This is a genomic window from Actinobacillus seminis, from assembly GCF_002263215.1.
GTDB lineage: Bacteria > Pseudomonadota > Gammaproteobacteria > Enterobacterales > Pasteurellaceae > Actinobacillus_B > Actinobacillus_B seminis.
In genome coordinates this window covers 57672-115342 of sequence record NZ_NLFK01000002.1, presented here as the reverse complement: position 1 = coordinate 115342, position 57671 = coordinate 57672, and the positions used below count along the sequence as shown (strand labels likewise).

The window sequence follows — 57671 nt, the reverse complement described above, 5'->3', positions numbered from 1 at the left end:
CCAGAATAAGCATAGACACTGAGCCTGCTACAGCCTAAATCAAAATGGTAATCATTATTATAGATATTAGGTATTTTATCAAGGTGTTTTCTGCTATTGTTTGGATATCAATACGGCTTTCTATCGGTTCACGGATTAAATATGACCCAAATCACCAAAGATCGTAGCGAGCCGGTACATCTGTGGCACTGATTTACGGCACGGTTAGATAAAGCCGGCTTCAATTGTTTGATTCACGATCTTGATCCTTGATTAAAAACAGCAATTTCCGCTTCACTTAATGGGCGAAACTCGCCATCCGATAAATTGTCATCCAGCATGATGGCACCAATTTTCCAACGGTGCAAATCGACCACTTTGTTGCCCAGCGCGGCAAACATTCGTTTGACTTGATGATAACGTCCTTCGCTGATGGTTAAATTCACATTGTAGTCGTCTAAGATTTCAAGCGTTGCCGGTTTAGTTGGCGTCTTTTCGCCGCGCAATAAAATGCCTTTTTCGATTTCCGCTTGATAGAAGTCTTCTACCGGATCGGCAAGGGTGACGAGATAGGTTTTGTCGCAGCGGTGTTTTGGCGAAGTTACGCGGTGTGACCATTGTCCGTCGTCGGTAAGTAAAACCAATCCGGTCGTATCTACATCCAATCTGCCGGCGCAATGTAGTTTGGCAGCGATAGGATAATCGAAAAATTGATAGATGGTTGGGTAATCTCCATCATCATGACTACAGACATAGCCCTCCGGTTTATACAACATAAAATATTGTCCGCGCTCAAGCCAAGTTAATTTTTCGCCGGCAAAATAAATTTCATCTTCCGAGCTAACTTTGGTGGCGCCGCTTTTTTCAATTTTTCCATTAATTGTGACCGCACTTTGGCGTAAGGCTTTGGTTGCTTGGGAGCGGGTTAATTGTGTATGTTCGGATAAAAATTTGTCTAATCTCATGGGGTTACCTTGCTAAAAAAGAAAATTGCTTGATGTTATGTAAACGAGCGGGCTATTGAGCATTTTACTATAAACCGTCTAAAAAAACGAAATCTATTGCATACTAAAGTGCGGTCAAAATTTATAGAAAAATGTCAATAAATGTGTTCAATGTCACAGAATTATTTGTTATTTGATTTATAATAAAACGTTGCAAGGATTTTAACATTTAACAACAATGATATTTTTACTCGTTAATTTACCAAATAAGGAGATATTAAATTTATGGATGTACAGTTACGACAAGCCGCATTAGATTTTCACGAATTTCCACAACCGGGGAAAATTGAAGTGACCCCGACCAAATCATTGGCAACCCAACGGGATTTAGCCTTGGCATATTCTCCGGGGGTGGCAGAACCGTGTTTGGAAATTCAAGCGGATCCGGCGAATGCCTATCGTTATACTTCCCGCGGTAATTTAGTTGCAGTGATTTCAAACGGGTCGGCAGTATTAGGGTTAGGGAATATCGGTGCATTGGCAGGTAAGCCCGTGATGGAAGGAAAGGGTGTATTATTTAAAAAATTTGCCGGGGTAAACGTATTTGATATTGAAATTGATGAACGCGATCCGGATAAATTAGTGGACATTATTGCTTCGTTGGAGCCGACATTCGGTGGGATTAACCTAGAAGATATTAAAGCGCCGGAATGTTTCTACATTGAGAAAAAATTACGCGAAAGAATGAAAATTCCGGTCTTCCATGATGATCAACATGGTACTGCGATTATTTCTGCAGCAGCAGTGATTAACGGTTTACGCATTGTAAATAAAAGAATTGAAGAGGTGCGTTTGGTGGCGTCCGGTGCCGGGGCGGCGTCGATTGCGTGCTTGAATTTATTGGTGTCATTGGGTATGAAACGGGAAAATATCACGGTGTGTGACTCCAAAGGCGTGATTTATCAAGGGCGTGATGATCGTATGGATGAAACCAAAAAATTATATGCGATCTCGGATAACGGTCAACGTACTTTAGCTGATGCTATTCCGGATGCGGATATCTTCTTGGGTTGTTCTGCAGCGGGCGCCTTGACGCAAGAGATGGTAAAAACCATGGGACCAAGCCCGTTAATTTTAGCCTTGGCAAACCCTGAGCCGGAAATTCTTCCGCCATTGGCAAAAGCGGTTCGTCCGGATGCGATTGTGTGTACCGGTCGTTCCGACTATCCGAACCAAGTAAACAATGTGCTTTGTTTCCCTTTTATTTTCCGCGGCGCGTTGGATGTAAGTGCAACCACCATTAATGAAGAAATGAAATTGGCGGCGGTTTATGCTATCGCAGATTTGGCGCTTGCCGAGCAAAGTGATGTGGTGACATCTGCTTATGGCGACGGGGAGGTGAGTTTCGGTCCGGATTATATTATTCCAAAACCGTTTGATCCGCGTTTGATCGTGAAAATTGCGCCGGCGGTAGCAAAAGCTGCAATGGATAGCGGCGTGGCAACTCGTCCAATTGAAGATTTTGAGGCTTATATCGAAAAATTGACTCAGTTTGTGTATAAAACTAATTTGTTTATGAAACCGGTATTTTCACAAGCCAAACAGGATAAAAAACGAGTATTATTGACGGACGGAGAAGAAAGTAAAGTGCTTCATGCCGTGCAGGAAATTGCAACCTTAGGGATTGCGCATCCGGTATTACTTGGACGGACAGAAGAAATCAAGCGTTTGATTAAAAAATTGGGCTTGCATATTGAACAGGGGCAAGATTTCGATATTGTTGATATTGAAAATAATCCATATTTTGAAGAATGCTGGAAAGCGTATTATGACAAATTGAAACGCCAAGGGATGACTCCCGCAGGTGCGAAGCGAAAAATGATGCATAATCCAACCGCACTTGGTTCGGTGTTATTGGATTTGGATAAAGTAGACGCAATGTTATGCGGTTTGGTTGGACCTTATAATTCCCATTTACATAATGTGAAACAAGTGATTGGTGTGAAAGATGGAGGGATTGCCGCTACCATTAACGGATTGGTGTTGCCGACCGGTAATTTGTTTATTGCCGATACTTTTGTTAATCAAAATCCGAGCGCGGAAGAATTGGCGCAAATTACTTTGATGTCTGCAAAAGTGGTGAAACGTTTCGGTATCGAGCCAAAAGTGGCGTTAGTTTCCCATTCTAATTATGGTACTTTGGATGATCCAAGTGCGGTCAAAATGCGCAACGTTTTGCAATTGGTAAAAGAACAATCACCGGAGTTGATCATTGATGGCGAAATGCATTGTGACGTAGCGCTGTCGCAAAGTTTGCGTGACGAAGTAATGCCAGATAGCCCGCTTAAAGGCTCAGCCAATATTTTGATTATGCCAAATATGGAAGTTGCTCGAATTAGTTTGAATTTATTACAAGGAACGACAACACCAATCACTATTGGACCGATTTTAATGGGGATGAACAAAACTGCGTATATTATGACTTCGGCGTCTTCTGTCCGTCGGATCATCAATTTGGTTGCCGTAGCCGCAGTAAAAGCACAACAAAGTTAATTGGTTCTATTTGATATAATCACTATGAAAGCTCAACGAGAACGTCGTTGGGCTTTTTGTTGCAAGTTAAGTTGAGATTGAAGAATAAAAAATGCGTTTTTTATTATCGTATTCAAATTTACGGTTAAGTACATAGTAAGCAACACATAATTTTCTTAAGCGCAATAAATTAAAGGGGAAAATAGTATATTTCCCAACCAAAAAAGAAAGATTTAATGATCTTAATCAAATTTTTTGCTAAAATGACTGTGCTTTTTACTCATAAAAATAAATGAAGGAAACTAATCATGGCTTATACTTTACCACAACTCAGTTATACCTATGATGCATTAGAGCCTTATTTTGATGCTCAAACGATGGAAATTCACCACAGTAAACATCACCAAACTTACGCAAATAATGCAAGTGCGGTAGTTGAAACCTTGCCACAGTTTGCTAACTTATGTCCGGGTGAATTACTGACTAAATTGGCAGAAGTTCCGGCAGATAAGCGTACAGCAGTACGCAATAATGTTGGTGGACACGTAAACCACAGTTTGTTCTGGAAATGTTTAAAAACCGATACCACATTACAAGGTGCATTAAAAGATGCTATTGTCCGTGATTTCGGTTCTGTTGAAGCATTTCAAGCCGAATTTGAAAAAGCAGCAGCGACCCGCTTTGGATCAGGTTGGGCGTGGTTAGTATTGACCGCTGAAGGTAAATTAGCCATAGTATCAACCGCAAATCAAGATAGTCCGTTAATGGGGAAAGACATTGCCGGTTGCGAAGGATTCCCTCTTTTATGTTTAGATGTTTGGGAACATTCTTACTATTTAAAATATCAGAACCGTCGCCCGGATTATATCAAAGCATTTTGGAATGTGGTCAACTGGGATTATGTGGCTGAACGCTTTGAGAAAAAATCTACCAACGGTAATTGTGCTAAATAATATGTTTGAGACTAACATAAATTAGCAATTATGTTAATTTCTAACGGATCTTCTATCCATAAAAAGAGTTTTAACAACTCTTTTTATGGTTTTAAAATTAGCTTGAAAACGACCTTGTTTTTGCAGTACTTTATCATGCTGTCAAGATTATCTTTTGTAGGAATTTTATCAACTCCGTACCATCCCCGTCCTTCAGAGCGGAGATATAAAAATCAATTTGAACTCGTCTAAAATCGCTTTCGTAAAAACATCACAGCGGTATTTTGTTACAAAGACTAAGTGAACGTACATATTAAAAGCACAATGTCTGCCTCAGTTTCTTTTTTCATAGACCAAGGGTAAAATGTGGGAAAATCACATTCTAAACCTTGTCAATGTCGCTGCGCAAAGACTTAAGTTCTAAATAATGCCAAACGGCGAGCAAATCCGCCGCATTAAACAGTTCTGTGATTGTTCTCGTTTTGTGTTCAATGACTGGTCTTATTGTTGAGGCAGGTTGAGAAGAATCTTTGGCACAAAGTAGCGTAGCTATTGTACTTCCAACCCATATAATTAAGCATTTTTTAATAAAAATGTTGCATTATTTACTTTCTTTTTTGTAATAAACATAAAACGTAAAAAATATTTTAATGATCATAATTCTTATTAGGCATTGTAATGCAAAAAAGTAAAGAGAGCTTATCAGTCAGATAGTTATCAGACTTTTTTGTGCAGACAAGGAATTTATTTTGAAAAAATTTATTTAATTGTTAACTTATTGGATTTTATTCAATTAATTGACTTGATTTTAAAATATTTCTCCTGTTATATTGCATAAATGTAATTTATATTTAAACTCATGATTATGTGATAACTCTCAATATCCTTAAAATCCTTAAATTTATAACACAACATTAAAATTATTATAGGAAGTGATTACTATGGAAAAACTTTATGATCGTTCTTTTGAACGAGAAAACTGTGGATTTGGTTTGATTGCCAACCTTGATGGTGTACAAAGCCATAAAGTGGTTCGTAATGGGATCTTAGGGCTTTCCCGTATGCAGCATCGCGGGGCGATTTTAGCAGATGGGAAAACCGGTGACGGTTGCGGATTATCCTTACAAATGCCGGAGGGCTTTTTTCGTGCAATTGCGGCGGAAAGCGGATTTTCATTAGCAAAAATCTTTGGTGTAGGGCAGATTTTTTTACCGCGTGATGAAAAATTAGCGCAAGAATATATCGAAATTATCAACGAAGAATTAACCTATGAAACCTTAGGCGTTCCGGCTTGGCGTGATGTGCCGACCAATCCGACGGTGTTAGGTTCGATCGCGTTGGCAGATATGCCGACGATTAAACAAGTGTTTATTAATGCACCGAGCGGCTGGCGAGTGCAGGATTTGCAACGCCGTTTATTTGTCGCGCGTCGTCGTATTGAAAAACGCATTGAGCATCCGGATTTTTATATTTGTAGTTTTTCAAATCAGACGATTGTGTACAAAGGGCTTTGTATGCCGAAAGATTTGCCGAAATTTTATTTGGATTTGGCAGATTTACGGATGCAAACCGCAATTTGTTTATTCCATCAACGTTTCTCAACGAATACGCAACCGCGCTGGAAATTAGCGCAACCGTTCCGTTATTTGGCGCATAATGGCGAAATTAATACCATTTCCGGTAACCGCGCTTGGGCAAAGGCACGTGGCTATAAATATCGTACGCCGTTAATTCCGGATTTACAAAGTGCGGCGCCTTTTGTGAATGAAACCGGTTCAGATTCCAGTTCATTGGATAATATGTTGGAGCTTTTTGTTAGCGGTGGGATGGATTTATTCCGCGCTATGCGTTTATTGGTTCCACCGGCATGGCAACAAAACCCGGACATGGACGACGATTTACGCGCCTTCTATGATTTTAACTCTATGCATATGGAGCCTTGGGACGGTCCTGCAGGGATCGTGTTAACGGATGGGCGTTATGCGGCTTGTAATCTTGACCGTAACGGATTACGCCCGGCGCGTTATGTGATCACTGAAGATCGCCTCATTACCATTGCTTCTGAAGTAGGTATTTGGAATTATGCGCCGGATGAAGTGGTTGAAAAAGGACGCGTCGGACCGGGACAATTATTGGTTATTGATACTAAAAAAGGCAAATTGTTACATTCCGACGAAATCGATAATGAAGTCAAAGCACGTCATCCATATCGCGAATGGTTAAATAAACACGTTCAACGCTTAATTCCGTTTGAGCAATTGCCGGAAAACGAAGTAGGCGAAACGACTATGGATGAAAGCGCGTTGAAAGTGTATCAAAAACAATTTTTATATGATAACGAAGAATTAGAAAGCATCATTCGGGTCTTGGGCGAAAACGGTCAGGAGCCGGTTGGCTCCATGGGAGACGATACACCTTTTGCGGTACTTAGCGAACGTCCGCGCTTATTATTCGATTATTTCCGTCAATATTTTGCGCAGGTTACCAACCCGCCAATTGACCCGTTACGTGAAGCACACGTAATGACCTTGGCAACCAGTATCGGACGCGAAATGAGCGTTTTCTTTGAAGCGGAAGGGATGTCCAGCCGAGTGAACTTTAAATCACCGATTTTGGTTTATTCCGATATGCAACAAATTTTACGCCTCCCGGAAGAACACTACAAAAATACTATACTTGACGCGACTTATAATCCAAATGAGCAAGATTTAAAACAGGCGATCGAGCAGTTATGTGAGCAGGCAAAGCAGGCGGTATGGGAAAATGCAGTATTGTTGATCATTTCCGATCGCAATATTAACAAAGAACGTCAACCGATTCCGAGTGCGTTAGCGGTCGGAGCATTACAAAATTGCTTAGTTGATGCTAATTTACGTTGTGATACCAATATTATCGTGCAAACTGCGGAAGCGCGTAATCCACACCATTTCGCGGTTCTTTTAGGCTTAGGGGCAACAGCAATTTATCCTTATTTGGCATATGAAACCTTGGCGCACATGGTGCAATCCGGTGCCATCAATAAACCGTTACGCGTAGTGATTGGCAACTTTCGCAATGGGATTAACAAAGGGCTGTACAAAATTATGTCCAAAATGGGGATTTCTTGTATTTCCTCCTATCGCTGCGCCCGCCTATTTGAAGTGGTCGGTTTAAGCTCAGAAATCACCGCACTTTGCTTCCCAGGGATTATCAACCGAATTGAAGGGGCAAGTTTTGCTGATTTACATCAACAACTCAATAGCGCTCGTAAACGGGCATGGCGTCCAAGTCAAGATTTAGAGATGGGTGGTTATCTCAAATATAAACCGCAAGGCGAATACCATGCATATAATCCGGAAGTGGTGAACCGTTTACAAGCAGCAGTAAACAGTGGCGATTATGCCGGCTATCGCGCGTTTCGTGATGCGGTTAATCAACGTCCGATTACAACGATTCGCGATATGTTGCGCCTAAAAGTGGAAGATGGAAAAGCTATCAATATTGAACGAGTGGAACCGGCGGAACATCTGTATAAACGTTTTGACAGTGCAGCAATGTCCATAGGAGCATTAAGTCCGGAAGCCCATGAGGCCTTAGCGGTTGCCATGAACCGTTTAGGAGGTTATTCCAACTCCGGCGAGGGTGGCGAAGATCCGAAACGTTACGGAACAGAAAAAGTCTCAAAAATTAAACAAGTGGCCTCCGGTCGTTTTGGTGTGACACCGGCGTATTTAATGAGTGCGGAAGTGATCCAAATTAAAGTTGCACAAGGAGCGAAACCGGGTGAAGGCGGTCAGCTACCGGGTGACAAAGTCACTCCGTATATTGCGCAATTACGCTATGCTGTGCCGGGATCGACCTTAATTTCGCCACCGCCGCATCATGATATTTATTCTATCGAAGATTTAGCACAATTGATTTTCGACTTAAAACAAGTTAATCCGAAAGCCTTAATCTCGGTAAAATTAGTATCCTTACCCGGTGTTGGTACTATCGCCACCGGTGTTGCCAAAGCCTATGCCGATTTAATTACTATTGCCGGTTATGATGGCGGTACGGGTGCCAGCCCGTTGAGCAGCGTGAAATATTGTGGCTCACCATGGGAATTAGGGCTTGCTGAAGCACAACAAGCGCTGGTGGAAAATAACTTGCGTCATAAAGTGCGCTTGCAAGTGGATGGCGGTTTAAAAACCGGCTTGGATATTGTTAAAGCGGCAATTTTAGGGGCGGAAAGTTTTGGTTTCGGTACCGCGCCAATGGTGGCATTAGGTTGTCGTTATTTGCGGATTTGTCATCTAAACAATTGTGCGACCGGTATCGCCACCCAAGACGATACCTTGCGCAATAAGCATTATCACGGATTGCCGGAAAAAGCGATGAATTACTTCAAATTTATTGCCCAAGATGTGCGCGAAATTCTTGCGCAACTCGGCGTGGAAAAATTGACGGACTTAATCGGGCGTACGGAATTATTGGAAATTATTGAAGGAGAAACCGGCAGACAACGTGGCTTGGATTTAAGTAAATTGCTTTATTCGCCAAAAGTGCCGGATGGAAGCAGTCGTTATTGCACTCAATCCAACCCAACGTTTGATCAAGGTTTATTAAACAAAAATATTGTCGCCCAAGCGCAAAATGCCTTTGAAAGCGGACTGTGCAGCAGCATGGATTTAGAGATTACAAACGTGGATCGTTCGGTGGGGGCAACTTTATCCGGTTTAGTGGCGGCACGTTATGGTAATCGCGGCAATTCGTTGCAAGAATTTAATATTAACTTAACCGGTACCGCCGGACAAAGTTTAGGCGTATGGTTAGCCGGCGGGGTGAATTTAACCTTAACCGGGGATGCTAACGACTATGTGGGTAAAGGCATGGCAGGTGGTCGCATTGTGATCAAACCGCATAATGGCGTCGCCTTCAAAGCAGAAGATGCCGCTATTGCAGGGAATACCTGTTTATATGGTGCGACCGGTGGAGAATTGTTTGCCTCCGGACGCGCAGGTGAACGTTTTGCGGTACGTAACTCAGGCGCGATTGCAGTGGTTGAAGGTATCGGCGATAACGGTTGTGAATACATGACCGGCGGGGTTGTGACGGTGTTAGGCAAAACCGGGATCAACTTCGGTGCCGGTATGACCGGTGGGTTTGCTTACGTTTTAGACGTGGACGGTAAATTTGCCGGACGTTTAAATCCGGAGTTGGTAGAGGGTTTATCAATCAATGAGTTACCGACGCATCAGGAGCATTTACGGGGCTTAATTTCTCGTCACGTTGAATTAACCCATAGTGCAATCGGAGAACGTATTTTGGCAAATTGGGATAGCTATGTGGCACGTTTTGTGCTGGTGAAACCAAAAGCTAATGATGTGAATGCGTTATTAGGGCATAAACGTCGTACAGTTACCGAATTGGGTGAAGTGATTCAATAAGACATCAATCGAGAGCGAAAAGTGCGGTGTTTTTTTTCGAAATTTTGGCAAAATTGACCGCACTTTCATAGCGCAAAAACTGGAGAAGGAATAATAAAATGAGCCGTGATAATGTTTACCAATTTATTGATTTACCTCGTGTTGCCCCCTCAAAAATTCCATTGAGCAGTCGTAAAACCGAGTTTATTGAAATTTATCAAATATTTAGTGATGCCCAAGCGGAATCACAATCAGATCGTTGTTTGGAATGTGGTAATCCATATTGTCAGCATAAATGCCCATTGCACAACAATATTCCAAACTGGCTACGTTTGGCAACAGAAGATCGTATTATTGATGCGGTAGAATTGGCGCACCGTACCAACAGTTTGCCGGAAGTATGTGGTCGGGTTTGTCCGCAAGATCGTTTGTGTGAAGGATCTTGTACGCTGAATTCGGAATTTGGCGCGGTGACGATTGGCAGCGTTGAACGCTATATTACCGAAAAAGCCTTTGAACTGGGCTGGAAACCGGATTTATCCGGTGTGGTGAAGACCGGCAAAAAGGTCGCTGTTGTCGGTGCGGGACCGGCGGGATTAGGTTGTGCTGATGTGTTAATTCGCAACGGTGTAGACGTGGTCGTGTATGAGCGCCAACAAGAAATTGGCGGCTTGCTCACCTTTGGTATTCCATCCTTTAAATTGGAAAAAGAGGTGATGATCCGTCGTCGCCAAGTGTTCAATGAAATGGGCATTGAGTTCAAATTGGGCGTGGAAATCGGCAAGGATATTTCTCTTGGCGATTTGGTGGCGCAATATGATGCGGTGTTCCTCGGCGTGGGAACTTATCAGGGTATGAAAGCCGGTATCCCGAATGAAGAAGCGCAAGGCGTCTATTCGGCATTACCGTTTCTAATCGGCAATACGCAGTATTTGCTCGGTTTGGAGGCGCCGGATTATGTGTCTATGGCGGGCAAACGCGTTGTCGTGTTGGGCGGCGGTGATACCGCAATGGATTGCGTGCGGACATCCATTCGTCAAGGTGCGGCGGAGGTGACCTGTGTATACCGTCGTGATGCCGCTAATATGCCTGGCAGCCGCAAAGAATATAACAACGCGAGAGAAGAAGGCGTGGACTTTTTCTTTAATGCGCAACCCGTGCAAATTGAAGCGGATCCGGTGGCAATACAAACCGATGGCGCGGGCAATGTGACGGGGATTAAAATTGTTCGCACGGAATTAGGCGAGGCGGATGCGCAAGGTCGTCGTCAAGCGCAAATTATTGCGGGCAGTGAAGAAGTGATCTCGTGTGACGCGGTAATTGTGGCATTCGGCTTTGCACCGCATGCTCTGCCTTGGTTGGAGGATATTGGCGTGACCACCGATAATCGTGGACGCATTATGGCAGGCGGCGAGTTAAAACAACAAACTGCCAATCCAAAAGTGTTCGCCGGTGGCGATATTACCCGCGGTTCCGATTTGGTGGTCACTGCGATTGCGGAAGGACGTGATGCGGCACAAGGCATTATGGAATATTTAGAAGTTTAAACTTAAACGATAACGAAAAGTGCGGCTATTTTTTTGCGAAAATCAGTAAAAATTGACCGCACTTTTTTAGGATTAATGAGATTGATCCGGCAATAAATCCACGCTGATGTCGCCCTTTCATTGTCAGTTACAAGCAAGGACGTAGCACTCAGCGATTTCTTGTTCAGTTAAACCAACTTGACCGGTGGTTTCATAGTCGCCACTGATTACTTTGGTTTTGCAAGAACCGCAACTTCCGCTGCGATAAGCGGCAATAATGGACTGTTTGTTTTCTTCATGAGGAATAAAAGAGCGGTCGATTTTTCACTCATTTTTGTTAACGTACATTTAAGTAAAAACAGTTACCGAAATTTTCGGTAACTGTTGAGATGAGAGATTATTTGCCGCTATCACCATAGTTGCCGAGGACGCGGGCGCTTGGGTCGTTGACGTTGCAACCTTGCCATTCTTTATTTGGCATCCAGAAATCTTTGATCCAGTGTGCTTGACCCGGGTAGAATTTTTCAAAGATGTCACGGTAAAGCAAGGATTCTTTGGTAAATGGTGTGCCATATGGATATTTATTTTTGGCATCCGCTAAATCGCTATCCGAATATTGTGCTTCAGCAAATGCTTTCAGATAATCCACCATTGAATGTCCTACCGCATCACTAAACGCCGCTTTTTCACGATATAAAATACTATCCGGTAAATAGTTTAATCCTTCAAAGGCTTTACGTAGCAAATATTTCCCTTTGTTATACACATTCATTTTGCGTTCCGGGTTGATGCTCATGGCGTAATCCACGAAATCGATATCGCTGAATGGAACGCGTGCTTCTAAAGAATGTGCGGCAAGGCAACGATCAGCGCGTAATACGTCGTACATATAAAGTTCACGAATACGTTTCTGTGCTTCTTTTTGGAATTCGGCGGCGTTCGGTGCGAAGTCGGTATATTTGTAACCGAAAATCTCGTCACTTACTTCCCCTGTGAGTAAGACTTTTAAATCCGTATGTTGACGAATATATTTGCACACTAAATACATCCCGATACTGGCGCGCACGGTAGTTATATCCCAAGTTTCCAAATGCCAAATGACTTTTTCCACGGCGTCAAGTATATCGTCTTTGGTCATGATCACTTCAGTATGTTCCGTGCCTAAAAAATCAGCCACTTCTTTGGCGTATTTGAGATCAATTGGATCAGTATCCATACCGATTGCAAAGGTTTTAATTGGTTTATCCAACTGTTTTTGTGCAATGGCACAAACTAAAGAGGAATCCAAACCGCCGCTTAATAAGAAGCCGAGCGGCGCATCAGCACTTAAGCGTTTAATGACGCCGTCTTCTAATTTGCGGCGTAAATGCCGAGCGATAGTATCAACATCTTGTTCGACTACTATTTTTGGATCCGCCAAATCGTTGTAGCAAATAAATTTGCCATCAGCATAATAATGTCCCGGCGGGAATGGCATAATGTCGCGACAAAATGGCACTAAGGCTTTGGCTTCAGAAGCAAATGCAATACCGCCGGTTTGTTTATCATAACCATAAAACATGGGGCGAATACCCATTGGATCCCGTCCGGCATAAATTTGTCCGGTTTTGCTATCCATTAAAACTAACGCAAATTCCGCGTCCAGCATCTTCATCATGATCTCAATGCCCATGCGTTCATAAAGGGGAATAAGAACTTCACAATCGCTACCGGAATGGAATGTGTAACCATTTTCCAGCAAGGTTCTCAGTTGTTGATAGTTATAAATTTCGCCATTACATACCAGTTGTACGCCACAATGTTGGAATGGCTGGTTGCCTTTGTCGCTCAAGTCCATAATTGATAGGCGATGAAATCCCCAAGTACAACCATACTCGGTGGTAAGACTTTGATGATCAGGACCACGATGAGTTAGACTATTAAATCCTCGATTGAAGTCATCTGATGGTAAAGATGATGAAAAAACAAATCCGCACATAATATTTTCCTAAAAGCACATAAAATTATTAATTTTTTTTTTTTTTTGCTTGTAATAAAATGATTGTAGCACCGGGTGCCGAATCTAAATGATAACTTAAAATTACACCGAAAATGCTACAGAACACCGATACGCAAATGGCAATTACCAGCATTTTATCAAAGCTTTTGGTTAATATATAAGCAATAATTCCCGGTGAAATAAGCATTGCAACAACCAAGATTACGCCAACTACTTGCATTGCAGTGATAATTGTTAATGCCAGTAATGTTAACAGTCCATAATGCAATAATTTAGGCGATAAGCCTGCGACTCTGGTATGGCTGGGATCGAAACAATATAGTAAAAAATCCCGTCGTTTTAATAAAATAATTGCAAAAATAATGGCTGAAACAATTGCAGTTTGAATGAGTTCTAATGCACTTATACCGAGTAAGTTACCAAACAGAATGTGGGAAAGATGTTGATCCGTTTTTACTTTGGTAAACAAAACCAGCCCCAAAGCAAACATACCGGAGAATACAATTCCCATTGCGGTATCTTCTTTAATTCGACTATTTTCTTTTAAATACCCGATACTTAATGTACAGGTCACACCGGCGCAAAATGCACCAAATAACAATGGCAGTCCGAGTAAATAAGCAAGAATAATTCCCGGTAAAACCGCATGAGATACCGCATCCCCCATCAATGCCCAACCTTTCAATACTAAATAACAGGATAATACTGCACAAATTAATGCAACAATCAGGGCAGTCAATAACGCATTTTGCATAAACGGATACGCTATCGGTTCTAAAAACCAAGCAACAAAGCTATCCATTAGTCTCCTCCCTGTGTATTTTGCGTCTTGTCAACAAACCATATTTAGGTGAAAAACAGAATGACATTAGGAATAACAGTGTTTGTAAACAAACAATAACTCCTCCGGTTGCTCCGTCAAGGAAATAGCTTAGATAGACTCCGATACCGCTAGTGAGTGTCCCCAGACACACAGCGATTTTTACCAATACGCTGAAACGATCCGTTAACAAATAGGCTGTAGCCCCGGGTGTAACCACCATTGCAATTACCAAAATTGCTCCGACTGTTTGAAGTGCCGCGACAACACAAGCACTGAGTAAAGTGAAAAAAAGAACTTTATAGCGGTTAATGGACAATCCCACAGAAGTGGCATGGATTTCATCAAAGAAAACTAATACCAAATCTTTCCAAAAGATCAGTAATAAGCCCAGACAAACACAAATAATACAGGCTACTTGCATAATATCTTCATCCGCAATACCTAATATGTTGCCTAAAATAATTTCTTGTACATTGACTGCCGTCGGGTTAATCGAAATAATAAATAATCCGAGCGCAAAAAATGTCGTAAAAATAAAACCGATGATGGCATCTTCACGTAATTTTGTGATAGATTTTATCCAAATAATAGAAAGTGCGGCTAAAATTCCGGAAAAAAATGCGCCGAAAGAATATGGCAAAGCCAGAGAATAGGCAATTGCCACTCCGGGTACGACGGAATGGGATAAGGCATCACCGATTAGTGACCAACCTTTCAACATCAAATATGCAGATAAAAAAGCACAAATTCCGCCTACTGCCGCACTGACTATTATTGCTTTTACCATGTACTCATAGCTAAAAGGCTCTAACAACATTGCTACCATAATAATTTCCTAAACAGCGCCTTTTTACTTTTTACTCAATGTTGGTTTACTCATTGGTGCCGGAGGATCATCTTTAGTTTGACCATAAAACACAGCAGGTAATTCATCGTCAGCTAATACAGTCACAGAACGCTCATCCGCATCATTATGTAAATCACTACCTAACAACTTAATATGGCGCAATACACCGCCAAAGACTAACTCTAAATTTTTTTGCGTAAATGTCGTTGGTGTCGTGCCTGATGCCAATACTGTTCGATTAATCATGACAACTTGATCACAGTAATCCGGTATAGAACCTAAATTATGGGTCGAAACTAAAATTAAATAGCCTTCACTACGTAATTTTGTCAATAGACTCATGATTGCATTTTCTGTTTGTACGTCTACTCCGGTAAAAGGTTCATCTAAGAGAATAATTCTGCTTTGTTGTGCTAATGTACGAGCTAGGAATACTCTTTTTTTCTGTCCTCCGGAAAGTTCACCTATTTGACGGTCAGCTAAATGCTCAATACCAACACGCTGCATTGCCTGTAATACTTGTTCCTTATCTGACGTCTTAGGTCTACGCAAAAAATTCATATATCCATAACGCCCCATCATGACAACATCATAAACAGAAACAGGAAACTGCCAATCGACTTCTTCTGTTTGAGGAACGTAGGAAACTAAATTTTGTTTTAAGGCTTGCCGGATAGGTAAACCACAGAGGTGGATGTTTCCCTGCTGTGGTTTAAGTAATCCCATTAGGCTCTTAAATAATGTTGATTTTCCGCTCCCGTTTACTCCGACCAATGCACAAGTAGTTCCTCCTTGTAAACTAAAAGAAACATCATAAATCGCTTTATGCCCGTTATTGTATCTAACGGTAACATTTTGTACATCAATTGATACGGGAATCGGAGAGTGCATTATTTTTCAAATCCTTTAACAATAGTAGTAACAGTTGTTTTTAATAAATCAATATAAGTTGGAACCGGGCCATCAGCAGCTGATAATGAATCAACATAGAGCACACCACCATATTTTGCTCCGCTTTCTTTTGCTACTTGTTGAGCCGGTTTAGGTGAAATAGTGCTTTCACTAAAGACCACCGGAACATTATTCTTCCGTACTAAATCAATCAATTTGCGAACTTGCTGCGGTGTACCTTGTTGCTCCGCATTAATTGGCCATAAATAAATTTCTTTAAATCCATAGTCATGAGCCAAATAGCTGAATGCACCTTCACTTGTTGCTAACCAACGTTGATTTTCAGGCACTTGCATAAGTTTTTCACGCAAAGGTTTATCCAGTTCTTTAATTTTTTCCGCATAAGCACTGGCATTTTTTTGGTAAATATCTGCATTTTTCGGATCATATTTGATAAATGCTTGCTTAATGTTCTCAATATAGATTAAGGCATTAGACGCCGACATCCATGCATGAGGATTAGGCATACCTTGATACGGACCTTCAGAAATAGAAATAGGTTTTATCCCCTCTGTTACTACAACCGAAGGAACATTCTTATTTATATTCTGGAAAAAACGCTCAAACCAACGTTCCAAATTTAATCCATTCCACAAAATTAAATCAGCCGACTGCGCTTTAGCAATGTCTTTAGGAGTTGGCTCATAATCATGAATTTCCGCTCCCGGTTTAGTAATCGACTCAACGACGGCTGCATCACCTGCAACATTTTGTGCAATGTCTTGAATGACAGTAAAAGTGGTAATCACCTTAAATTTAGCATAGCCGGGTAGACTGAATAGTGTTCCAAGCATCAAACTAATTGCAATAAGTAAACGCATAAATTCTCCTCGTGTTATTGACTATAAATGCAGACATATCTTATATTAACTGATAATGATTATCAATAATTATTTTTTGCTAATTTAATCATCAGATCTGCAAAAATCGAAGAAATATTGAAGCAAGTAAATTAAATTATTAGCCGATTAATTTGCCAACATTACTGATTTAGTATAAAACAATAGGCGACCTATGTAGCCGCCTATATTAAGTTTATAACTATATTATTCCTATTCAATCAACTATGCATAATACATTTCAAATTCAACCGGATGTGGTGTCATGTTTAGACGTTCTACCTCTTTACGTTTCATTTCAATAAAGACGTCAATAAAGTCTTTTGTGAATACGCCGCCTTGGGTTAGGAATTCATAATCTTTTTCAAGATTATCTAAGGCTTCACCTAAAGAGCTTGATACTGCCGGAATTTCTTTTAATTCTTCCGGCGGCAAATCGTATAAGTTTTTATCCATTGCATCACCCGGGTGAATTTTGTTGAGCACACCATCTAAACCTGCCATCAACAACGCGGAGAATGCTAAATATGGGTTCGCCAGCGGATCCGGGAAGCGTGCTTCAATACGGATAGCTTTCGGGCTGGTAACTGCCGGAATACGAATTGACGCAGAACGGTTACTTGCAGAATAAGCCAATAATACCGGCGCTTCAAATCCCGGTACTAAACGTTTGTATGAGTTGGTGGACGGGTTGGTAAACGCATTTAAGGCTTTTGCGTGTTTAATAATACCGCCGATATAATAAAGCGCGGTTTCAGAAAGACCAGCATATTTATCTCCTTGGAAAATATTTTTTCCGTCTTTGCTTAACGACATATTACAGTGCATACCGGAACCGTTATCGCCGGTGATCGGTTTTGGCATAAAGCACGCTGTTTTACCATGTTCCGCGGCTACATTTTGCACCACGTATTTATAAATTTGAGTTTCATCCGCCTTTAAGGTTAAAGAATTAAAGCGAGTTGCAATCTCATTTTGTCCGGCAGTCGCTACTTCATGGTGGTGTGCTTCAATGACCAAGCCCATTTCTTCTAAAATTAAGCACATTTCAGAACGAATGTCGTGAGCGCTATCGTTTGGTGCCACCGCGCAATAACCGCCTTTTTTCAACGGACGATAAGCATTGTTACCGCCTTCGTATTGTTTATTGGTATTCCACGCCGCTTCAATATCGTCAATAACATAAGAGTTACCATTCATAGAAATATCGAAACGTACATCGTCAAACAAGAAGAATTCCGGTTCCGGTCCAAAGAACACATTGTCTGCCACGCCGGTTGAACGCATATAGCTCTCTGCGCGCATCGCAATTGAGCGAGGATCGCGATCATAACTTTGCATGGTACTCGGCTCATAAACACTACAGCGAATGGAAAGCGTTGGAATTTGCGCAAACGGATCGACCACAGCGGTTTCCGCGATTGGCATTAACAACATATCTGCTTTATTAATCGCTTTCCAACCTTCTACGGAAGAACCGTCGAACATTTTACCATCTTCAAATAGATCTTCATCAATTTGACTCACCGGAATGGAAACGCCATGTTCTTTACCTTTAATATTTGTAAAACGAAGAAGTACGAATTTAATATTGTTTTCTTCAATTAACTTAAATACGTTTGCAACAGCCGTATTTGGCATAATAAACCTCTCAGAGTTAAAAACAGTTACGTGTAAGATTTTGATGTTGTGCATTATTATAAATCACAGAACTCAAAATAACATATCATTTACAAAAAACAAGTATTTTTTCTAAAATATTTAATAAAAACTTTTAATTTTGCATTTATTAACTAATAAATGAGATAAAAATTATATTTCATTTAGATTTAATCTGTTTTGGACAATTAAAATTGAAAATTATCTGATTTCCGCTAGATTTCCTTACGATTATTTAATAGCTCATTTTTGTAAAAAGTTGTATAATCCACGACCTTTCGTATTTTCGGTGCAAAGTGCGGTTATAATTTTTTACTTTTTATAGCTTAAGAATTTCTCAAATGACAAACAAAATTGATATTAACAAATTGCGCAATATCGCAATTATTGCTCACGTTGACCACGGTAAAACCACCCTTGTTGACAAATTATTGCAACAATCCGGCACATTGGGTGAAACACGCGGAGACGTTGACGAACGTATAATGGATTCTAACGACTTGGAAAAAGAACGTGGTATCACAATTTTAGCCAAAAATACTGCGATTAACTGGAACGATTATCGTATTAACATTGTAGATACTCCGGGACACGCGGATTTTGGTGGCGAAGTGGAACGCGTGTTATCCATGGTGGATTCCGTATTATTGATCGTTGATGCTTTCGACGGTCCAATGCCGCAAACCCGTTTCGTGACACAAAAAGCTTTCTCTCACGGTTTAAAACCGATTGTAGTAATCAATAAAGTGGATAGACCGGGCGCGAGACCGGATTGGGTTGTAGATCAAGTATTTGATTTATTTGTAAATTTAGGTGCAACTGACGAACAATTAGATTTCCCGATTATCTATGCTTCCGCGTTAAATGGGGTTGCAGGTTCAGATCACGAAGATTTAGCACCGGATATGACGCCATTATTTGAAGCGATCGTTAAACACGTTGCGCCGCCGGAAGTTCACTTAGATGAACCGTTCCAAATGCAAATTTCTCAATTGGATTACAACAACTATGTCGGTGTTATCGGCATTGGGCGTATTAAACGCGGTTCCGTGAAACCGAATCAAGCGGTTACCTTAATCGGGTCGGATGGAAAAACTCGTAACGGACGTATTGGTCAAGTGTTGGGACATCTTGGCTTACAACGTTATGAAGCACAAGAAGCTTTTGCCGGCGACATTATTGCGATTACCGGTTTGGGTGATTTAAATATTTCCGATACGATTTGCGACATTAACAATGTAGAAGCCTTACCGGCATTAAGTGTTGATGAGCCGACGGTGACCATGTTCTTCTGCGTCAATACCTCGCCATTCTGTGGTAAAGAAGGAAAATATGTCACCTCACGCCAAATCTTGGAACGTTTGAAAAAAGAATTGATTCACAACGTGGCATTGCGCGTGGAAGAAACCGAAGATCCGGATGCGTTTCGTGTTTCCGGTCGTGGCGAATTGCATTTATCTGTATTAATTGAAAATATGCGTCGTGAAGGTTACGAATTAGCGGTTTCTCGTCCAAAAGTCATTTTTAAACAAATCGATGGCCGTAAACAAGAGCCATTCGAGCAAGTGACCATTGATATTGAAGAACAACATCAAGGCGCGGTAATGGAAGCGTTGGGCATTCGTAAAGGCGAAGTGAAAGACATGATTCCGGACGGAAAGGGGCGTACACGTTTAGAATACGTGATCCCAAGCCGCGGTTTGATTGGTTTCCGTAATGAATTTATGACCATGACCTCCGGTACCGGTTTATTATATTCCAGCTTTAGCCATTATGATGATATCAAACCGGGCGAAATTGGTCAGCGTAAAAACGGGGTTTTAATATCCAATGCGACCGGTAAAGCATTAGCATATGCGTTATGGGGCTTGCAAGAACGCGGTAAATTGATGATTGAGCATGGGCTGGAAGTGTACGAGGGGCAAATTATCGGTATTCACAGCCGCTCAAATGATTTAACGGTTAACTGTTTACAAGGTAAAAAATTAACCAATATGCGCGCTTCCGGCAAAGATGATGCCATTCAGTTGACTACACCGGTGAAATTCTCGCTGGAGCAAGCGATTGAATTTATTGATGATGACGAATTAGTTGAAGTTACCCCAACATCAATTCGCATCCGCAAAAAATTGCTGACAGAAAATGATCGTAAACGTGCCAACCGCACCACGACAAGCACCAGCACACATTAGTTTATCGTAAAATGATAAATTGTCAGGTAAAAACACTCTACAGAAAGTTGCAAAAGAAAAATCTAAGGACTTTGCTCTATAAATAGGAAATCCCAAAAAACGTAATTAATTTTAACGTTTTTTGGATTCAGCAACGACCGTAGGGAAGCGGTAGTTATTTGACTAAAACAGATAACCCATTTTTCCATGATGATTATATTGGTTATATCCGTTGTTTTAGCGTCGTTTTTATAAGCTGAAAATTCCAACAGCCCGGCGAATTTTTACCATTTTTAAGATAAAAATCAATCAATTGTTGTTTGAAAAGCTTGGTTGTATTTAGTCATAAAAAAAACCACATCTTAATTAGTCGGTTGTTTAGTTTCCCCTTTTTTAAAGGGAGGGTAAATCGCCCTTGATGTGCTTTTTTCTTCAAAATTAATAACCAATACGACTGCGCGGACAATCAATCACACGCCAATCCAAACCGTAACAAATAAATAATTCATTGCGATTAGCGCCTAAAAAGGCATGTTCTAACTGCGGATTATTATTACGAATCCAACGAAATAATTCATTACGCGTATCTAATTCATAATCCGGCAAAATCAACGATTTAAATAACTCACGCCCTTTTTCAAAATAACTTCTAGCATCCGGAAACGCGCAAGCTCCATGTTTTTCCCATTCACCTTGTAACAAATAGGCGCTAGGGCTATCCGGTAAAAATTCCTCAATCAACTCTTGATCCACGCGCGGCAAATCGCCTTGACAAAAACGCGGGTGATCAGAAACGCGACGTGCTTGCTGATTTTGTGGCCATAAACCATGAATGACCCAACCAAAATTTTGCGTATTACCGCATTGCAATTCCAACGAATCCGGTAATTTATCGCCATAACGCCGACGTTGTACATCACAAAATGCCGGCGACCAAGATAACACCAAGGTATAATAATGAAACTTTGCTGAGGCATTCTGTCCAATCGGATCGTTTTTCATAATATAATCATAGTTACGATCCACTGTCACCCAAACCGCTTCTTTCCGTTTCGCAAAAAAATACCAGCCTGCCAATAAAAACATAAAAAAGACAATCACAAAAAGCGATAATTGAATGATTTGTTTTTGCTTCATAAAATTCCTATTTAATTTTTATCTTGAATTCTTTATAATCTCGCACTTTCCATTTATTTCATAAGGATCGTCATGGCACTTTTAATCACGGACAAATGCACCAATTGCGATATGTGCTTAGCCGAATGCCCCAACGAAGCTATCTCCATAGGCGAGGAAATTTATGTCATCGATCCGAATTTATGCACTGAATGTGTCGGTCACTACGACAAACCGACCTGCCAAAAAGTCTGCCCGATCACTCACTGTATCAAAACCGATCCCGATCATATCGAAACCGAGGATCAACTCTGGGAACGCTTTGTGTTGCTTCATCACGCCGATCAACTTTAACCATTCCCGGTGGCATAAAACGCACATTTTTGACCGCACTTTTATGATGGCATCGTCCATTTTGCCAATACAACACCACAGGCAACCGCGACATTCAAACCGTGTTTCAGCGGGTTGGCATAAGAAAGATTAGCAACAACGTCGTTATCTTGCACAAGATTATCATCCGGCACATCACTTAACACAAAAACCACCTTGTTTTCCAACCGCACTTTAGCAAAGTCTGTCGCTTGCTTATTATTGGTCAAATGTACAATTTGATAACCGGCTTGACGCAATTGTTGCAACGCGGTTGGAATGGTATTGATTTGCAATGGACGAATATATTCCATGCCGCCTTCCGCCACGCGCATTGCCACCGCTGAATTTAAACGCTCGCCATCCTCAACAATCACGCCTTTCACACCATAATAAGCACAGGTACGTACAATACCGCCGATATTGTAGGTATTATGAATTTTGTTAAGTAAGACCAAACAATCTGCATTACGCGGAATATCCAAATAGCCGGAAAGCGTAAACGGACGAGATTTTTTCACTAACATACAAATCCCGCCATGATGTTCAGAACCGCTAACTAAGGCTAATTCTTGCGTATCCACCACATGATAAACTTTTTTATTCGCCGCCAAATAACGGAACAAATCGCCCACGCAATGCGCCATTTCTACCGTCGTCCAAACCCGCACAATGCTTTCCGGACGTTGCGCAAACAACGCCAAACAGGCATTTTCGCCATATACTTTCATTTCTTCTAGACGGTTTTTCTTGATTTTTTCCGGCGCTCGCGGTGATAACGGTCCGGTTTTCTTTGCGCGTACCGCATCATTTTCCGAACGTTTCACCACCACTTTCACTTGCCCTCGACCGCCGGCGTTTTCCATTGTACATTCTGTCACCGTGCGCACGGAAGGCGTTAGCGCTTTTTTCTCAAACGGACGTCCTGCGCGTTTATCTTGCTTAAAATGGGCTTTTTCATCTCGTTTATAGCGCTCAAAGTGCGGTCGATTTTGCGACATTTTTTCACCGACCACACGCTCACTAAAACGGGAAGATTGATTTGCGTGTTGGAAAGTTGTTTTTTTTGTATTCATATTTATTTGCCAATAAGTCGTAAAAGGGATAAAGTGAGCGAAAAATGACCGCACTTTATGGAGTTTTTTAAGCATTATAACGAAAAAATACCTTTTTTCTACCAAGTTCACAACTAAATATTGTAAACTAACGGATTAGTTCTCGAAGAAGAAAAATAGAGCAGATTTATGTTGATTAATAAAACAAAACGTGCACGACAAAATCTTGACCGTTTGGCTTGTTTGCCTTTAAGCGCGGATCAAGTGGAATTTATTTATTGCTCTGCGGACTTTAAACAACGCATTATTCAATTGATCCGCCAAGCGCAAAAAAGGATTTATATTACCGCACTTTACTGGCAAAATGACGAAGCCGGGCAAGAAATTTTAGCGGAAGTTTATCGCGCCAAACAAGCCAACCCAGAGCTGGAAGTAAAGATTTTCGTGGATTGGCATCGCGCACAACGCAATTTATTAGGCGCTGAAAAATCCGCCACCAACGCCGATTGGTATTGTGAGCAACAAGCAAAACTTGCCGGCGAGCAAGCAACATCCATGTTTTTTGGTATCCCGATTAATACGCGCGAAGTGTTTGGCGTGCTGCATATTAAAGGCTTTGTTTTTGATGACACATTGCTCTACAGCGGTGCCAGCATTAACAATGTTTATCTGCACCAAAAAGAAAAATACCGTTACGATCGTTATCACAAAATTACCAACGCTGCACTGGCAGATATTATGGTGAATTTTGTGTGTAATTATTTATCCGATCCGAGCGCGGTGTTACCCTTGGATCGATATCAACGTCCGCAGACAAAAAGCTTTCGTCCTTCTATTCGACAATTTCGTAAAAATTTAATGGCGCAGGCGCAATATCATATACCTAATGTGATTACGTTAAACGACAGTTTAACTATTTCTCCACTCTTTGGATTGGGAAATAACAATATTCTCAATCGAACCATTGAAGATTTGTTTCAATTAGTGGAAAACAATTTAGTAATTTGTACACCATATTTCAATTTACCGCGCTCCTTAAAACAAAAAATTCGCCATTTACTTGCCAATGGGAAACAAGTTGAAATTATTGTGGGCGATAAAATTGCCAACGATTTTTATATTCCCCCTTCCGAGCCATTCAAAATGGTGGGCGCCTTACCTTATTTGTATGAAAGCAATTTACGTCGCTTCAGTCAAAAATTTGAAACACAAATTAAGCAAGGGCAATTGGTAATCCGTACTTGGAAAGATCAAGATAACACCTACCATTTAAAAGGTGTATGGGTGGACGATCGTTACATTTTGCTCACCGGCAATAATTTAAATCCTCGCGCTTGGCGCTTAGATGCGGAAAATGGATTGTTTATTCATGATCCAAAACAGGAATTACGCCGGCAAGTTTTACAAGAATTGGCGCATATCCGCCGCAATACGCAAAGATTAAGCCATTACAGTGAGCTGGAAGACATGGATCAATATCCTGCACCAGTCCAAAAGTTGCTGAAAAAATTTGCCCGTGTCAAAGCAGATAAATTGGTAAAAATGATTTTGTAGTGATTTTGCTCAAAAAAATCAAACGAACACATCAATAATAGCAAGTAAATTAGTGTATTTTTATGATATCAAAGGAGAAACATAGTGAAGAAAAAAATTATTTTAGATTGTGATCCTGGTCATGATGATGCGATAGCAATGATGTTAGCTTGGGGCAATCCTGATATTGACTTACTCGCCATTACAACCGTCGTTGGCAATCAAACATTAGAGAAAGTGTCGTATAACGCTCTTGCCGTTGCCGAAATAGCCAACATTCGCGGAATTCCTTTTGCGAAAGGGGCATGCAGCCCTTTAATCAGAGCAATTGAAAATGCACCGGATATTCATGGGGATAGTGGGTTAGATGGTCCAAATTTACCCGTTCCCACCCAAACATTCTGTGACAAGCATGCGGCATTATTAATTATTGATTTAATTATGTCACATCCGGAAAAAACCATTACTCTCGTGCCAACAGGAGGATTAACCAATATCGCTTTAGCAGCTCGTTTAGAACCTCGTATTATTGATCGTGTAAAAGAGGTTGTACTCATGGGCGGTGGATATCATGTTGGAAATTGGAGTGCGGTTGCAGAATTTAATATTAAAATTGATCCGGAAGCGGCACATATCGTTTTCAGCGCCGGATGGAAAGTTACCATGGTGGGGCTTGATCTAACACATCAAGCTCTGGCAACACCTGAAGTGGTTAGTCAAATTGAGGCAATAGGAACTGTGTCGGCAAAATTTGTAGTCGAATTACTTGAGTTTTTTGGAAAAATGTATAAAAAATCTCAAGGATTTGACAATCCTCCGGTACATGATGCTTGTGCCGTCGCTTATGTTATCAACCCGGATTTAATTGAGACAGTCAAAGTACCTGTGAGTATTGAATTAACCGGTACTCATACTTTAGGTATGACAGTAGCTGATTTTCGTTATCCTCCTAAACCTTGTAATACGCAAGTTGCAACTAAATTAAAGCACAAAGAATTTTGGGACTTGGTTATCCAAGCCATTAAAAATTTAACAGTGTAATTACAATGACATTGAGACTAATTAAACCGGATTTGTGATCTTGTGCACAAATCCAGTTATTGTTCCTTGTGTTCTTAAATAATTAGCTTAGAATCTTAAACATAAGTTTAAATTAAAAACTTATGTTTAAGTCAAAAGGAGGACATACTATGACGGATAACGAGCGATTAATCCTTGACCTCATTCGTCAAAATCCTTTTATCTCTCAACAAGAACTTGCAGACAAAGTTGCATTATCTCGCCCGCTGTAGCAAATATTATTTCCGCGCTTGTGAAGAAAAACTTTCTGCTGGGTAAAGCCTATATCCTTAATGAGCGAAATAGCATTATTTGTATCGGTGCCGCCAATCTGGACAGAAAAATTAAAACAGAAGCGGAGCTACAAGGTTACACCTCAAATCCTATTACGTCCACCGTATCTATTGGCGGAGTTGCACGCAATGTTGCTGAAAACTTAGGAAGACTGGAACAGGATGTTATTTTTATCTCTGCCGTAGGAAATGATCCCGAATGGGCAAGGATAAAAGCCTTTTCCTCCCCATTTATGAATACGGAGGGCGTCATTGTTATGGAAAATCAATCTACAGGCTGCTATACAGCTTTACTTGATAAAGAAGGTGAAATGTATCTTGGTCTTGCCGATATGTCAATTTACGATCATTTTACTGCAGAATGTTTAATAAAAAAACAAGCCTTCTTACATAAAGCGAAATGTATTGTGGTAGATCTTAATTGCCCGAAAGAAACCCTTGAATTCTTGTGTGCCTATGCACAAAAACAACAAATTAAGCTTGCGGTTATTGCGGTTTCCGAGCCTAAAATGACACATTTACCAAAACAACTAGCCGGCGTTGATTGTTTGTTCATTAATAAAGGTGAATTAGCCACATTTACCGAGAAAATTTTGGATACCGAAGAAGCATTACGCGCTGCCATAAACGAAGTATTACAAATGGGAGTTAATAAAATTATTCTTACATCCGGGGCAAAAGGCATCTTATTAGCCTCCGGAAAATACTATAAATGGTATCCTGTTAAGGCAGTAGCATCAGATAAAATTATTGATGTTACCGGCGCGGGAGATTCTTTCAGTGCGGCATTTATTGATGCTTGGCTGGAAAACAAAACGGAAGACGAATGCGTATTGGCAGGTATGACAAATGCGTACCATACGATTCAATCTGAATTTACCGTTCGTCCTAATTTAACAAAAAACCAACTGGAAATCGAAATGGAGACTTATTAATTATGAATAATTATCTAGTATTATCTCAAGAAGTCCAAGACGGTATGGCAAAAGGATTACCGATTATTGCACTTGAATCTACTATTATTTCCCATGGCATGCCTTATCCGCAAAATGTTTCAATGGCGCGGGAAGTAGAGCAAATTATCCGTGATAATGGCGCAGTACCGGCGACAATTGCTATCGTGGATGGAAAAATTAAAATCGGCTTGTCTGATGAGGAATTAGAAATGTTTGGTAGCAGCAAAGGGATTGCTAAAGTTTCTCGTCGTGACTTGGCTGATATTGTTGCGTCTAAAAAATTAGGAGCGACAACCGTCGCCTCAACTATGATTGCAGCAGAATTAGCAGGAATAAAATTCTTTGTTACCGGAGGCTTAGGCGGCGTTCATCGTGGTTGGGAACATAACTTAGATATTTCCGCCGACTTAGAAGAGCTGGCACAAACCAGTGTGACCGTTATTTGCGCAGGAGCAAAATCTATTTTAGATTTGCCGGCAACGCTGGAATATCTAGAAACAAAAGGGGTACCTGTTATTGGTTATAAAACAGAAAATTTACCGGCGTTTTTCTGTCGTGATAGCGGTTTAGCACTGCCTCTTTCTTCAGATGATTTACAGCGTATTGCAGATATGATCAAAACCAAATGGGAGCTGGGATTACAGGGCGGAGTTGTCGTAGCTAACCCAATTGAAGAAGAGCACGCCTTATCTCCTGAATACATTAACAGTATCATTGAAGCAGCAGTTAAAGAAGCGGAAGAAAAAGGCATTACAGGAAAAAATATTACCCCATTTTTACTTGGAAAAATTGTGGAATTAACCGAAGGAAAAAGCCTACAAGCCAATATTCATCTTGTTAAACATAATGCCAAAGTCGGTGCACAACTGGCAGTTAATTATTTCAATTTATAACATCCCTGAAAAAGACCGTTAGGTTTGCAACCGGACGGTCTTTTAATATAAGGAGATTTTCATGAGTGTACTAAATAGTTTATTCGGTATATTTGTCTTACTCTATTAGTAAAGCCTTTTATCTAACAAATGACCAAATCAGAATTATTTGCGGTGATGGTTGGTGGACTTGCTTCTATTGCCGGTGCGTCATTAGCCGGCTATGTTGGGTTTGGTATTCCGCTTCCTTATTTAATTGCCGCTTCCTTTATGGCAGTACCCTGAGAGTTATTGTTTGCTAAATTATTATATCCACAAACAGAAATACCTGTTGATGATATAAAACTGTCCAACGAAAACGAAAGACCAAGTAATGTGATAGAAGCGGCTGCAACCGGTGCCGCCTCCGGTGCATAATTAGCTATCAATATTGGCGCAATGTTAATTGCTTTCATTGCCTTAATCGCAATGTTGAACTGGATTATCTCCGCTATCGCCGGATTTATCGGACAAGATGGCGTTACTTTACAATCGTTACTAGGCTATCTTTTCCGCCCGATAGCTTGGTCAATCGGTGTCCCTTGGGATGAAGCTCAAATCTCCGGCGCATTAATTGGAGAAAAATTAATCCTAAACGAATTTATCGCCTACGTAGATTTCACCAACTACCTAAGCTCAAATGCAGAAACACAACTTAGCCCTAAAACTATTGCTATCGGCACTTTCGCCTTATGTGGATTTGCTAATTTAGGTTCTATCGCTATTTTAGTCGGCGGACTGGGCAGTATGGCTCCTAATCGACGCAGTGATGTCGCCCGCATGGGGTTACGCACAGTAATTGCCGGCTCACTATCTAATCTCATGAGCGGAGCTATTGCCGGATTATTTATCGGCATCGCTGGAGCAGTACTTTAATTAAAATCACATGAAAAAACACCGCACTTTTACACCAAGTTGAAAAGTGCGGTGTTTTTTATCCGATTTTAAGGCAATTAACCGAAAAATTTTTTACCGAAGAAAAAGAGTGTCAACCCCAAGCCAATCACTAAAACGCCAATAATTTGCCAGAGGTTAACGGAGCGTTGCGCCATGCCGATCAAGCCAAAATGATCGATCACCATAGCAGTGATCAATTGCCCAACAATAATAAAAAACAACATATTGGTTACGCCCATTTTCGGCGCAAGGAAAATCGTGGTAAACACAACCATAGCACCGAGCGGACCGCCGATAATTTTCCACCAAGGCTGCCTAGGAATTTCCTGTAAGGCGACAAACAAATCGGTTTTCCATAAGCAAATTAAAAACAGCAACAAGGCGCCGACGGTGAAAGAAACGAATGCCGCAATCACAGATTGACCGGCGAACGCCGCTGCCAATTGCGTATTAATTGCCGCTTGAATTGCCAGCGCGATACCGGCACAAAATGCAATAATAACAAAATACAGTAACATTCCTCTTTCCTTAATAGTAAACAAAACAAACGAATTTTGATTTTACGCCTTTTGTAGATAGAAAAAAGTGCGGTATTTTTTAACCGCACTTTTTAGCTTAATGCAGCTTCATAGAGGGACGTAGCAAGCGATTAATACGTCCTACAAGGATAATCAAACCGGTCTTAAAACAACCGTGCAACGCCGCTTGGTGCATACGATATAACGACAAATACGCTAAACGCGCAATCCGACCTTCAATAAACATGGAGCCTTTAGTTAAATTACCCATCAAACTTCCCACGGTACCAAAACGTGAGAAAGATACCAGCGAACCGCGATCATTATACACAAAAGACTTCAATGACTGATGATTCAATTGTGCTACAATATTTTTGCCACACACGGTCGCCATTTGATGTGCCGATTGTGCGCGTGGCGGTACCGGTTTACCGTTTTCTTGCAACAATGCCGCACAATCACCAATCACGTACACATTTTCATCCACAGTGGTTTGCAATGTATTTTTGACTTCAATTTGATTTAATCGATTGGTTTCAAAGCCAAAATTTTTGGTCATGTCAGAAGCTTTGACGCCCGCAGCCCACACCATTAAATCCGCAAAAATAGTTTCTCCATCTTTGGTCACTAATCCATTAGCAATAGCTTTGGTTACTGCGGTATTCGTGCGCACATCTACGCCTAACCGCCGCAATTCCGCTTCCGCCGAAACTGAAATACGGTCAGACAATGCCGGCAATAAGCGCGAACCGGCTTCCAACAAAGTGACTTTTAGGCTGGCGCTATTTAATTTGCCAAATCCGTAATGGTTTAAATGCGTTGCGGCATTATAAAGCTCGGCGGACAGTTCAATCCCCGTAGCACCGCCGCCAACAATCGCAATATGTACATCTTTTTCGTCGTTATTGGCAAATTTTAAAAACAGCTCCATCATTTGTTGATGGAATAATTTTGCCTGATCCGTGCTATCTAAAAAAATACAATGCTCCGATACGCCAGGCGTGCCGAAATCATTGGATTTACTGCCAATTGCCAAGACTAATTTATCATAGGGAATGGTTCGTTCCGGCACCAATAATTCATTTTCCGCATTATAAATCGGCGCTAAAATCACGTTTTTTTGTTCACGATTGACTGCGGTTAAGGAACCTTGATGAAACTCAAAGCCATGATTTTTAGCATGTGCACGATAGCTCACTGCATCCATATCATCATCCAAGGATCCGGTTGCTACTTCGTGTAATAAGGGTTTCCATAAATGTGCGCTATTTCGATCAATCAATATTACCCGCGCCTTATTTTTACGCCCCAATTTATTGCCTAAATAAGTTACCAACTCCAAACCGCCGGCTCCACCTCCGACCACAATAATATTTTCCATTTTGCTTTCCTAAAACATAAAAAATACATAAACTGCTTCCGATTGTAAGCAATTATGCTCAAAAGTCTAGCAATTTTAAGCGGAATAAAATTAACAACCATGCAGCACCATCAAGTTAAAATAGATATAGATTTACGATTAAGCCTTTCCTTCGGATGAAACGAAATAAGCTTTAACCCGTTACTATTGAGCAAGAATGGTAAGAAATATTGCCTTTAGCAGAGAAAATACCATAAAAAAATACCGCACTTTTACTGAATAAAAGTGCGGTAGAAATATTGTCAGTTTTATAAAACTTAGAGGAATAATTGAGCAAAGAGCAAGCCGAAAGCTAAACTAAATACCATACTTAATAAACCCGGTAACATAAAACTGTGGTTGAAAATATATTTACCGATACGGGTTGTGCCGGTGGTGTCAAAGTCGATAGACGCAATGATCGGACCATAGTTCGGCACGAAAAAATAACCGTTTACCGCAACAAATACCCCGATTAAGATTTCCGGCGGAATACCCAAACCAATCCCCAGTGGAAATAAGGTTGCAACGGTTGCTCCTTGGCTATTCACCAATACAGAAAGTAAGAACAAGGCAAAAGCGAACGTCCAAGGTGCAGTTTCAACCAACACTTTGACGCTTTCCTTAATTTCCCCCATATGTGCTTGCATTAAGCTGTCACCCAACCAGGCAATACCGAAAATGGCGATAACCGCGCGCATACCGGCATGAAACACGGAACCTTGTGTGATCGCATTTCCATTTGGTTTACAGACCAAAATAATTAATGCACCAACACCTAACATCACGATTTCAATGGTGTGTGCCATCCCCATCGATTTACCGTCGAATGCCGGACGTAAAGCCGGAAATGCCCCCATGACAACCACTAATAATGCACCGAATAAGAATAATCCTACAGACATTTTTGCATTTTTACTAATTTCAACATTGTTGTCAGTCGTTACAACAGAATTTGCTTTCACGTATTCCGGATCTTGTAATAAACGTTGATAATGCGGATCATCTTTTAATTCTTTGCCCATTTTATTCACGAAAACACAAGCTAATGCAATCCCCAAGATGGTAGATGGCATGGTAACGATAAGCACATCACCTAAATGAATACCTTGCGGTTCAAGAAAGTTAACCACTGCTACAACCGCCGCTGCAATTGGGCTGGCAACAATCGCAAATTGTGATGCAATGACTGCCATAGAAAGCGGACGTTCCGGGCGAATACCGTTATGACGACTCACTTCGGCAATGACCGGTAAAACGGAATAGGCTACGTGCCCCGTACCGGCAAGTACGGTAAATAACCAAGTTACTGCCGGTGCGATAAAGGTGATATACTTTGGATTTTTACGCAAAATATTGGTCGCAATTTTGATCATGTAATCTAAACCGCCTGCGGCTTGCATCGCGGCGGCGGCAGAAACTACCGCCATGATCATGAACATCACATCAATTGGCAACCCTGCCGGTTGAATACCAAAACCAAAGGCTAAGATCGCAAGTCCTAAGCCCCCCATAACGCCCAAGCCAATACCACCGATTCGTGCACCCACGAGGATACAAACTAAAACGATAGCAAATTGAACAAAAAACATTGTTTAACCCCTTTGATAATTTATAACAATAAATCCCCTAAAAATATAGAGAGATCTCCGATTAACAGACGGTTTTTCTCTCCCCCCTGTAAATTCGGTGCAAATATAACAATAAATGAATGGCTTATCCATAATATAGATCAATAATTTGTGATAGTTTATTTTGAAAGATACGTAAAGTGCGGTTATACTTAACGCTTTAATTTTATGTTTAACCTAAATGTTTTTTATTGAGAAATCATATGCAAGAATTTATTCCCATGGCAACAGCGTTTGCCAAAAATCATACGCTGATGGTGGTAGCTTGGTTTGCGGTCTTTTTTACGGTGCTTTACACTTTTATCAAATCGGCAACCAGCAAAGTGACTACTGTGGAAAATGCAGAAGCGACCCGTTTAATGAATAACGAAGATGCCGTTGTGCTTGATTTGCGTACACTAGATGAATTTGAACGCGGACATATTATTAACAGTGTTAACGTATTACCTTCTGAAATTAAAAGCCAGAATTTGGGTAAAATCGAACATCATAAAACCACCCCGGTGATTGTAGCCTGTGCCAGCGGTTTATCTGCCGGTGCGTCTGCAGAATTATTGGCGAAACAAGGGTTTAGCCGAGTATATATGTTAAAAGAAGGAATTGCCGGCTGGCGTTCTGCAAATTTACCTTTAGTCAAAAAACACAAATAAGGATTGAAAAATGTCTGAAAAAAATCAAGATATTGCCAAAAGTGAAGCACAAGAAAACCAAGCGGTTTTACAAATTCAACGTATTTATGTAAAAGATGTTTCATTCGAAGCACCTAATTTACCACACATTTTCCAACAAGAGTGGAAACCGAAATTAAGTTTTGATTTAAGCACCGAAGCGAAACAAATTGGCGAAGATTTGTATGAAGTGTGCTTAAACATCTCCACAGAGACCACCATGGAAGACAGCGCCGATGTCGCGTTTATTTGTGAAGTCAAACAAGCGGGCATCTTTGCTATCAGTGGACTGGAAGAAATGCAAATGGCGCATTGTTTAACTTCACAATGCCCTAATATTCTTTTCCCTTATGCCCGCGAGCTGATTTCCAGTTTAGTCAACCGCGGTACTTTCCCGGCATTAAACATTTCTCCGGTAAACTTTGACGCGTTATTTATGGATTATTTAGAACGTCAACAAGCGGAATCTGTACAACAGGAAGAAAATAAAGACGTACATTAATCAACGAGGGCGCGATTGCGCCTCTTTTTGTCGTTATTTCTTGTCTAATTTCGCCATTTGGGAGCATAAATGATGAATTCGACAATCTCTACTACACCAATTACAGTCGTCGGTGCCGGCTCATACGGAACCGCTCTCGCCATTGCGTTTTCCCGCAACGGCTATCCCACCTATCTTTGGGGCTACAATCCCGACCATATGCAACGTTTAGCAACGGCGCGCAAAAATCAGGCATTTTTACCGGATATTCCCTTTCCCGAAGCCTTACAAATTGAAACGGATCTCGCTACTGCTATCCAACGTTCGCGCGATTTATTGATCGTGGTTCCCAGTCATGTTTTCGGTGAAATAATTACTAAAATTAAACCGCACTTACGTCCCGACAGTCGGATCGCATGGGCAACCAAAGGGTTGGAACGAAATAGCGGACGCTTGCTACAAGAAGTCGTAGAACAACAATTAGGTAAATCCTATCCACTGGCGGTATTATCCGGTCCCACCTTTGCCAAAGAATTAGCAATGGGGATGCCGACTGCCATTGCGCTGGCGGCAAATAATGAACAATTTGCTCTTGAATTCCAAGCCAGAATTCATTGCAGCAAACATTTTCGCGTGTATATTAATCATGATATGGTGGGCGTACAATTAGGCGGTGCGATTAAAAATGTGATTGCGATAGGCGCCGGGATGTCTGACGGGATGGGGTTTGGTGCTAACGCCAGAACCGCCTTGATTACTCGCGGTATCGCCGAAATCAGTCGTTTGGGTGTATCACTAGGCGCGGATCCGAAAACCTTTATGGGAATGTCAGGGCTGGGCGATTTGGTATTGACCTGTACCGATAATCAATCCCGCAACCGTCGTTTCGGTTTAATGCTGGGACAAGGCATTGATGCACAAGCCGCCATGGAAGAAATCGGACAAGTAGTAGAAGGATTTTATAATACCAAAGAAACTCATTTATTAGCCCTGCGACAAGGCATCGAAATGCCGATCAGTGAACAAGTTTATCAAGTGTTATTTTGCGATAAAAAAGCGGAAGATGTCGCCATGACGTTACTAGGACGTGAACGAAAAGGAGAATAACGTATGTCAATTGAAGTTTGGGGTTTAATCCGCCAAGAAGCCAAAGCACTAGCCGAATGTGAGCCAATGCTCGCCAGTTTTTTTCATTCCACGATCTTAAAACATCATAATCTCGGCAGCGCATTAAGTTATATTTTAGCCAACAAATTGGCAAATCCCATCATGCCGGCAATCGCCCTGCGAGAAATTATCGAAGAAGCCTATCATACTCAACCGAGTATTATCGAAAGCGGCGCTATGGATATTCGCGCAGTGCGTCAACGCGACCCGGCGGTAGAATATTGGTCAACGCCATTGCTTTATTTAAAAGGTTTTCATGCCTTACAAAGTTATCGCATCACCCATTTTTTATGGCAACAAAAACGCAAGTCCCTTGCCTTATATTTACAAAATCAAATTTCCGTTGCCTTTGATGTGGATATTCATCCTGCGGCACGCATTGGCTATGGTATTATGTTTGACCATGCGACCGGTATTGTTGTCGGCGAAACCTCGATTATCGAAAACGACGTTTCTATTTTGCAAGGCGTAACCCTCGGCGGCACGGGAAAAGAAAGCGGCGATCGCCATCCAAAAGTGCGCGAAGGCGTGATGATCGGCGCCGGAGCGAAAATCCTTGGAAATATTGAAATCGGTCGCTACGCCAAAATTGGCGCCAACTCCGTTGTATTGCAACCAGTTCCGGAATATACCACGGTCGCCGGCATACCGTCGAAAATCGTTAGCAGAGATAAAGAAGCCAAACCGGCATTTGAGATGAATCAATATTTTATTGATGATGCAATAAACTTAAATATTTAATGAAAAGTTTGCGCCTGTCTTGGTTTCAGTCATTATCAAATATACGATTAACTCAATGTTACTGATTAATTTTTGGGGTAATTTCTCCTGCAATCTTATTGTCTTTTTTACTTTATTATCCAAAATCAAAGAGCATTCCACCGCGCTTTCTTCTTTCTCTATTGTATTTTTCTTATCTACTTTTAATTGCGATTGTCTTTTGGGGATAATCTTCCCCATAATCTGTACGTTAGTTGAGCATAACTATTTCAATATATCTTAATATTCTTTTTTTTTTTTTTTCCTATCCCCTGTGTGCCTTGCCTCCACGACTATATTCAATATAATTTAAATGATAATGATTACTATTTATAATTAAATTATAAAACTAAACTTTCTTTCGTTAAAACAACACAGTTGCTATTTATTTCTTTTTCTACTTTTCTATTAGCATTACGTACAAGTTATGCAAAAGAACCTGATTTTTTAACACTGGAAACTATTAATGTAGAAACCAATAATGTATTGACCAAAAATACTCAAGTAAATTCAGACTATATTAGACGAGGATTAGTTTGGGATGAAAGAGATCTTATTCGTAATCAAACAGGCATTACGGTGACAGAAGGTGGGCGAGCCGGTACAAATGGATATACCATGCGTGGTGTTGATAGTGATCGCGTACAAATATCAATCGATAATGTCTCCGCAATTGAAAGTTATATGCCTCGATTTTATTATATTAAAGGGTTTTATAATGGAAACCGTAACAGTACAGAAATTGAAAACTTAGCTGCAATTGATTTTACTAAGGGCGCAAACAGTCTTTTCCGGTGGAAGTGGCGCGCTTGGCGGTAGCGTAGTGATGAGAACTAAAAATCCGCAAGATTTGGTTTTGCCCGGTAATTCAGTAGGGTTATATAGCAAAAGTGGCTATGCTTCTAAAAACAATGAATTTAGGCAAGTATTAGGTCTAGGTGTTGGCTTGAAGCATTGGTTCAGTTTACCCGACGAAAAGCCAAAGAAACCAAAAACTATTACAGCGGAAAAATAGATGATATAGCGCATTGCGGGATCATTCCATATCCGAGTAATGAAGTTGCGTATTTAGATTTGAGAATAGCTTATCCGAACGTCTGTGGCAGGGGGCGATTATTACCAGATAATATGGATTATAATACTACGTCTTGGTTAGCAAAATTAGGTTATCGTTTTAATTCAACTCATTTTATTTCAAGTTTTTACGAAGATCTTCATCAAGATCGTAATATTGAAGAAAAAAGTTTTTATTTAGCTAATCGTCAAAAAGTCAGTGATACTACCCCTTATCGGCGTTATGGTCTTATATACGAATATACCCCGGAAAATACTTGGCTGCACAGGCTAGGTTTACAATTTACTCATCAAGAGGTATATCAAAAATCAAATTCCTTTCAATATGGAACCGGTATTAAAATAACCTACAACCCTACTCCGGATTGGAATTTAATTACTGATACAAGGGTTTACGAATTTCAACAAAATCGTTATCAATTTGATACCGAATTAAAAACGACAGACTTCCAAGTACTTTCAACCACCCATAGCCTTACTTTCGGTTCGGGTTTTCATATAGGAAAGCTCACGAACCGAAATGTTGAACACAAATATAATGCTTATTCAAAACAAACAACTACAAAAAAATTTACAATTCAACAGCCGGTGAAAACTCAGCTTATTTACGGATATATCAAAGATAACATTATGATTAATGATAATTATGATTAATGATAAATTTGGTATGAATACTGGAATTCGAATCGATCAATACCGTTATAAGCCCCAATTGAGCCATTTAAAATATGAAAATACAAAAGAAGATGAACGCATTGCTGTCGCGCCCAAAAAGAAATTTTCATCCTTTAATTACTCTTTTGATCTAAATTACTTTATTAATGATGATACTACGCTAAGTTATAACATTTCCAGTGGGCTTAAAGCCCCAAAAGTGGAAGAAATGTATTTTGATATGAGAGGTCGTAGTAATATTAATTATATGCAAAACCCTGATTTAAAGCCGGAAAAAGTACAAACTCATGAATTGACATTCAATACAGAAAAAGAACGTTATGTTCTGAGTATAAGTTTATTTTATACTCAATATCGTGATTTTATTGCTCCGGGTTATCAACCTATCATAGGTACGCGTGCTCGCAAGAATTGGTCAACTGGCGACATATATAAGGAATATGTCTTAGACGGTGTTAATTATTAACAAATTAATATTGAAAATGCTTATGTGAAAGGAATTGATTTTAATATCCGGACAAACGGTGAACTATTTGGGTTACCTGAAACATTTTATACCACATTTAAAGCGACTTATACCCAAGGTCACAAAAATGATGGTACATCTTTGCTTGCCATACAACCTTTTAGCGCTATTTTAGGATTAGGCTATCAATCTAGCAACGACAAATGGAATCTTTTATTTACCGGTCGTTATGTTGCAAAAAAACGAACAAAGGATGCAATGGATATTTCAGTTGCAAATTCTTTAAAATTAGATGTTGACAAACAAACTGGAAAAATAATACTTGGAGAAGAAGTTGCAAAGCCACATAGATATTTAAGTGGAAGCTATTTTGTGTTTGATTTTACTGCACAATACCGAGTAAATAATCATTTTACAATTAACGCAGGTATATTTAACTTACTTAACCGTAAATACAGTACATGGGATGATTTACGGCAAGTCAAGTATAATGGCGCGAAAGGAGATACTTGGGATAGTGGCGAAGGAATTGAACGTTATACTGCCCCCGGACGTAACTTTGCACTGTCTGTAGAAGCAAAATTTTAAGCGTATATATCCCAAATGAAGAGATCAAATTTGATGGCTACCGTAATTAAAGTAGCCAACTTTATTTGCTACCTCATTTAATATACTCAATATAAGTCGATTTAATTGTGCACTGCACGTAAAAACACGGTTACATGAACGCCAATGAATTACCAATCAAACACATCACCGTCACGCAAAAGATGCACATTACCCTTGCGCCGCAAAAAGCCGCAACGATCGTAATATTCCAACAATTGCACGGTCAATTTACGCCCCCAATTGAGCTGATCGCGCAATTGATTTGCCGAAATTTCTCCATGTTCCGCGATATATTGCTTAATCAAACGGGCATAGGCATAAATATTTTCCGTTAAGAAAAAACGATCTTTCACCACCGGCATCAAGTAGCCCAATTTTCCCGCTTTATACAAGAAATTGCGCATAGCGGTTTCCTCTTGTTCAAGGCGATTTGCCACATCACGCACCCATAACGCTTGCCCGTGTTGCCGTTCAAACTCATCCAGCACGCGTTGCCACAATGCCTGTTCTTCATCACTAAATTGAATTTTATGGCTTGGCAAATGTAACCAACCACGGGTTTGCTGCAAACGTTGTTCTTGTAGTAACACATCAATAAAATGGTAAATTAATTTTTCCGGCTGCGCCAAGGCGGCAATTCGATACAAACGCGCTTTACTCAATCCAAGTTGATCGCTATGTTGTTGATGATATTCAGCAAGTGCGGTCAAAATATTCTCAGTTTGTTGTTGTCGGTAATCGGCATTAAATGCCCAATCTTGGTATAAAATCCCTTGATTTTCGGCAACCAACGCCCGCAATTGTGCTTCGCTTAATTGCTCAATCCAACAAAGTTTTTCCACCGATTCCGCGCGCGATTGCAAATAACATTTTATCCGTTGTGCCACCTTATTTACTTGCAATAAATGTTGTAAAAAATTCAACCGCACTTCAGTGCGTTTATAGCGTCTTGGCGAATACACGTCCACCACACCTGCGCCGGCAATCAGACTTTTTGCATCACCACTGCGTAAAATTAACTTATCGCCATACACCAAAAACAGCGGTTTATCCAATACCAACTCTGCCAACGCGAAAGATCGCGCTGGCAATTGTTTAGCGGTAAGCAAGGTTAATTTTCCCGTGGTGCGCACTGCCGCGTGATAAATATGCACCGACTGACTTTCATTCAACAACACTTCGCTTTCCACCCAAACGGTCAAGCGTTCAGTTGGCTCGAATGGCGGACGAGAAAATATCCAATCACCCCGCTCGATTAAAGTGCGGTCTAAATCGGCACTAATATTTAACGCTAAACGTTGTCCGGCAACACCAACAGTCGTGCTTTGATTTTGCGCATGAATATTTTTCACCCGCACTTTTTTCCCGTTGGATAAATAAAGCTCATCATCTTGCGACACCTTGCCGGCAAAGGCAGTACCGGTTACCACCGTTCCCGCACCTTTCACACTAAACACCCGGTCAATGGCATAGCGGAACGGGCGATATGGCTCGGCTAAATTAGGTAATTGAGCAAGATAATCGCGCAATTCGGCAATGCCTTGCTGCGTTGTCGCTGACGTAATAAAAACTGGCGATGGCGCTAAAAAGGAGTATTTTTGCTGAATTTGTGCCACAAGTTGCTGGATTTTATCGGCATCTTCACGATCAGCTTTGGTGATCACCAACATCATTTTTTCAATATGCAACAAACGCAAAATTGCCAAATGTTCTTCCGTTTGCGGCTGCACCCCCTCATCCGCTGCAACAATCAACATAGCGTAATGAATACCGCCTAATCCCGCCAGCATATTGGACAAAAAACGCTCATGTCCCGGCACATCAATAAAACCCAAAATTTTATCTTGCAAAGGCAAATAGGCATAACCTAAATCAATGGTCATGCCGCGCTTTTTCTCCTCCGGCAAATGCGCGGTATGCTTGCCGGTTAAGGCTTGCAACAATGCGCTTTTACCATGATCCACGTGTCCTGAAGTGACAATAATCATAACGCCTCCAATGTCATTTGCAGCGCACCAAAATCCGCCACGCTTCTTAAATCTAACCAAATTCGCCGTTGCTCAACCCGCCCGATAATCGGCTGCGGTAAGGTTTTAAAACGCGTTAAAAGTGCGGTCAAATTTCCTGATGTTTTCGCTTGCAACGTCACAGCCACCGACGGAATTTCGGCTAACGGCTGCGATCCGCTGCCGATTTGTGCCGAACTGGCTTCGATCCGGATGAGGTAATCTTCCGCTAATCTTTTTTCCAATTGCACTTTCAATTGTTCTGCTTGCTGAGTTAATTGCGCCAGCGGACGCGTAAGCAAATTCAAAGTTGTCAATTGTTGACTCAATTTTTCCGGCTGCAAATACAAACGCAATGTCGCTTCCAAACCGGCTAAAATCACCTTATCACAACGCAATACGCGCTTTAACGGATGCGCTTGCAATTGGGCAATCCATTCTTTTTTGCCCACAATAATCCCCGCTTGCACCCCACCAAGCAGTTTATCACCTGAAAATGAAATGAGATCCACGCCTTGCTGCCACTTTTCCTGCACCGTCGGCTCGCTCGGCAATCCATATTGCGCTAAATCCACCAAAGCGCCACTGCCAAGATCGGTGATCACCGGCAAATTAAATTCCTGCCCCAATGTCACCAACTCTTGCTCGCTGACGCAATCGGTAAAACCGCAAATTTGATAATTACTGCTGTGAACTTTCAACAAAAAAGCGGTATTTTCATTGATTGCGCGACGATAATCGCTTAAATGGGTACGATTGGTCGTCCCCACTTCCACTAATTTACAACCGGCTTGTTGCATAATATCCGGAATCCGAAACGCGCCACCGATTTCAATCAACTCGCCACGCGAAATAATCACTTCCTTATCTTTCGCAAAGGTTGCCAGCATCAACAACACCGCTGCCGCATTATTGTTCACCACACATGCCGCTTCCACACCGGTTAACTCTTGCAACAATTCGCTAATATAATTATCTCGATGTCCGCGTTTGCCTTCGTTTAAATCATATTCCAATGCCACATTTTGCCGCATGGCATTCAACCCCGCTTGCTGCGCGGCTTCCGACCATAAGGCGCGTCCCAGGTTGGTGTGCAACACTGTCCCGGTTAAATTATGTACAGATTGAATTTTTACTTGTTGTTGGAGAGAAAGATGGCGTTGAATTTCGCGGACGGTCAATCCGAAATCCGCCCAAAAGTGCGGTAATTTATTTTGTTGTTTTATCTGCGCTCTTGCTTGCTGCAACAATTGGCGAATCCCCTTCACCACAGCACTATGCCCAAATTCCGCTACCAAATTTCCCCCCTCAGGCGTTTTGAGTAATTTATCAACGGAAGGAAGTTGCTGAAAAAGTGCGGTCATTTTTTGCCTCATTTTCGTTTAAATTTATCGGTTAAATATAAAATAATACTCGTTTTTCTTTTTTCTACCAAATATTTTAAACTACTTGAACAATCTTACAATTTACGTTAAAGTTCACCTCAAAATTTACGGAAGATCGTCGTTTCCGGTGAAGCGACAGGACTTCAAATCCTGTTAAGGTTGCCAGCAATCTTGGGTGGGTTCAACTCCCATGATCTTCCGCCACTTTATATAACCCCACTTCAACCGACATCAACAAAATCCCCTCAAACCCCTTGTAAATACTGACTTCTCTGAATTATACTATATCTCAACGTAAGATGAAGATTTAAAATAAACTCTGTTGTCCACTTAAAAATTCAGGCTTTGCTTTTACCTCAAATCCCACTTCCGCTAAATACTCTTTCAAACTTTCAATATTATAGAAAGAATGGCTTTTTGTGGTGTTTTGAAAGTAGAGATAAAGACGGTCAAATTCCGCTTTTCGCTGATTTAACAAGGCAGCCAACTGTTGTAACTCCGTTTCGCTATAACGATAATCGTGGCGTTCTTGTGCTGATTGCGCTTTCCGCCAGTTCGGATTACGACCGTGCAATCGCAAATAAGCGGTGCGTTGGTTTGCATAAAAGTGAAAGGCTGGCAAACCAATGTTTTGTGGGTAATCGACATTACACCAAATCAGATTATCCTTACCTTGAAAATAATCCAGCACCGACTGCGTATGCCAACCGGCGTGGCGAAATTCTATCGCAAGCGGATAGCCGCTAAACCACGACACCAGCTCCGCAAGGTAATAACGGTTGGCAAGCGAGCGTTCAAAATTAGTGGGAAACTGCACAAATAAATTGGCTAAACAATCGTTCTTGCGCAAGGCTTCCAATGCCACTAAAAATAGTTGAGCCTGTTCTGAAGTGGCGGTGCGTTTATGGCTAAAATCCTGATGCAGCTTCACTGAAAACTGCAACCGCCCTTCCGCTTTCTCCACCATACCTTGCAATGCCTTATAGCCAATCGGCGCGTGAAAAGTGCTATTAATCTCAATGGTATCGTAATGCCGGCTATAAATCGACAGAAAATCAGCTTTGTCCATGCCATAAGGGTAGAGCGTTCCGACTAAATCCGTATCGCTATAGCCGCCTGTGCCGATGTAAATATGGGGTGTGTGCATTTTATCCTATTCTAATTTTCAGATTGGCTTTTCAACAAGCGCTCAAAATCACTTTCAAAATTGCGATCTTGAATGACGCGATATTTTTCAAATTCAGTTTCAACATAAAGTTTCGCTTCATCAAAGCTGATTTTTCCTTTGCTGTCTAAAATTGGCAAATCGTCCGCATTTAAGAAAATAGCTAACCGCTTTGCCCAATCTTCCATTGCCATCGGAATTTGCCATCTTGCACGGCGTTTGGACAGGCGAATTCCACGGATTTCTTCCAATAAACGTTCAAAGTAATCTTCCCCTAAGAAAGTCCCGTTTTCCATTCGTTCTCGATCCAACACATAACCTTTCATCGAAAACTCACACAAAATCTGTGTTACCCATTGACGAAATTGCGTGGCTCGCACCGAGTTTACTCGATAACCAACAGAAATTACCGCATCAAGATTGTAGTGTTTGGTGTTGTAGTTTTTACCGTCAGTGGCAGTTGCCGAGAAAATCTCGGTAACTGAAAAAGGATCTAACTCCCCCTCTTTAAAGATATTTTTTAAATGGAGAGAAACATTATCGCTAGAACATTCAAAAAGTTCTGCAATACGTTTCTGTGTTAGCCAAATTTCGCCATTTTCATAACGAACTTCAATACTTTGATCGCCTGTTTGGTTGGTAAAAATCAAAAATTCAGCGGTGCTGTTACGAATAAGTTTAGTCATAAGTTATTCCTTACAATATTTTGGATAAATGTAACCGCTTGGAGGGGAATTGTCGAATGGAAATGAGGGATTTTTCGATGGAGATCGCAAAATAGAAAAATGTAGGAATGGCTTACAAGCGGTTAAAATCGCTTTCAAAATTACAATTAGGTTAATTTGTAGAAGTTATCTGGAAATTCCGGATAACTGAATAGCCCACGGCTTACGCCGTGGGTTAGGTATAATATTGCTCCGCTGGAGCAAGTTAGGTTTTCGTGCCAGGGGGTGATACTATGCTTAACCTAAGAGGTAAGCACTAGGGAATTTAATGAGTTAGTTTCTAATAACAGTTTTGAGAACCGTCGTAGTTAGTTGTACAAGTTTTATAGAAACTATTTCCTTGAGAGTCTGTCCCTGAATATGTTGTTTGATTACCGTTACGTTGGATAGTTTGATTCCAAGAGTTTCCATTGGAATCATATCCATCTTGATAGGTGGTATTGCCGTAGGTTCTAGATGTTTGAGACCAATTAGAACCAGTATTTGAGTTGTATCCATCAACATAGGTGCTATTACCGTATCGTCGAACATTATATTGGTTTCCAGTATTATTATCATAGCAAGTTTGATAAGAATCTGAACCATAGCATTGAGCAAATGCTGTACTGAATGTAGGTAATAAGGTAGTAATTACTAATAGATTTCTTGTAAATTTCATCATTAAAACTCCAATTTTAAGTTAATTCATATTTCTATATGAAGACTAAATTTTAGCATACTGATGAAATTCCTACAATTGTAGGAATTTTAAAATAGGCTGAATTTTGGACGAAATTATTAAAGCATTTGGTAAAGCTATTAGACAAAGAAGAAAGGCTCAAGAGCTTACGCAAGAGCAACTTGGATTTGAGGCTGATATACAACGAATTTATGTGAGTAAGTTAGAATTAGGGCAACAGCAACCTTCACTCACAACTATTTTTAAATTAGCAAATGGCTTAAATTGCTCTGCAAGTACGCTTATTCAAGAAACCGAAGAAATTTTGAACGAAAAATTGAAGTAAAATGATGGTCAGTTCCTGAGCAAGAATACTGACCACTTATTCATTTTGAGAGATGAAATGGGGAATTTAGCCTACTTCATCGCCACTCCCAACCACTTCACCATCTCTCTCTCATTCCACCCTTTGCGTTTCGCATAATCGACCGCTTGATCTTCATCAATACGCCCTAACGTAAAATAATTACTCGCTGGGTGGGTGAAGTACCAGCCGCAGACGCTTGCCGCTGGCCACATTGCGTAGCTTTCGGTGAGTTTCATTCCGATGCGTTGTTCTACTTCCAGTAAATCCCAAATGATCTGTTTTTCCGTGTGTTCTGGGCAGCTTGGGTAGCCTGGGGCTGGGCGGATACCGATGTATTCTTCACGGATTAAACGGTCGTTGTCTAAACTTTCGTCGGTGTAGCCCCAAACTTTGGTACGCAGTTCAAAGTGCAAGTACTCCGCCATGGCTTCGGCTAAACGGTCACCGACGGCTTGGAGTAGGATTGCGTTGTAGTCGTCCTCGGCGGCTTTGTAGCTTTCCACTAAATCGTGTTCTTCAATGCCGGCACAAACAGCGAACATTCCGAACCAGTCTTGTTTTCCGCTTGCTTTGCTTGCGATAAAGTCGCTCAAGCAAAGGTTGTACGGGCTTTTGCTGTTTTTACCGCGTTCACCCTGTTGGCGGAGGTTATAGACTTTGCCTGCTACTAAAGTGCGGTCAGAGTTTTGATAAATTTCAATATCATCGCCTATGCTGTTGGCAGGGAAAATGCCCATGATGCCGCTTGGGTTGAGCTTGCGATTTTGCTCCAATTCGTCCAACACTTTTTGAGCATCATTGTACACGCGGCGAGCTTCTTCACCGCCTTCCGGGTAGTCGAAAGCGTCAGGATAGCCACCCATTAAGCCCCAAAGTCTGAAGAATGGCGCCCAGTCGATAAACCGGCGTAAGGTGGCAATCGGTACGTTTTTGTATTCCACAATACCTGTTTGTTTTGGCGTTGGCACTTGGTAATTCGCCCAGTCGCCACTGAACGCATCAAAGGCATTCGCTCGTGCTTCTGCAATCGGCAACTGCTTGCGTGGTACTTTTTTGTTGGCGAAAGCATGCTGAATTTGCTCGTACTCTTTCTTGGTACGTTCCCACAATTCCGCTTTGGTTTCAGGGTTCATCAACGCCGCACAAACCGTCACCGCACGAGATGCATTAGTCGTGTAAATCACTTCGTGTTTATATTTTGGATAGAGCTTAATCGCTGTATGTTCTTTCGAAGTGGTCGCACCGCCAATCAGCACAGGAATGTTCAAATTCAAGCGGTTCATTTCGCCTAAAAAATACTCCATTTCGTCCAAAGACGGTGTAATCAAGCCACTCAAGCCAATAATATCAGCTTTTTCATCAATCGCTGTTTGAATGATTTTATCCGCCGGCACCATCACGCCTAAGTCGATCACTTCAAAGTTATTACATTGCAGCACCACGCTCACAATGTTTTTGCCAATGTCGTGCACATCACCTTTCACAGTAGCAATCACTACTTTCCCGCTAGAGGCGCCTTGTTGCTTGGCTGCGTTAATAAATGGCTCTAAATGGGCAACGGACTGCTTCATCACGCGCGCAGATTTGACCACTTGCGGTAGGAACATTTTACCATCACCAAACAAATCCCCCACCACGTCCATACCTGCCATTAACGGTCCCTCGATCACTTCAAGCGGTGTTGGGAATTGTTGACGCGCTTCTTCGGTGTCTTCGATAATATGGGTTGTAATGCCTTTTACAAGGGCGTGTTTCAACCGCTCTTCCACAGACCAAGTTCGCCATTCCGCCACGCCATTATCCGCTTCGCCAGCGATCACATTTTTGTATTTTTCTGCAATTTCCAACAGGCGATCTGTGCTATCCGGCACACGGTTTAACACCGCATCTTCAATGACATTACGCAATTCAGGATCGAGATCGTCATAAATCGCCAGTTGTCCTGCGTTTACGATCCCCATATCCATGCCTTGCTTGATAGCATGGTAGAGGAACACGGCGTGAACGGCTTCACGCATCACATTGTTGCCACGGAAAGAAAACGACACATTCGACACACCGCCCGAAATTTTGGCATGCGGCAGCGTGCGTTTAATGCGACCTGTGGCGTTGATAAAGTCCACACCGTAGTTGTTGTGTTCTTCAATCCCCGTACCAATGGCAAAAATGTTCGGGTCGAAAATAATGTCTTCAGGCGGAAAGCCCACTTGGTTCACAAGAATGTGGTAAGCCCGAGTACAAATTTCCACCTTGCGTTCTTCGGTGTCCGCTTGCCCCACTTCGTCAAACGCCATTACCACCGTCGCCGCACCATAACGGCGAACCAGCTTCGCTTGATGAATAAATTTTTCTTCGCCTTCTTTCAGGGAAATGGAGTTCACAATCCCTTTGCCTTGCACCGATTGTAAGCCTGCTTCAATTACTTCCCATTTACTTGAATCGATCATCACAGGCACTTTTGCCGCATCAGGTTCGGTCGCCATAATGTTCAAAAAACGGGTCATACATTTTTGCGAGTCAAGCAAGGCTTCGTCCATATTGACATCAATCACTTGAGCACCGTTTTCCACTTGGTCAATGGCAATTTCAATGGCTTCAGCGAATTTTTCTTCTTTAATCAAGCGTTTAAACTTCGCCGAACCCGTCACATTATTACGTTCACCCACGTTCACAAACAGGCTTTCATCATCAATGTTCAACGGTTCTAAACCCGATAAACGCATTGCGGTTTTGATTTCAGGCAATTTGCGTGGTGGAATGCCCGCCACCACATCCGCAAAGGCTTTGATATGTTCAGGCGTAGTACCGCAACAGCCTCCTACAATGTTTAAGAAACCGCTTTCCGCCCATTCTTTGATATATTCCGCCATCTCACCAGCCTCCAAATCATAACCGCCAAAGGCATTCGGCAAGCCGGCATTGGGGTGTACGGACACATAGGTTTCCGAGATTTTCGACATCACTTCCACATAAGGGCGCAGCTCTTTCGGACCAAGAGCACAATTCAAGCCAAAACTAATCGGTTTGGCGTGGCGAAGGGAGTTGTAAAAAGCTTCGGTAGTTTGCCCTGACAACGTACGCCCAGAGGCGTCAGTAATCGTGCCTGAAATCATAATCGGCAGTTCCACACTCAACTCTTCAAACACTTGAGCAATAGCGAACGCTGCCGCTTTAGCATTCAGTGTGTCGAAAATGGTTTCGATCATAATCAGATCCGAACCGCCCTTGATTAAGCCACGAGTAGCTTCCGCATAGGCTTCCACCAACTCCATAAAGGTCACATTGCGGAAACCGGGATCATTTACATTTGGTGAAATAGAGGCTGTTCTATTAGTTGGTCCTAAAATCCCCGCTACGAAACGTGGTTTTTCAGGCGTGCTGTATTTATCCACCGCCATACGTGCCAGCTTCGCCCCTGCAAAATTAAGTTCATAGGCAATAGATTGTAAGTTGTAATCCGCCTGAGCAATGGTAGTCGCGCTGAAAGTATTGGTTTCAATAATATCCGCCCCGGCTTCAAGGTATTTTTCATGAATAGCGAAAATCAGCAGCGGCTGAGTGAGAGTGAGTAAATCGTTGTTGCCACGTAGATCAATCCGGCTATCTTTAAAACGCTCCCCACGAAAATCCGCTTCCATCAGTTTATATTTTTGGATCATCGTACCCATCGCACCATCTAAGATTAAAATACGTTGCGAAAGAGCGGTTTTTAATTGATTAGTTTTGTTGTGTTGCATAAAAAGACCTTATAGGGACACGGCCGCCGTGTCCGAAAAATGTTAAACGGACACAGCTGGTGCGCCCTTACCATAATTGATAAATCATCAGAATAAAAAGAATAATAGGGGGGAGCGGGATGAGTGTCAAATTTTATGATAACTAACGGAAATTTTTAGTTTTTATCAAATAAATGGCAATCTCACCTAAGATTTTTTAATACCTATTATAGGGCAAGGAAATCTGTCGCATTAAGTAAAGTAGAGGGTTGAGCATAGGCGGTTGGGCAGTTGAACCAATTGGAACATTTTTCCATTATGTTCTTAGGTTACGGAAAATACGCAGTAAAAGCGGATTAATGGATTATCGATATGAACGATCCCAAGTAAAGTAAGTGCTGCCGGCAAGTGCGGTCAGAATTTCCCCGCTATTGTTCGTACCTTGCTTGATATCAAAGGACTTTCCTTCAATTTCTATTTAATTTCTACCAGATCAAAAAAAGAGTTGACATCCCAACTCTTTTTTTATTTCTCTTAATGAATTCATGTGGTTATTGCAAGCGTGCTTTTGCCTCGGCAATAGCCTCCGCAATACGTAACGGAGATACGCCGCCTTTTGCACAACGCTTATCCAAACAAGATTGCAATGAAAGAATGTCATACACATCCTGTTCGACTACATCGCTAAACCTGCGAAACTCGTCCAAACTCAAATCCTCCAAGCCTTTGTGTACTTTAATCGCATACACTACAGTTTCGCCGACAATATGGTGAGAATCACGGAACGGAACGCCTTTGGCAACCAAATAATCTGCCAATTCCGTAGCATTTGAATAACCTTTCAATGCCGCTTCACGTGTCCGTTCAACATTCACTTGAATATCTTCCAAAACAAATGCCGCCATATCCACGCAATCTTGCCATGTATCCAAGGCATCAAAAATCCCTTCTTTATCTTCTTGCATATCTTTGTTATATGCCAAAGGCAAGCCTTTCAATGTCATCAACATTCCGCTTAAAGCGCCAACTACGCGACCGGCTTTACCACGAATTAATTCGCACGCGTCCGGGTTTTTCTTTTGTGGCATCAACGAGGAGCCTGAGGTGACGCGATCGGAAAGTTCGACAAAATCCGCTTCGCCACTGTTGAAAATGATCATATCTTCAGCAAAACGCGATAAATGCACCATGCTTAATGAAGCGGTTGAAAGCAATTCAATAATATGGTCGCGATCAGAAACGCTGTCCAGACTATTGCGCGTCGCCATGGCAAATCCTAAATCTGCCGCTAATTGTTCACGATCAATGGCATAGGCAGTTCCGGCAAGCGCGCCACTACCAAGCGGACAAGTATTCATACGTTGATAGGCATCACTTAAGCGAGAATAATCGCGCTCCAACATTTCCACATACGCCATACACCAATGGGCAAAAGTAATGGGTTGAGCGCGTTGCAAATGGGTATAACCCGGCATCATCGCGTGTTGATTTTGCTCAGCAGTTTCCACTAATTTGGCTTGTAGTTGGCGCACGGAATATTGCAATTCGGTTACCCGTTGTTTACACCACATTTTAATATCCAACGCCACTTGGTCATTGCGGCTACGACCGGTATGCAATTTTTTACCCAAATTGCCCACTTTATCAATCAGTTTACTTTCAACCCAACTATGAATATCCTCCGCATCATCTTGCAAAATTGCTTGCGGATTTGACCTCACTTCAATCAACAATTCGTCCAACGCACGCTCAAGTTGTTGTTGCTCATCAGCACTTAACACGCCGACAGTAACCAACGCTTTTGACCAACCGATTGATCCTTCAATATCCTGTTCGGCTAAGCGATAATCAAAACGCAATGAATCATTAAAATCTTTAAAACGCTTATCTGCAGCTTGTGTAAAACGTCCGCCCCAAAGTGCCATATTTCTTCCTTTATCTATTTAAAATTAAAAAGGGTGGATCCTTGTCCACCTGCTATTTATCGGTCCGCTGATTACGGATTAATACGTGTTCCTATTATCTCACCGGCAAAAAGTGCGGTCAATTTTTCCGGATATTTCCAGTTGGCAATATCCACTCCGCGACGCAGTATTTTCGCCGCGTCCAACGCCGCATTCACCTTGACAATCATACCATCAGTGATCACATTGGTTTCAATCAATTGCGCAATTTGCGCAGAATTAAGTTGTGAAATCACTTGTTTATTTTGATCCAACACCCCATCCACATCAGACAACATCACCAAATCCGCTTGCAATAATGCGGCAATCACGGTTGCCGCTTGATCGGCGTTCACATTCATCAAACGCCCTGCATCATCCACTGCAATAGAACTGATAATCGGCAAAAAAGTGTCGCCTAATAAGGTATTGAGTAGAGTCGGTTTTTTACCTGCCACATTTGCCACATGACCTAATTCCACGTCAAATTGTGTCGCTTGCGTCATATTTCCATCCGCCAAGCATAACCCAACCGGGTTTAAGCCAAATTTTGCTGCCTGCGCTACCAAGGTTTTATTGGCAATACCCGCCAATGCCCCCACAATAATCTCGATTTGATCGCTTGGCGTAACACGCAACCCATTTTTCTTTTGCACCGGCAAATTCAAACGTTTCATCAACTCATCCACCACACAACCGCCGCCATGCACAATCAATAAAGGGCGGTCGAAATTTTTTTGATAATCCGCTAACGCAACAAATAAATTTTCCATTGCCGCCGGCGTATCCAACAGAACGCCGCCTAATTTAATCACTAAAGGTCGCATTTTTTCTTCCTTCCTAAATCAAGCCTAAGGTTTCATCTAAATTAAAACGAATATTCGCACATTGTACCGCTTGCGCCGCCGCGCCTTTTAATAAATTATCTTCCGCACCGACAATAACAATATGCCCGTTATGGGTCGCAAATCCAATATCGCAATAAGGTGTAAATTCCACCGCTTTAATGCTCGGCAACTCCTGCTCGTAAACCCGTACTAACGGACGTCCTCGATAAGCCTGTTGATAGGCTTGGTGAAGTTGCTGATCGGTCACACCGGTTTTTAACTTTGCGGTGATCGTCGCTAAAATACCGCGTTTAAAATTGCCCAAATGCGGTGTAAAAATCACTTCTGTACCTAAATGCATAGCAATTTCCGGTTGATGACGATGATGAAATACCCCATAGGCATTTAAACTCACCTCGCAAAAACTACTGGTCAAAGATGCTTTACGCCCCGCACCGCTCACACCACTGACCGCATTAATAATCGGTAGTTGGTTAAGATCCAATAAGTCTTGCTCAATCAAGGGTTTTAAGCTCAATTGCGACACAGTCGGATAGCAACCGGCAACCGCGACCAAATCCGTGTGGCGAATTTCATCGGTATTCCATTCCGCCAGTCCGTACACCGCTTGTTGTAATAAGTGCGGATGTTGGTGGGAAAATCCATAAAATTGCGGGTAAAATTCCGCTTTATTCAGCCGAAATGCGCCGGATAAATCAAACACTTTACATTGATGGGCTAAAAAAATCGGCGCTAAATCGTGGCTCACTTCATGGGCAGTGGCTAAAAAAACCATATCCGCTTGCGTCGCAATTTCGCTAATATCCACCGGTAAAGGCAACAACGGCAGATCGCAAAGTTGCTTTAATTGTGGATATAAATCGGAAATGCGCTTATTCGCATCCGCACTTTGTGTTGATACATATAATCCGTTCAATTCAAATTTCGGGTGCAATGTTAGAATTCGGGCGAGTTCCGCGCCGGTATAACCGCTTGCACCAACAATAATGGTTTTCTGCATAACCTGTTGTGCCTTATAATATGCCTTATAATAAAAAGAAATAAATTGATTAATTATGCCATTATTATGCATAATTATACATAAAGCAACGATTATTTTTATACAGGACTAAGACCATGAAAAAACTTCCTTCCTTTATTGATATGTATTCACAATTAATTGCGCTACCAACGATTAGCCACATTGAAGAAAAATTCGATCAAAGTAACCGCACTTTAATCGAATTATTGGCGGATTGGCTACAAACGCTTGGCTTTAAAACCGACATTATTGCGGTGGAAGGCAGTCATCAAAAATTTAATTTGTTGGCGACTTACGGAGAGGGAGAAGGCGGCTTGCTGCTCGCCGGACATACGGATACTGTTCCATTTGATGATGGACGTTGGAATTTCGATCCATTCAAATTAACCGAACATCAAGGGCGTTTTTATGGCTTAGGTACTGCCGATATGAAAGGCTTTTTTGCTTTTGTAGTGGATACGATCCGTCAGTTGGATTTAAGCCAATTAAGCAAACCGCTACGCATTTTAGCCACTGCCGACGAAGAAACCACCATGCTCGGCGCTCGTACCTTCATTCAACATGCACACATTCGTCCGGATTGCGCCATCATAGGCGAGCCAACTTCGCTCAAACCGGTGCGTGCGCACAAAGGACATATCGGCGAAGCCTTGCAAATCGTGGGGAAAAGCGGACATTCCAGCGATCCGGAAAAAGGCATTAATGCTATTGAATTGATGCATGAAGCCACGGATTATTTAATGCAAATGCGTGATGAACTTAAACGAAAATATCACCACGCCGCCTTTGAAATTCCTTACCCGACCATGAATTTCGGTTCGATTTACGGTGGCGACGCGGTTAATCGTATTTGTGCGTGCTGCGAATTACAATTTGATATTCGCCCGTTGCCTAATATTAAGCTGGAAGATTTAAGCGAAATGTTGCAACAAAAACTGGCGCCAATGTTTGAACGCTGGGGAGACCGTATTAGTTTACGTTCTTTACATGCAGCGACGCCGGGTTATGAATGCGATCATTCTGCGCAAATTGTCCAAGTGGTAGAAAAATTGTTGGGTGAAAAATGCGAAGCAGTGAATTATTGTACCGAAGCGCCATTTATCCAGCAGCTTTGCCCAACTTTGGTACTAGGTCCCGGTTCAATTGAACAAGCCCATCAACCGGATGAATATTTATCAACTGATTTTGTCCAACCGACTCAGGATTTACTGCGCAAATTGATTGCTCAATTTTGCCAATAATCAATGTCCCAATACACAAAAGTGCGGTCAATTTAAAACAACTTTTAAAATGACCGCACTTTTTCTATTTTACCTTGATTAATCCGGCTTATTTCACTAACCTGCCACTGGCTTGTAAATCCGCGTGGTAAGAGGAACGCACAAACGGACCGCAAGCAGCGTGTTCAAAGCCCATGTTTTCCGCTTTTTCACGGAATTCGTCAAATTCTTCCGGCGGCACATAACGGGCAACCGGTAAATGGTGGCGACTTGGTTGCAAATATTGCCCCAAGGTCAACATCGTCACGCCATTGGTGCGTAAATCTTGCATCACTTGCAAAATTTCTTCATTGGTTTCACCTAAGCCCACCATCAACCCCGATTTGGTCGGGATATGCGGGAACATGGTTTTAAATTCGCGTAATAATTTGAGCGACCATTCATAATCCGCACCCGGACGAATTTCTCGATAAAGTCGCGGTACATTTTCCAAATTGTGGTTAAACACATCCGGCGGATTGTCTTTTAATTTATCCAGCGCCTGTTCAATACGACCGCGGAAATCCGGTACCAAAATTTCGATTTTAATTCTCGGGTTGATACGACGCACTTCTTTCACACATTCGGCGAAATGCCCCGCACCGCGATCCGGTAAGTCATCACGATCTACCGAAGTAATCACCACATAGCGCAATTTCATATCCTGAATGGTTTCTGCTAATTTGCGCGGTTCTTCCGGATCCGGCGGCAGCGGTTTACCATGAGCAACGTCACAAAACGGACAACGACGAGTACAGATCGCTCCCAAAATCATAAAGGTGGCAGTACCGTGATTAAAACATTCGTGTAAATTTGGGCAAGAAGCTTCTTCACAAACTGAATGTAGCCCGTGTCTTCTCATGCCATTTTTAATACTGTCAATTTTTGCCGAATTTGCCGGCAATTTGATTTTCATCCATTCCGGTTTTTTCAGTAACTCTTGATCCGGGTTGATATTTTTGACTGGAATAATCGATGTTTTGGCGGCATCACGATATTTGACGCCACGCTCCATTTTAAACGGCGTATTCATTCAACCTTTCCTATAAATGTTAAAATTTTGTTATATTATTATAACCTAATAATTGTGTAAAGTATGCCACTAATTTTGGCACCACTTTATCGCAATCCGCCGCCGTTTTTGCGACAAAATCGGCTAATTGACACATTTCCAAGCCCGCATAACCGCAAGGATTAATATGATGAAATGGCGATAAATCCATATTAATATTCAACGCCAAGCCATGAAAAGAACAGCCGCGACGAATGCGCAAGCCCAAAGAGCAGATCTTTTTGCCATCCACATAAACCCCCGGCGCATCCGGTTTAGGATAGGAATTGATGCCATAATCCGCTAGGGTTTTTACCACCGATTGTTCAAGTGCGGTCACTAACTGGCGTACATTTAGCTCATTGCCATGCACTTTATGGCGTTTAACATCAATCAGCACATACATAATTTGTTGACCGGGACCATGATAAGTAATTTGTCCGCCACGATCGGTTTGAATAACCGGAATATTACTTTGCGTCAACAAATGCTCCGGCTTACCGGCAGAACCTTGGGTAAATACCGAAGGATGTTGCACCAGCCAAATTTCATCTGGCGTATTGGCATCACGTGTGTCAGTAAAATCTTGCATTTTGTGCCAAATTTCTTGATAGTCTTGTACACCCTGTTGACGAACAATCAGCGGAATATCTTGCATCACAGCCTCCTATTACAGCACCATTCTTACACCTGCAATTTTTGCCAATTCCTTGTATAACGTTTCAATTTGCTCAATATCTTCCGCATAAATATCCACAGAAACTGAATTGTAGGTTCCTTTGCTGCTGATATGTTGGCGAGGTTTGTGTTCACCGCGTGCGTAGCGACTGATCACCTCAACGACATCCTCCGCCAAATTCTCACGATTTACCCCCACCACCTTAAAGGTAAATGAACAAGGAAAGTCCAACAAATCTTTTAATTGTTTTTGTGGCATATCTTCAAGTTTAACGATTTTCTCATTTTGTGTTGTCATCTTTTTTCCTAAAAACTCATGTCATTTTGACCGCACTTTAGTTTTAGCGATCAGAAAAAGGATAAAGACGCGATCATAGCGTCCTTATCTTGGCTGAAGGTAAAACCTAAAATAAACTTTTTACGGTTAACACAATCCAGTCCCAGGCTTTACCAAAAATACCGCCTTCATTAACATCATTCATCACTTGCAAATTCACTTTCACAATATCTTTGCCATCTAATTGATAAATCACTTTTCCTACCGCTTGACCTTTGACCAACGGCGCTTCTAAGAATTTTTTATCTAATTCATAGCGGGTTTTCACATCAGCTTGACGACCTTTCGGCAGGGTAATAAAAGCATCCTGCAATACGCCTAATTGCACCTTATCGCTATCACCATAATACACGCTTTCTTCCGCAATCGGTTTATCCACGCTTAACGCTTTAAACGTTTCAAAATTCGCAAAGCCCCATTGCAACAGTTTTTTGCTTTCGACTTCGCGACCTTTATAAGTCGGCACGCCCATCACAACGGAAATCAAACGCATATTATTGCTATTGATGGCAGATGCAACTAAATTATAACCGGCTTTATCGGTGTGTCCGGTTTTCATTCCGTCCACATTTATGGTTTTATCCCATAATAATCCATTGCGATTCGGTTGTTTAATCTTATTAAACGTAAAATCTTTTTCCGCATAAATTTTATATTCTTCCGGTAAATCTCGGATAATATGCGCCCCGATAATTGCCATATCGCGCGCTGAAGAATATTGATTATCGTCATCTAATCCGTGTACGGTGGTGAAATGGGTATTTTTTAAACCAAACTGCGCCACAAATTTATTCATTTGATCGATAAATGCCGCCTCGGAGCCGGAAATATGTTCCGCCATCGCCACGGACGCATCATTCCCCGATACCACAATAATACCGCGATTTAAATCAGAGACTGACACTTGTTGATTAAGATTTAAAAACATTTTGGACGAACCCGGGAAATTTTTACCCCAAGCACTCTCACCGATCGTTACTAAATCATCATTATGAATTTTTCCTCGCTTTAACGCATCCCCCACCACATAGCTGGTCATCATTTTAGTTAAGGACGCTGGATATTGACGTTGATCCGAGTTTAATGACGCCAATATCGCACCGGAATTATAATCCATCAAAACGAACGTTTGAGCGTTCAATTCAGGTGCGGCAATACCATATTGCACATCTTCCGCCAAGGTTAAGGTTGGCAGAGATAATAATCCGGCAACAAAAGCTATTTTGGTTTTTTTAAATACGTTGTTTAACATCTAAAAATCCTATATTTAGTTATCACTATACACAATAAGTTGTTTTGCTTGGTTTAGTTTTTTCAACTGTGCTTTCAGTTGATTGATCTCATTTTGGTTTTTCAGCGGTCCAAAATGAATATCGTATTTGGATCCGTTTTGGGAAATCTCGGCTTTGACATTTTCTAACGCTAATCGGTCGATCAATTGCTCCGCCTGTTTTTTATTACTCACATTCAGCATACGCAATTTATAACCGCTTTGTTTACTTGCCTTTTCTTTTGCCTGATGGGAAATAGCAGCATTATCAATCCGCTGCGCCACTTCTTTGGTTTTTGCCGCTTTAGCTAACACTTCTGCTGCCGGACCGGAAATTTTTCCGCTACGATCAACGTGTAACGCCTCAATACGTACCTTTCCAAGACCGCTACCAATAATGCCGATTTCTTTGGCGGAGGCATAAGATAAATCAATAATGCGTTTATTGGAAAATGGACCGCGATCGTTAATTCGTACAATGACTTTGCGATTGTTACGCAAATTTGTCACCAACGCATAAGAATTTAGCGGAAGGGTTTTATGTGCAGCAGTATAGCGTGTTGGATGGTAGGGTTCGCCACTGGCGGTTCTACGTCCAGTAAATTTTTTGTGATAATAACTGGCAATACCTTCCTTACTATAATTTTTCGCGTTCTTGCTACTTTTGGTAGTATAAGTTTTTCCTTTAACTTGATAAGTATAGGTTTTAGTTGTAGCTGTTTGAGGTATCAGCTTAGGACCTTGAATACCATGATGCTTCTTTGTTGTTTGGGCGTTAGCCGACACAGCGATAGCACAGACTAAAAGTGCGGTCAAAAATTTCACTGTTTTGGTTAATCTCATAAAAATAGTCTCTAGGTTAAATTAATTAAAAATATAAATTGCATCTAACTATGATTGCGGCAATATTATTTAGTTCCATTAAAAAAACGCTATTTATGGGTATGAATAGACATAATCAAACCAAATCCCGCCATCAATGTAACAAACGAGGTTCCACCATAACTCACCAAA

The 57671-nt window shown here is 41.4% G+C and carries 49 protein-coding genes, 1 tRNA gene and 3 pseudogenes (1 of these 53 only partly in view); 23 read left to right on the top strand and 30 right to left on the bottom strand.

Annotation, left to right across the window (positions count from 1 at the left end):
- Nucleotides 1–233: 233 nt before the first annotated feature.
- A complete protein-coding gene (rsuA, locus tag CFY87_RS02745) occupies nt 234–944 on the bottom strand; it encodes a 16S rRNA pseudouridine(516) synthase RsuA (RefSeq protein WP_094945770.1) in 711 nt (236 codons plus the stop codon).
- Nucleotides 945–1208: 264 nt separating this feature from the next.
- Between rsuA and CFY87_RS02740 the strand changes: the two genes are divergently transcribed.
- Nucleotides 1209–3476 (top strand): NADP-dependent malic enzyme, encoded by a 2268-nt coding sequence (locus CFY87_RS02740; RefSeq protein WP_094945769.1) that lies wholly within the window; start codon nt 1209–1211, stop codon nt 3474–3476.
- A gap of 287 nt (nt 3477–3763) precedes the next feature.
- Complete coding sequence (gene sodA, locus CFY87_RS02735) at nt 3764–4408, top strand: superoxide dismutase [Mn] (RefSeq protein WP_094945768.1); 645 nt, start codon at nt 3764–3766, stop codon at nt 4406–4408.
- A 192-nt stretch (nt 4409–4600) separates the two neighbouring features.
- Here sodA and CFY87_RS12630 read toward each other — a convergent pair whose 3' ends face one another.
- Complete coding sequence (locus CFY87_RS12630) at nt 4601–4699, bottom strand: hypothetical protein (RefSeq protein WP_419670239.1); 99 nt, start codon at nt 4697–4699, stop codon at nt 4601–4603.
- Between the two features lie 115 nt (nt 4700–4814).
- Between CFY87_RS12630 and CFY87_RS12090 the strand changes: the two are divergent.
- From CFY87_RS12090 to CFY87_RS02715, 3 genes and pseudogenes are all read left to right on the top strand, one after another.
- A pseudogene (locus CFY87_RS12090) lies at nt 4815–4880 on the top strand (helix-turn-helix domain-containing protein); the annotation flags it as partial.
- A 448-nt stretch (nt 4881–5328) separates the two neighbouring features.
- Nucleotides 5329–9795 (top strand): glutamate synthase large subunit, encoded by a 4467-nt coding sequence (gene gltB, locus CFY87_RS02720; protein ID WP_094945766.1) that lies wholly within the window; start codon nt 5329–5331, stop codon nt 9793–9795.
- A 98-nt stretch (nt 9796–9893) separates the two neighbouring features.
- The gene (locus CFY87_RS02715; RefSeq protein WP_094945765.1) at nt 9894–11321 is read left to right on the top strand and encodes an FAD-dependent oxidoreductase; all 1428 of its coding nucleotides are present in this window, start codon (nt 9894–9896) and stop codon (nt 11319–11321) included.
- Nucleotides 11322–11444: 123 nt separating this feature from the next.
- Here the strand turns inward: CFY87_RS02715 and CFY87_RS12405 are convergent, their stop codons facing one another.
- The 7 genes from CFY87_RS12405 to glnA form a co-directional block, all read right to left on the bottom strand.
- On the bottom strand, nt 11445–11576 hold the full coding sequence (locus CFY87_RS12405) for a 2Fe-2S iron-sulfur cluster-binding protein (protein WP_272896434.1): 132 nt from the start codon (nt 11574–11576) through the stop codon (nt 11445–11447).
- A gap of 121 nt (nt 11577–11697) precedes the next feature.
- Nucleotides 11698–13278, bottom strand: coding sequence for an asparagine synthase B (gene asnB, locus CFY87_RS02705; RefSeq protein ID WP_094945764.1), 1581 nt, complete (start codon nt 13276–13278; stop codon nt 11698–11700).
- A 28-nt stretch (nt 13279–13306) separates the two neighbouring features.
- Complete coding sequence (locus CFY87_RS02700; protein WP_094945763.1) at nt 13307–14101, bottom strand: metal ABC transporter permease; 795 nt, start codon at nt 14099–14101, stop codon at nt 13307–13309.
- Complete coding sequence (locus CFY87_RS02695; RefSeq protein WP_094945762.1) at nt 14094–14948, bottom strand: metal ABC transporter permease; 855 nt, start codon at nt 14946–14948, stop codon at nt 14094–14096. The genes CFY87_RS02700 and CFY87_RS02695 overlap by 8 nt, the downstream gene beginning before the upstream one ends.
- 24 nt (nt 14949–14972) lie before the next feature.
- Nucleotides 14973–15860: an ATP-binding cassette domain-containing protein gene (locus tag CFY87_RS02690; RefSeq protein WP_094945761.1), complete on the bottom strand. Its 888-nt coding sequence runs from the start codon at nt 15858–15860 to the stop codon at nt 14973–14975.
- On the bottom strand, nt 15860–16741 hold the full coding sequence (locus CFY87_RS02685; protein ID WP_094945760.1) for a metal ABC transporter substrate-binding protein: 882 nt from the start codon (nt 16739–16741) through the stop codon (nt 15860–15862). Before CFY87_RS02685 ends, CFY87_RS02690 begins: the two co-directional genes overlap by 1 nt.
- A 243-nt stretch (nt 16742–16984) precedes the next feature.
- Nucleotides 16985–18400 carry a glutamate--ammonia ligase gene (gene glnA / locus CFY87_RS02680; RefSeq protein ID WP_094945759.1) on the bottom strand — a complete coding sequence of 472 codons (1416 nt, stop codon included), beginning with the start codon at nt 18398–18400 and terminating at the stop codon, nt 16985–16987.
- A gap of 359 nt (nt 18401–18759) precedes the next feature.
- On the opposite strand from glnA, the gene typA reads away from it, so the two are divergent.
- Complete coding sequence (gene typA / locus CFY87_RS02675) at nt 18760–20610, top strand: translational GTPase TypA (protein WP_094945758.1); 1851 nt, start codon at nt 18760–18762, stop codon at nt 20608–20610.
- Nucleotides 20611–21027: 417 nt separating this feature from the next.
- Here typA and CFY87_RS02670 read toward each other — a convergent pair whose 3' ends face one another.
- Complete coding sequence (locus tag CFY87_RS02670; RefSeq protein WP_094945757.1) at nt 21028–21726, bottom strand: ribonuclease T2 family protein; 699 nt, start codon at nt 21724–21726, stop codon at nt 21028–21030.
- A gap of 72 nt (nt 21727–21798) precedes the next feature.
- Between CFY87_RS02670 and CFY87_RS02665 the strand changes: the two genes are divergently transcribed.
- Complete coding sequence (locus CFY87_RS02665) at nt 21799–22059, top strand: YfhL family 4Fe-4S dicluster ferredoxin (RefSeq protein ID WP_094945756.1); 261 nt, start codon at nt 21799–21801, stop codon at nt 22057–22059.
- A gap of 41 nt (nt 22060–22100) precedes the next feature.
- Here CFY87_RS02665 and CFY87_RS02660 read toward each other — a convergent pair whose 3' ends face one another.
- Nucleotides 22101–23159, bottom strand: coding sequence for a TrmH family RNA methyltransferase (locus CFY87_RS02660; RefSeq protein ID WP_094945878.1), 1059 nt, complete (start codon nt 23157–23159; stop codon nt 22101–22103).
- 162 nt (nt 23160–23321) lie between these two features.
- Between CFY87_RS02660 and pssA the strand changes: the two genes are divergently transcribed.
- The 6 genes and pseudogenes from pssA to CFY87_RS02635 form a co-directional block, all read left to right on the top strand.
- The gene (gene pssA / locus CFY87_RS02655) at nt 23322–24686 is read left to right on the top strand and encodes a CDP-diacylglycerol--serine O-phosphatidyltransferase (RefSeq protein WP_094945755.1); all 1365 of its coding nucleotides are present in this window, start codon (nt 23322–23324) and stop codon (nt 24684–24686) included.
- A gap of 84 nt (nt 24687–24770) precedes the next feature.
- Nucleotides 24771–25706, top strand: coding sequence for a uridine-preferring nucleoside hydrolase UriH (gene uriH / locus CFY87_RS02650; protein WP_094945754.1), 936 nt, complete (start codon nt 24771–24773; stop codon nt 25704–25706).
- 149 nt (nt 25707–25855) lie between these two features.
- Nucleotides 25856–25957, top strand: a complete 102-nt coding sequence (locus tag CFY87_RS12080; protein ID WP_236757327.1) for a winged helix-turn-helix transcriptional regulator — start codon at nt 25856–25858, stop codon at nt 25955–25957.
- A gap of 20 nt (nt 25958–25977) precedes the next feature.
- The gene (locus CFY87_RS02645; RefSeq protein ID WP_236757326.1) at nt 25978–26952 is read left to right on the top strand and encodes a carbohydrate kinase family protein; all 975 of its coding nucleotides are present in this window, start codon (nt 25978–25980) and stop codon (nt 26950–26952) included.
- Nucleotides 26953–26954: 2 nt separating this feature from the next.
- Nucleotides 26955–27866, top strand: coding sequence for a pseudouridine-5'-phosphate glycosidase (locus CFY87_RS02640; protein WP_094945753.1), 912 nt, complete (start codon nt 26955–26957; stop codon nt 27864–27866).
- Nucleotides 27867–27968: 102 nt separating this feature from the next.
- Nucleotides 27969–28760: pseudogene (locus tag CFY87_RS02635) on the top strand (NupC/NupG family nucleoside CNT transporter); the annotation flags it as partial.
- 77 nt (nt 28761–28837) lie between these two features.
- On the opposite strand, the gene CFY87_RS02630 reads toward CFY87_RS02635, so the two are convergent.
- The 3 genes from CFY87_RS02630 to CFY87_RS02620 all read right to left on the bottom strand — a co-directional run bounded on the left by CFY87_RS02630 (nt 28838) and on the right by CFY87_RS02620 (nt 32290).
- Nucleotides 28838–29299, bottom strand: a complete 462-nt coding sequence (locus tag CFY87_RS02630) for a DMT family transporter (RefSeq protein WP_094945752.1) — start codon at nt 29297–29299, stop codon at nt 28838–28840.
- Nucleotides 29300–29396: 97 nt separating this feature from the next.
- Nucleotides 29397–30680, bottom strand: coding sequence for an NAD(P)/FAD-dependent oxidoreductase (locus CFY87_RS02625; protein WP_094945751.1), 1284 nt, complete (start codon nt 30678–30680; stop codon nt 29397–29399).
- A gap of 296 nt (nt 30681–30976) precedes the next feature.
- On the bottom strand, nt 30977–32290 hold the full coding sequence (locus CFY87_RS02620) for an anaerobic C4-dicarboxylate transporter (protein ID WP_094945750.1): 1314 nt from the start codon (nt 32288–32290) through the stop codon (nt 30977–30979).
- Nucleotides 32291–32532: 242 nt separating this feature from the next.
- On the opposite strand from CFY87_RS02620, the gene CFY87_RS02615 reads away from it, so the two are divergent.
- The 4 genes from CFY87_RS02615 (at nt 32533) to cysE (ending at nt 35386) form a co-directional block, all read left to right on the top strand.
- Nucleotides 32533–32979, top strand: coding sequence for a rhodanese-like domain-containing protein (locus CFY87_RS02615; RefSeq protein ID WP_094945749.1), 447 nt, complete (start codon nt 32533–32535; stop codon nt 32977–32979).
- A gap of 10 nt (nt 32980–32989) precedes the next feature.
- Nucleotides 32990–33499, top strand: a complete 510-nt coding sequence (gene secB, locus CFY87_RS02610) for a protein-export chaperone SecB (protein ID WP_094945748.1) — start codon at nt 32990–32992, stop codon at nt 33497–33499.
- Between the two features lie 72 nt (nt 33500–33571).
- A complete protein-coding gene (gene gpsA, locus CFY87_RS02605) occupies nt 33572–34585 on the top strand; it encodes an NAD(P)H-dependent glycerol-3-phosphate dehydrogenase (protein WP_094945877.1) in 1014 nt (337 codons plus the stop codon).
- Nucleotides 34586–34588: 3 nt separating this feature from the next.
- Nucleotides 34589–35386 carry a serine O-acetyltransferase gene (gene cysE / locus CFY87_RS02600; protein ID WP_094945747.1) on the top strand — a complete coding sequence of 266 codons (798 nt, stop codon included), beginning with the start codon at nt 34589–34591 and terminating at the stop codon, nt 35384–35386.
- Here cysE and CFY87_RS02595 read toward each other — a convergent pair.
- Complete coding sequence (locus tag CFY87_RS02595; protein WP_094945746.1) at nt 35375–35605, bottom strand: hypothetical protein; 231 nt, start codon at nt 35603–35605, stop codon at nt 35375–35377. The genes cysE and CFY87_RS02595 overlap by 12 nt on opposite strands.
- Nucleotides 35606–35782: 177 nt before the next feature.
- On the opposite strand from CFY87_RS02595, the gene CFY87_RS02590 reads away from it, so the two are divergent.
- From CFY87_RS02590 to CFY87_RS12075, 3 genes and pseudogenes are all read left to right on the top strand, one after another.
- Entirely contained in the window at nt 35783–36223 is a 441-nt protein-coding gene (locus CFY87_RS02590) for a Plug domain-containing protein (protein WP_094945745.1), read from the top strand.
- Between the two features lie 135 nt (nt 36224–36358).
- Nucleotides 36359–37132, top strand: a complete 774-nt coding sequence (locus CFY87_RS02580) for a TonB-dependent receptor (protein ID WP_143226156.1) — start codon at nt 36359–36361, stop codon at nt 37130–37132.
- Nucleotides 37116–38207, top strand: a pseudogene (locus tag CFY87_RS12075) (TonB-dependent receptor domain-containing protein). The gene CFY87_RS02580 and the pseudogene CFY87_RS12075 overlap by 17 nt, the downstream one beginning before the upstream one ends.
- A 149-nt stretch (nt 38208–38356) precedes the next feature.
- Here CFY87_RS12075 and selB read toward each other — a convergent pair.
- Both selB and selA read right to left on the bottom strand, forming a co-directional pair.
- A complete protein-coding gene (gene selB, locus CFY87_RS02565; RefSeq protein ID WP_094945740.1) occupies nt 38357–40216 on the bottom strand; it encodes a selenocysteine-specific translation elongation factor in 1860 nt (619 codons plus the stop codon).
- Nucleotides 40213–41598, bottom strand: a complete 1386-nt coding sequence (gene selA / locus CFY87_RS02560; RefSeq protein WP_094945739.1) for an L-seryl-tRNA(Sec) selenium transferase — start codon at nt 41596–41598, stop codon at nt 40213–40215. Before selA ends, selB begins: the two co-directional genes overlap by 4 nt.
- 130 nt (nt 41599–41728) lie before the next feature.
- Here selA and CFY87_RS11635 point away from each other — a divergent pair.
- Nucleotides 41729–41823, top strand: a tRNA-Sec gene (locus CFY87_RS11635).
- A gap of 103 nt (nt 41824–41926) precedes the next feature.
- Here the strand turns inward: CFY87_RS11635 and CFY87_RS02555 are convergent.
- The 3 genes from CFY87_RS02555 to CFY87_RS02545 form a co-directional block, all read right to left on the bottom strand.
- A complete protein-coding gene (locus CFY87_RS02555; RefSeq protein ID WP_094945738.1) occupies nt 41927–42766 on the bottom strand; it encodes a DUF72 domain-containing protein in 840 nt (279 codons plus the stop codon).
- An 11-nt stretch (nt 42767–42777) separates the two neighbouring features.
- The gene (locus tag CFY87_RS02550) at nt 42778–43470 is read right to left on the bottom strand and encodes a virulence RhuM family protein (protein WP_094945737.1); all 693 of its coding nucleotides are present in this window, start codon (nt 43468–43470) and stop codon (nt 42778–42780) included.
- A gap of 319 nt (nt 43471–43789) precedes the next feature.
- Complete coding sequence (locus tag CFY87_RS02545; RefSeq protein ID WP_201793233.1) at nt 43790–44170, bottom strand: hypothetical protein; 381 nt, start codon at nt 44168–44170, stop codon at nt 43790–43792.
- A gap of 103 nt (nt 44171–44273) precedes the next feature.
- Between CFY87_RS02545 and CFY87_RS02540 the strand changes: the two genes are divergently transcribed.
- Nucleotides 44274–44513, top strand: a complete 240-nt coding sequence (locus CFY87_RS02540; RefSeq protein ID WP_094945736.1) for a helix-turn-helix domain-containing protein — start codon at nt 44274–44276, stop codon at nt 44511–44513.
- Between the two features lie 71 nt (nt 44514–44584).
- Here the strand turns inward: CFY87_RS02540 and metH are convergent, their stop codons facing one another.
- The 4 genes from metH to argC all read right to left on the bottom strand — a co-directional run bounded on the left by metH (nt 44585) and on the right by argC (nt 52041).
- Nucleotides 44585–48271 carry a methionine synthase gene (metH, locus tag CFY87_RS02535; RefSeq protein WP_094945735.1) on the bottom strand — a complete coding sequence of 1229 codons (3687 nt, stop codon included), beginning with the start codon at nt 48269–48271 and terminating at the stop codon, nt 44585–44587.
- A 530-nt stretch (nt 48272–48801) separates the two neighbouring features.
- Nucleotides 48802–50175, bottom strand: a complete 1374-nt coding sequence (gene argH, locus CFY87_RS02530; RefSeq protein WP_094945734.1) for an argininosuccinate lyase — start codon at nt 50173–50175, stop codon at nt 48802–48804.
- Between the two features lie 71 nt (nt 50176–50246).
- A complete protein-coding gene (gene argB / locus CFY87_RS02525) occupies nt 50247–51020 on the bottom strand; it encodes an acetylglutamate kinase (protein ID WP_094945733.1) in 774 nt (257 codons plus the stop codon).
- A gap of 13 nt (nt 51021–51033) precedes the next feature.
- On the bottom strand, nt 51034–52041 hold the full coding sequence (argC, locus tag CFY87_RS02520) for an N-acetyl-gamma-glutamyl-phosphate reductase (protein ID WP_094945875.1): 1008 nt from the start codon (nt 52039–52041) through the stop codon (nt 51034–51036).
- A 116-nt stretch (nt 52042–52157) separates the two neighbouring features.
- Here argC and argE point away from each other — a divergent pair, with 116 nt between their 5' ends.
- The gene (gene argE / locus CFY87_RS02515; protein ID WP_094945732.1) at nt 52158–53303 is read left to right on the top strand and encodes an acetylornithine deacetylase; all 1146 of its coding nucleotides are present in this window, start codon (nt 52158–52160) and stop codon (nt 53301–53303) included.
- An 88-nt stretch (nt 53304–53391) separates the two neighbouring features.
- Here argE and lipA read toward each other — a convergent pair whose 3' ends face one another.
- From lipA to rodA, 6 genes are all read right to left on the bottom strand, one after another.
- The gene (lipA, locus tag CFY87_RS02510; RefSeq protein ID WP_094945731.1) at nt 53392–54354 is read right to left on the bottom strand and encodes a lipoyl synthase; all 963 of its coding nucleotides are present in this window, start codon (nt 54352–54354) and stop codon (nt 53392–53394) included.
- Between the two features lie 19 nt (nt 54355–54373).
- Complete coding sequence (gene lipB, locus CFY87_RS02505; protein WP_094945730.1) at nt 54374–55030, bottom strand: lipoyl(octanoyl) transferase LipB; 657 nt, start codon at nt 55028–55030, stop codon at nt 54374–54376.
- A 12-nt stretch (nt 55031–55042) separates the two neighbouring features.
- On the bottom strand, nt 55043–55348 hold the full coding sequence (ybeD, locus tag CFY87_RS02500; RefSeq protein WP_094945729.1) for a DUF493 family protein YbeD: 306 nt from the start codon (nt 55346–55348) through the stop codon (nt 55043–55045).
- A 106-nt stretch (nt 55349–55454) separates the two neighbouring features.
- On the bottom strand, nt 55455–56639 hold the full coding sequence (locus tag CFY87_RS02495) for a serine hydrolase (protein ID WP_094945728.1): 1185 nt from the start codon (nt 56637–56639) through the stop codon (nt 55455–55457).
- A gap of 15 nt (nt 56640–56654) precedes the next feature.
- Entirely contained in the window at nt 56655–57500 is an 846-nt protein-coding gene (locus tag CFY87_RS02490) for a septal ring lytic transglycosylase RlpA family protein (RefSeq protein ID WP_094945727.1), read from the bottom strand.
- 89 nt (nt 57501–57589) lie between these two features.
- A protein-coding gene (rodA, locus tag CFY87_RS02485; protein ID WP_094945726.1) for a rod shape-determining protein RodA crosses the window boundary here: on the bottom strand, nt 57590–57671 show its end. Its footprint extends 1010 nt past the window's final position; only the last 82 of its 1092 coding nucleotides appear in the window; its start codon lies off the right edge, out of view; the stop codon is at nt 57590–57592.

What these genes read in the sequence shown, in the direction of transcription:
- rsuA (WP_094945770.1), bottom strand. Translation starts at nt 944, where the DNA reads ATGAGATTAGACAAATTTTTATCCGAACATACACAATTAACCCGCTCC.
- CFY87_RS02740 (WP_094945769.1), top strand. Translation starts at nt 1,209, where the DNA reads ATGGATGTACAGTTACGACAAGCCGCATTAGATTTTCACGAATTTCCA.
- sodA (WP_094945768.1), top strand. Translation starts at nt 3,764, where the DNA reads ATGGCTTATACTTTACCACAACTCAGTTATACCTATGATGCATTAGAG.
- CFY87_RS12630 (WP_419670239.1), bottom strand. Translation starts at nt 4,699, where the DNA reads ATGTACGTTCACTTAGTCTTTGTAACAAAATACCGCTGTGATGTTTTT.
- gltB (WP_094945766.1), top strand. Translation starts at nt 5,329, where the DNA reads ATGGAAAAACTTTATGATCGTTCTTTTGAACGAGAAAACTGTGGATTT.
- CFY87_RS02715 (WP_094945765.1), top strand. Translation starts at nt 9,894, where the DNA reads ATGAGCCGTGATAATGTTTACCAATTTATTGATTTACCTCGTGTTGCC.
- asnB (WP_094945764.1), bottom strand. Translation starts at nt 13,278, where the DNA reads ATGTGCGGATTTGTTTTTTCATCATCTTTACCATCAGATGACTTCAAT.
- CFY87_RS02700 (WP_094945763.1), bottom strand. Translation starts at nt 14,101, where the DNA reads ATGGATAGCTTTGTTGCTTGGTTTTTAGAACCGATAGCGTATCCGTTT.
- CFY87_RS02695 (WP_094945762.1), bottom strand. Translation starts at nt 14,948, where the DNA reads ATGGTAGCAATGTTGTTAGAGCCTTTTAGCTATGAGTACATGGTAAAA.
- CFY87_RS02690 (WP_094945761.1), bottom strand. Translation starts at nt 15,860, where the DNA reads ATGCACTCTCCGATTCCCGTATCAATTGATGTACAAAATGTTACCGTT.
- CFY87_RS02685 (WP_094945760.1), bottom strand. Translation starts at nt 16,741, where the DNA reads ATGCGTTTACTTATTGCAATTAGTTTGATGCTTGGAACACTATTCAGT.
- glnA (WP_094945759.1), bottom strand. Translation starts at nt 18,400, where the DNA reads ATGCCAAATACGGCTGTTGCAAACGTATTTAAGTTAATTGAAGAAAAC.
- typA (WP_094945758.1), top strand. Translation starts at nt 18,760, where the DNA reads ATGACAAACAAAATTGATATTAACAAATTGCGCAATATCGCAATTATT.
- CFY87_RS02670 (WP_094945757.1), bottom strand. Translation starts at nt 21,726, where the DNA reads ATGAAGCAAAAACAAATCATTCAATTATCGCTTTTTGTGATTGTCTTT.
- CFY87_RS02665 (WP_094945756.1), top strand. Translation starts at nt 21,799, where the DNA reads ATGGCACTTTTAATCACGGACAAATGCACCAATTGCGATATGTGCTTA.
- pssA (WP_094945755.1), top strand. Translation starts at nt 23,322, where the DNA reads ATGTTGATTAATAAAACAAAACGTGCACGACAAAATCTTGACCGTTTG.
- CFY87_RS12080 (WP_236757327.1), top strand. Translation starts at nt 25,856, where the DNA reads ATGACGGATAACGAGCGATTAATCCTTGACCTCATTCGTCAAAATCCT.
- CFY87_RS02640 (WP_094945753.1), top strand. Translation starts at nt 26,955, where the DNA reads ATGAATAATTATCTAGTATTATCTCAAGAAGTCCAAGACGGTATGGCA.
- CFY87_RS02630 (WP_094945752.1), bottom strand. Translation starts at nt 29,299, where the DNA reads ATGTTACTGTATTTTGTTATTATTGCATTTTGTGCCGGTATCGCGCTG.
- CFY87_RS02625 (WP_094945751.1), bottom strand. Translation starts at nt 30,680, where the DNA reads ATGGAAAATATTATTGTGGTCGGAGGTGGAGCCGGCGGTTTGGAGTTG.
- CFY87_RS02620 (WP_094945750.1), bottom strand. Translation starts at nt 32,290, where the DNA reads ATGTTTTTTGTTCAATTTGCTATCGTTTTAGTTTGTATCCTCGTGGGT.
- CFY87_RS02615 (WP_094945749.1), top strand. Translation starts at nt 32,533, where the DNA reads ATGCAAGAATTTATTCCCATGGCAACAGCGTTTGCCAAAAATCATACG.
- secB (WP_094945748.1), top strand. Translation starts at nt 32,990, where the DNA reads ATGTCTGAAAAAAATCAAGATATTGCCAAAAGTGAAGCACAAGAAAAC.
- gpsA (WP_094945877.1), top strand. Translation starts at nt 33,572, where the DNA reads ATGAATTCGACAATCTCTACTACACCAATTACAGTCGTCGGTGCCGGC.
- cysE (WP_094945747.1), top strand. Translation starts at nt 34,589, where the DNA reads ATGTCAATTGAAGTTTGGGGTTTAATCCGCCAAGAAGCCAAAGCACTA.
- CFY87_RS02595 (WP_094945746.1), bottom strand. Translation starts at nt 35,605, where the DNA reads ATGGGGAAGATTATCCCCAAAAGACAATCGCAATTAAAAGTAGATAAG.
- selB (WP_094945740.1), bottom strand. Translation starts at nt 40,216, where the DNA reads ATGATTATTGTCACTTCAGGACACGTGGATCATGGTAAAAGCGCATTG.
- selA (WP_094945739.1), bottom strand. Translation starts at nt 41,598, where the DNA reads ATGACCGCACTTTTTCAGCAACTTCCTTCCGTTGATAAATTACTCAAA.
- CFY87_RS02555 (WP_094945738.1), bottom strand. Translation starts at nt 42,766, where the DNA reads ATGCACACACCCCATATTTACATCGGCACAGGCGGCTATAGCGATACG.
- CFY87_RS02550 (WP_094945737.1), bottom strand. Translation starts at nt 43,470, where the DNA reads ATGACTAAACTTATTCGTAACAGCACCGCTGAATTTTTGATTTTTACC.
- CFY87_RS02545 (WP_201793233.1), bottom strand. Translation starts at nt 44,170, where the DNA reads ATGATGAAATTTACAAGAAATCTATTAGTAATTACTACCTTATTACCT.
- metH (WP_094945735.1), bottom strand. Translation starts at nt 48,271, where the DNA reads ATGCAACACAACAAAACTAATCAATTAAAAACCGCTCTTTCGCAACGT.
- argH (WP_094945734.1), bottom strand. Translation starts at nt 50,175, where the DNA reads ATGGCACTTTGGGGCGGACGTTTTACACAAGCTGCAGATAAGCGTTTT.
- argB (WP_094945733.1), bottom strand. Translation starts at nt 51,020, where the DNA reads ATGCGACCTTTAGTGATTAAATTAGGCGGCGTTCTGTTGGATACGCCG.
- argC (WP_094945875.1), bottom strand. Translation starts at nt 52,041, where the DNA reads ATGCAGAAAACCATTATTGTTGGTGCAAGCGGTTATACCGGCGCGGAA.
- argE (WP_094945732.1), top strand. Translation starts at nt 52,158, where the DNA reads ATGAAAAAACTTCCTTCCTTTATTGATATGTATTCACAATTAATTGCG.
- lipA (WP_094945731.1), bottom strand. Translation starts at nt 54,354, where the DNA reads ATGAATACGCCGTTTAAAATGGAGCGTGGCGTCAAATATCGTGATGCC.
- lipB (WP_094945730.1), bottom strand. Translation starts at nt 55,030, where the DNA reads ATGCAAGATATTCCGCTGATTGTTCGTCAACAGGGTGTACAAGACTAT.
- ybeD (WP_094945729.1), bottom strand. Translation starts at nt 55,348, where the DNA reads ATGACAACACAAAATGAGAAAATCGTTAAACTTGAAGATATGCCACAA.
- CFY87_RS02495 (WP_094945728.1), bottom strand. Translation starts at nt 56,639, where the DNA reads ATGTTAAACAACGTATTTAAAAAAACCAAAATAGCTTTTGTTGCCGGA.
- CFY87_RS02490 (WP_094945727.1), bottom strand. Translation starts at nt 57,500, where the DNA reads ATGAGATTAACCAAAACAGTGAAATTTTTGACCGCACTTTTAGTCTGT.